Raw genomic sequence first — 53,394 nt, forward strand, 5'->3', positions numbered from 1 at the left:
TCGGCGAGCCGCACTGGTCCAACATGACCAGCCACGCCGGCTACTTCATCCTGCTCAACGTCGCGATGGGCGGCGCGTTCCCGAACGGGGTCGCGGGCTCCGCCACGCCGACCGGCTCCACCGTGTCCGGCCGGCCGATGCTGGTCGACTACGTCGCGGTCTACACGAGCGGCGGCGGTGGCACCAACCCGACCAACCCGCCGACCACCCCGCCCACGGGCGGCGGCGGCAGCGCGTACAACCAGATCCAGGCCGAGTCGTTCAACGCCCAGAGCGGCGTGATCGTCGAGTCGTGCAGCGAGGGTGGCCAGAACATCGGCGCGATCCGCAACGGCGACTGGGTCCAGTTCAACAACATCAACTTCGGCTCGACCCCGGCGCGCGACTTCGTCGCCCGCGTGGCGTCGGGCGCCGGCGGCGGGGTCAGCGGCCTGGTCGAAGTGCGCCTGGACAGCCGCAGCAACGCTCCGATCGGCAGCTTCGCCCTGTCGAACACGGGCGGCTGGCAAAGCTGGCGATCGATACCGGGCAACATCACCGCCACTACCGGCACCCACACGGTGTTCCTGACCTTCACCAGCGGCCAACCGAACGACTTCGTCAACGTCAACTGGTTCCAGTTCAGAAACTAGGTATTGACAAGTATCTGTAAAGAGTCTTAATAATTGGCCATCTATCGATGTAAGCGCGGGCCTGGGGAGGACTTCTATGCGCTTGCGGAACTTGATGGTCACCGCGGCGGTCACCCTGCTCGGCGGGGTGACCGCTGTCGTGGTCGCCTCTCCGGCCATGGCCGCCGGGCCGACCGCGACCTTCGTCAAGACCTCCGAGTGGGGCTCCGGCTGGGAGGGCAAGTACACGATCACCAACGGCGGCACGACCACCATGAACGGTTGGGCGGTCGCCTTCGATCTGCCGTCGGGCAGCTCGGTGGGCAGCTTCTGGGACGCGGACCTGACGCGGTCGGGGCAGCGGTTCACCTTCACCAACAAGTCCTGGAACGGCACCCTGGCACCGGGCGGGACCGCTTCGTTCGGGCTCATCGGGGCCGGCGCCGGGTCACCCGCCAACTGCACGCTCAACGGCGCGTCCTGCGGCGGCACCACCGATCCGGGCACGCAGGTGCCGGGCACGCCCGGCGCGCCCAGCGTCACCGGTGTCACCCAGACCAGCATCTCGCTCGCCTGGGGCGCCAGCAGCGGCACCGTCACCGGCTACCGGGTCTACGAGGGCAGCGCCCTCCGGGCGACCGTGACCGGCACGTCCGCCACGATCGGTGGGCTGACCGCCAACACCACGCACACGTACACCGTGGCCGCCTACAACTCCGCGGGTGAGTCCGCCCGCAGCGCCGCCGTCACCGGCACCACCAGCGGTGGCACCGGGCCGACGGTGCCCGGGGCGCCGACCAACGCGAGGGTCACCGGCACGACCGGCACCTCCATCTCGCTCGCCTGGAACGCGAGCAGCGGCACGGTCACCGGCTACCGGGTCTACGAGGGCAGCACCGTCCGCGCGACCGTGACCGGCACGACGGCGACGATCAGCGGCCTACCGGCCTGTGCCTCCCGCACGTACACGGTCGCGGCCTACAACAGCGCCGGCGAGTCGGCCCGCAGCGCGTCCGTCAGCGGCACCACCACCGGCTGCTCGACCGGCCCGCTGCCCGCGCACTTCCTGACCGGCTACTGGCACAACTTCGTCAACCCGGCCGTCGAGCTCCGGCTCCGTGACACCCCGGCGGCGTACGACCTGATCGCGGTGGCCTTCGCCGAAGCGACCTCGACCCCGGGTGCGGTCACGTTCGCCGTCGACCCCGGGCTGTCCGCCGCGCTCGGCGGCTACTCCGACGCGGACTTCCGGGCCGACGTCGCCACCATGCACTCCCGCGGCAAGAAGGTGATCCTGTCGGTCGGCGGCGAGGCGGGCCGCGTGGCGGTCAACGACGCCACCAGCGCCACCAACTTCAGCAACTCGATGTTCAACCTCATCCAGTCGTACGGCTTCGACGGTGTCGACATCGACCTGGAGAACGGCCTCAACCCGACCTACATGGGCCAGGCGCTGCGGAACCTGCGCAGCCGGGTCGGCGCCAACCTGATCATCACGATGGCGCCGCAGACGATCGACATGCAGAACCCGACGGTGTCCTACTTCAAGCTGGCGTTGGACATCCGCGACATCCTCACCGTCGTACACACCCAGTTCTACAACTCCGGCTCGATGCTCGGCTGCGACCAGTCGTTCGCGTACGGCCAGGGCACGGTCAACTTCATAACCGCGCTGGCCTGCATCCAGCTCGAAGCCGGGCTGCGGCCCGACCAGGTCGCGCTGGGCCTGCCCGCCGGTCCCGGTGCCGCCGGTGGCGGTGTGGTCGCGCCGAGCCTGGTCAACCAGGCGCTGGACTGCCTGGCCAAGGGCACCAACTGTGGCAGCTTCCGCCCGCCGCGCACCTATCCGGGCATCCGTGGCGCGATGACCTGGTCGATCAACTGGGACGTCAGCAACGGCAACCAGTTCGCCAACACCGTCGACCCCCACCTCGCCACCCTCCCCTGAGGAGCACCGCTGTGAGACTCACCAGAAAGATCGCGGCCACCGCCGCCCTGGCCCTCGCGGCCATGGCGGTCGGGGTGGCCGTCGCGCCCGCCGCGTCCGCGGCCACGGCCGCCTTCGTCCGCACATCGAGCTGGGGTTCCGGCTACGAGGCGCGGTTCACCGTCACCAACAACACCTCGTCGACGATCACCTCGTGGAACGTGGCGTTCGACCTGCCCAGCGGCACCTCGATCGGCAGCTTCTGGGACGCGGACCTGACCCGCAGCGGTCAGCGGTTCACCTTCACCAACAAGGGCTGGAACGGCACCCTCGGCCCGAACGCGACGGCCAGCTTCGGTTTCGTCGCGGCCGGCACCGGCGACCCGACCAGCTGCACGGTCAACGGCTCGTCCTGTGCGGGCGGCCCGCCGACCAACCCGGGCGTTCCGCCGACACCGGGCAACGTGCGGGTCACCGGCACCACCGCCAACTCCATCTCGGTGGCCTGGAACGCGAGCAGCGGCACGGTCACCGGCTACCGGGTCTACGAGGGCACGACCGTGCGCGCCACGGTCACCGGCACCAGCGCGACGATCGGCGGCCTGCCGGCGTGCACGTCGCGGTCCTACACGGTGGCCGCGTACAACGCCCAGGGTGAGTCGGCCAAGTCGGGCGCGGTCTCCGGCACGACCACCGGCTGCACCAACCCGCCGGCCGGCACGCAGATCGCGGCGCCGTACATCTACTCGTGGGGCAACGTGCCGAACATGAACACCGTGATGTCGGCGACCGGCATCAAGTGGTTCACCAAGGCGTTCGTGCTCTCCGGCGGCGGCTGCACCCCGGCCTGGGACGGCAACCGCCCGATCAACAGCGCCGGCGACGCGCAGCAGATCGCGGCGATCCGGGCCGCCGGCGGCGACATCATCCCGTCGGTCGGCGGCTGGAGCGGCAACAAGCTCGGCCCGAACTGCTCGTCTGCCTCGGCGTTGGCCGGTGCCCTCCAGCAGGTGATCAACACGTACGGCCTCAAGGCCATCGACCTCGACGTGGAGAACACGGACGAGTTCGAGAGCGAGGTCGTGCAGGACCGGATCCTCGGCGCGCTGAAGATCCTCAAGCAGAACAACCCGAACCTGAAGACCATCGTGACGATCCCGACTCAGACCAGCGGGCCGTCGTGGTGGGGCACCCGGCTGATCAACCAGGGCGCGGCGCTCCAGGCCAATGTGGACGTCTGGACCATCATGCCGTTCAACTTCGGCGGCGGTGCCGACATGTACGCGAGCACGGTCAGCTCGGCCGAGGGCCTCAGGAACGCGCTGAAGACCGCGTTCGGTTGGTCCGACGCCACCGCGTACGCGCACATGGGCATCTCGGGCATGAACGGCCGCTCGGACCAGAACGAGATCACCACGACCGCGCAGTGGACGTCGATCCGCGACTGGGCCGAGTCCCGCGGCCTGGCCCGGCTGGCGTTCTGGTCGGTCAACCGCGACCGCGGTTGCGCCGGCGGCCCGCTGAGCTCGGACTGCTCCAGCATTGCCCAACCCGACTGGGAGTTCACTCGCATCACGGCCCAGTTCGGCTGACCCAGGTAGATACGACCCGCCGCCGTCACTGCCCGCAGGGCGTGGCGGCGGCGCGGCGTCTGCCGTCGGTCAGCTACGCAGGCCGAGCTAGCTCCTGAGGAAGTCCAGCAGGTCCTTCTGGAACTTGTCCTGCTCGGTCTCGAAGAGGCCGTGCGGCGCGCCCGGGTAGACCTTCAGCTCGGCGTCCTTGACGATCTTCACGGCCTTCTTCGAGGCGTCGGCGAACGGCACGATCTGGTCGTCGTCGCCGTGGATGAACAGCGTCGGCACGTCGATCGCCTTGAGGTCGTCCGTCAGGTCGGTCTCGGAGAACGCCTCGATGCAGTCGTACGCCCCCTTGATCCCGACGGTCATGCACTGCTCCCAGAAGTCGTCGAGGATGCCCTGCGAGACGTGGGAGCCCTTGCGGTTGGCGCCGAAGAACTGCGGGGCGAGGTCGTGGTAGAACTGCGAGCGGTCGTCCTTGACCCCCGCCCGGAGCTGGTCGAACGCCTCGATCGGCGTCCCTTCCGGGTTCTGGTCGGTCTTCACCATGAGCGGCGGGATCGCGCCGACGAGCAGCATCTTCGACACCCGGTCGGTGCCGTGCCGGCCGACGTACCGAGTGATCTCGCCGCCGCCGGTGGAGTGCCCGACCAGGACGACGTCGTTCAGGTCGTTCTGCTCGATCACCTCGGCGAGGTCGTCCGCGTAGTGGTCGAGGTCGTTGCCCTCCCAGGGCTGGCTCGACCGGCCACCACCGCGCCGGTCGTGGGCGATGCCGCGGAAACCGTTGTCGGCGACCATCATCATGGTGTCGTCCCACGCGTCCGCCGTCAGCGGCCAACCGTGGCTGAAGACGACCGGCTGCCCACTGCCCCAGTCCTTGAAGAAGATGTCGGTGTTGTCGCTGGTGGTGACGTGTCCGGTGCTCATCGATTCCCCCATGCGTGTTTCGGGCGCAACTCGTTCCGACGCTACGGGCGGTGTCGCCCACCTTCCGGAGTTCAGGCGAGGTTGTGAACGCTGGGGTCTTAGACGACACCTGCGGCGTCGAGCAGGGCGGCGGCCGTCGTCACGCTCAACCCCTGCAGACTCGTGCCGTGCACGACGTTGCGGGCCGCAGAACCGTCGAACACCACGGTCAACTGTCGCCCCAGGAGATCCGGGTCGGCGGCGCCGGCAGCGCGGGCCTCGGCGGCGAACCAATCGGTGAGCCGCTGCTTGAAGTCGCGGGCCACCTCGGTCGCCGGGTGGGCGTGGTCGCGCAGGTCGGTCGCGGTGTTGACGAACGGGCAGCCGGCGAACTCGGGTGTAGCGGCCCGGTCCTCTAGGACCCGGAAGACGTGCAGGATCCGGTCCCGGGGCCTGGTTTCGGTGTCGTCGGGGAGGAACGACGCGTGCGTCACCGGCCCGCTGGTCGCGAGTGCCTCGGCGACCAACGCGTCCTTGGTCTCGAAGAGCTGGTACATCGACCGCTTGGACACCCCGGCGACCGAGCACAGCCGCTCGACGCCGGTCGCGGTCACTCCTTCGCGGTAGAAGAGGTCGGCCGCCGCCGCCAGCAGGCGATCACGGGGTGTCGCCGTCTTGCTTGTTGCCATCACCACAGCGTAGCGCCAGGTCTTGCGATTGGAAAACGATCGGTTTACGTTCGTGGAAACCGATCGTTTTACCTCCATCCCGAGGAGTGGACATGCAGATCAACGGCGCTACGGTGCTGGTCACGGGCGGAAACCGGGGCCTGGGCAAGGCGTTCGTCGAGGAGTTCCTCGACCGGGGCGCGAAGAAGGTCTACGCGGCGGCCCGCGACCCGCGCGCCGTGACGAACACGCGCGCGGTCCCGATCCAGCTCGACGTGACCGACCACGCGTCGATCGAGCGAGCCGCGGCCGTCGCCGGTGACGTCACGCTGTTGGTCAACAACGCGGGCATCGACACGTACACCCGCAGCCTTATCGACGTCGACCCCGCCGACATCCGGCGCGAGTTCGACACCAACCTGTTCGGCCCGCTCGACGTGACCCGGGCGTTCGCTCCCGTGATCGTTCGTAACGGCGGTGGGCACCTGCTCAACGTCGCGTCGGTGCTGTCCTGGCTGCCGAGCGGCGGGTACGGCGCGTCCAAGGCGGCCCTCTGGTCGGCCACCAACCACCTGCGCACGGAGCTGGCGCCGCGGGGTGTGGGCGTGACCGGGCTCTACGTCGGGTACGTCGACACGGACCTGGCGGCCCACGTCACGCTGCCCAAGAGCGACCCCAGCGCGGTCGCTCGGGCCGGTGTCGACGGCATCGAGGCCGGCCTCGACGAGGTGCTGGCCGACGAGTTCACCCGGGCCGTCCGGGGTGCCATCGGTGCGGACCCCGCCACCTTGCTTTCCTGATTCCCCCGAGACCGGGCGGCGGTTCGGTTTGACCGGACCGCCGCCCGGTTACAAAAGACCGACATGGGTGACCGGTGGTACCAGAAGGCTGTCGTCTACTGCCTCGACGTCGACACGTTCCAGGACTCCGACGGTGACGGCGTCGGCGACATACGCGGGCTGATCGGCCGGCTCGACTACCTGGCCCGGCTCGGGGTGACCTGCCTCTGGCTGCACCCGATCCACCCGACGCCCGGCCACGACGACGGTTACGACGCGACCGACTTCTACGGCGTCGACCCCCGCATCGGCACGCTCGGCGACTTCGCGGAGCTGTTGCACCAGGCCGAGGACCGAGGCATTCGGGTGATCATCGACCTGGTGGTCAACCACACCTCGGACGAGCACCCGTGGTTCAAGTCCGCCCGTTCCTCGCCCGACTCGCCGTACCGGGACTGGTATGTCTGGAGCGACACCGAGCCCGCGGACCGCAAGCAGGGGATGGTCTTCCCGGGCGAGCAGGCCGAGACGTGGAGCTACGACCGCACCGCCAAAGCCTGGTACTACCACCGGTTCTACAAGTTCCAGCCCGACCTCAACTTCGCCAACCCGGCGGTACGCGCGGAGCTCAAGCGCATCGTCGCGTTCTGGCTGCGGCTCGGCGTCAGCGGATTCCGGATCGACGCGCTGCCGTTCATCGCGGAGCTGACCGAGCCGGGCAACCCGGACTCACCGAAGGACTTCGGCCTGATCACGGAGCTGCGCCAGCACGTGCAGTGGCGCCGCGGAGACGCGGTGCTGCTGGCCGAGGCCAACGTCGAGCCGGCCCAGCTCGTCGAGTACTTCGGCTCCGGCGGCGACGCCAACGACCGCGTGCAGATGCTCTTCGACTTCATGCTCAACGGCCGACTCGTCCTCGCGCTGGCGCGGGAGGACCCGGAGCAGCTCATCGACGCGCTGCGGGACACACCGCAACTGCCGCCGGGCGGGCAGTGGGCCACGTTCCTGCGCAACCACGACGAGATCGACCTGTCCCGGCTCACCGCCGAACAGCGCTCCGAGGTGTACGCGGCGTTCGGCCCCGACGAGGACATGCGCATCTACGACCGGGGCATCCGGCGCCGGCTCGCACCGATGCTGGGCAACGACCGGCGCCGCCTGGAACTGGCGTACTCGCTGCAGTTCTCCCTGCGCGGCACGCCGGTGCTGCGCTACGGCGAGGAGATCGGGATGGGGGAGGACCTGTCGCTGAAGGGCCGGTTCGCCATCCGTACGCCGATGCAGTGGTCGACCCTGCCCAACGGCGGGTTCACCACCGGGAAGCCTATTCGTCCGGTCGTCTCCGGCGGCGAGTTCGGCTACGAGACCGTCAACGTCACCGCACAGCGGCACGATCCGGCGTCGCTGCTGGCCTGGTTCGAGCGGATGATCCGGACGCTGCGCGAGGCGCCCGAGGTCGGCGCGGGCTCGTGCACCCACGTCGACGTGCCGGTGCCGACGGGCGTGCTCGCGCACCGGGCCGACGGACCCACCGGCTGCATGCTGTTCGTGCACAACCTGCGCCGCAAGGCGGCCACGGTCGACCTGGGCAAGCTCGCGGTCGAGGCGGACCAGCCCAACGACGTCCTGGCCGACCAGGAGTACGCGGAGGTCGGCGACCTGAGTGAGATCCGGGTCGCGGGTTACGGCTACCGCTGGATTCGGCTCAACCGGGCCACTGCCGGTTGAGCGCGGCGTCGGCTACTGTGCGGTAACCGACGAGGAGGTCTGGCATGGTGGAGCGGGTTGCGGTCGTCACTGGTGCGGCGCGGGGAATCGGTGCGGCGACGGCACAGCGGTTGGCGGCCGACGGCCTGGCGGTCGGGGTGGTCGACCTCGACGAGACCGCGACGAAGTCCACTGTGGATGCCATCACCGCCGCGGGCGGCACGGCCGTCGGCGTCGGCGCGGACGTGGCCGACCGCTCGCAGGTCGAAGAGGCCGTGGCCCGGATCGCCTCGGAGCTCGGCCCGCCGACGGTGCTGGTCAACAACGCGGGCGTGCTGCGCGACAACCTGATCTTCAAGATGACCGACGACGACTGGGACACGGTGCTCGCGGTCCACCTGCGGGGCGCGTTCCTGGTCACCCAGGCCGTCCAGGCGCACATGGTGAACGCCAAGTGGGGCCGGATCGTCAACCTGTCGAGCACGTCGGCGCTGGGCAACCGGGGCCAGGCCAACTACGCGGCGGCGAAGGCTGGCATGCAGGGCTTCACGAAGACGCTGGCGATCGAGCTTGGCCGTTACAACGTGACGGCCAACGCGGTCGCGCCGGGCTTCATCGAGACGGCCATGACCGCGGCCACCGCCGCCCGGATGGGCGTCGACTTCGAGCTGCTCAAGAAGGGCGCGGCGGAACAGATCGCGGTGCGGCGGGTCGGCCAGCCGGAGGACGTGGCCCACACGATCTCGTTCCTCGCGAGCGAGGGCGCGGGCTTCGTGAGCGGCCAGGTCATCTACGTGGCCGGCGGCCCGAGCTCGGGTCTGTAGCTGTTCCGGTCGCTGCGCAGGGTTGCGGCCCGCTCTAAGGCCGAGAGCAGAGCAAGGATGCGGCCTGCTCTAAGCCAAGAGCAGAGCAAGGATGCGGCCCGCTCTAAGCCTTAGCGGGCCTTGCGGCCCGCGTAGCGCAGCCAGAGCAGGCCGATGATCGGCAGCACCAGGGGCACGTAGCCGTAGCCTCGGCCGAAGTCCGTCCAGACCGTGTCGTCCGGGAAGGCTCCCGCGTCGAAGACGCTCAGGAGGCCGACCGTGACCACGCCGACGAGCTCGATCGAGCAGCTCACCAACGCCACCCGGCGCCAGGTCTCGCCACCGCGGGCCAGGGCGACCGTGGCCACGATGTAGACCACCGCGGCGAAGGCCGAGAGCAGATAGGCCAGCGGGGCCTCGCTGAACTTGGAGCCGATCTGCACCGCGGCCCGGGCGCTGGCCGAGAGCGCGAAGATGCCGTACACGGCGATCAGCGCCCGGCCGGGGCCGGTGCCGAGCGTGCGCGGCGCGGTCTGCTCAGCCACTGGTCACCACCTGCCACGTCTGGTGCAGACGCAACACCAGCACCGGAACCGTCAGGCACACTACGACGATGATCACCGAGCCCCAGCGGGTCGGCTCCAACCGGGCCAGCACCCAGCCCAGGGGTGGCAGGCAGACGATCGTCACCACGTAGCCGAGGAAGGTCACCGCGCTCGCCGGGCGGTCGCCGCCGCTCGCCGCGATCGCCGCCGACACCAGCAGGACGATCAGCGCGAGCTCGACGACGCCCAGGCCGATCAGCTGACCGCGGCTCGGCGCGCGGTCGCGCAGCGCCTCGACCAGCGCCCAGGCGCCGACCAGCAGCGAGAGGCCGATCACGATGCCGGACAAAGTGCCGTTCACGGGCACACCGTACTCGCAGGCAGAGGGGCATCTGCCATCGGGCAGGATGGGGCCATGCCTCTCCGGTTCGGCCTCTTCGGCACCGGCCCCTGGGCCACCGCCACGCAAGGGCCCGCGATCGTCGCCCACCCCGATGCCGAGCTTGTCGGCGTGTGGGGCCGCAACCCCGACAAGGCGGCGGCCCTGGCCGAGACGACCGGCAGCCGCGCCTACGCCGACATCGACGAGCTTCTCGGTGACGTCGACGCGGTGGCCGTGGCGCTGCCGCCGGACGTGCAGCCGGAGATCGCCGAGCGGGCCGCCAAGGCCGGCCGGCACCTGCTGCTCGACAAGCCGCTCGCGCTGACCGTCGAAGCGGCCGACCGGGTGGTCGCCGCCGCCGACGCGGCCGCGGTTTCCTCGGTGGTCTTCTTCACGGCCCGGTTCCAGGACAACGTCACGGCCGCGCTGCGGGAGCTCACCGCCACCGGCGGCTGGCAGGGTGGCCGCGTGGCGCACCTGGCCTCGATCTTCCAGCCCGGCAACCCGTACGGCGCCTCACCCTGGCGCCGCACCTACGGCGGGCTCTGGGACGTCGGCCCGCACGCGCTCTCGCAGGTGCTGCCGGTGCTCGGCCCGGTCGCTGAGGTGTCCGCCGTCGAGGGACCGCGGTCCACCACGAACCTGTTGCTGCGGCACGAGTCCGGCGCGGTCAGCACGGTCACGCTCTCGGTCGACGCGCCCCCGGCGGCGGTGCTGCGCGACATCACCTTCTTCGGCGAGCACGGTGTCAGCGAGGTGCCGCGCGGCGAGGGCGAGGTGCGGCTCGCCTTCGGCAAGGCCGTCGACCTGCTGATCGCCGAGGTCGCCGGGGCGAGGCACGACGTCGGTGTCCACTTCGGACGCGAGGTGGTCGGGGTGCTGGCGGCGGCCGAGCGCTCCCGCGAGGCCGGGCGCGCCGTCCAGGTCTAAGCCGCCAGCTCCGTGCGGCGCAGCCAGCGCAGCGCGTCCGGCAGGGGCATGGGTCTCGAGAACAGGAAGCCCTGGCCGTACGGGCAGCCGATCCGGCGCAGCAGGTCGCGCTCCTCGGTCGTCTCGATGCCCTCGGCGACGACCTCCAGGCCCAGCGTGTGCGCCAGCCGGACGATGCCGTCGACCAACGCGCGCTGCTGCGTCGAGGTGGCCACCGTGCCGGTGAACAGCCGGTCGATCTTCAGAACGTCCAGCGGTACGTGCCGCAGGTAGCTCAGCGACGAGTAGCCGGTGCCGAAGTCGTCGATCGCCACCCGCACGCCGAGCCGGCGCACCTCGGCCAGGTCGTCCCAGACCTGGTCGTCGTCGCGCAGCAGCAGGCTCTCGGTGATCTCCAGCATCAGGCAGGACGGTGGCAGCTTGGCCGCGGCCAGCTCGCGCTTGACCAGGCGGACGAAGCCGGGCGTCCGGAACTGGCGGGCGGAGACGTTGACGGCCACGTACGGCGCGCCGTAGGGCTGTCCCTTGCGCCAGGTCGCCGCGGCCGCGATCGCGGTGCGCAGCACCCACTCGCCGATCGGCACGATCAGCCCGGACTCCTCGGCCACGTCGATGAACGCGTCGGGCGTCAGTCGGCCGCGGGTCGGGTGGCTCCACCGCAGCAGCGCCTCGAAGCCGACGGCGTGCCCGTCACCGAGCCGGACGATCGGCTGGTACTCGAGGGCCAGGCCGCCGTCGTGGATCGCCCGGTCGAGCTCCGCGCGCAGCTCCAGCCGCTCGACGAACGTGGTGTGCAGCTCCGGCTGGTAGCGCCGCCACTGGCTCTTGCCCGCGCCCTTGGCCACGTAGAGGGCGAGGTCCGCCTGGCGGAGCAGCTCGGAACCGTCGACGGCGTCCGCGGTCGTGCCGATGCCGATGCTGGCCGAGCAGCTGATCAGGTTGCCGCCGACGTTGTACGGCTCGCGCAGCGCCCGGATGATCCGGTCGGCCACGTCCTCCACGTCGGCGGGCTCACCGGCGTCGTCGATCAGCACCGCGAACTCGTCGCCGCCGAGTCGGGCCGCCGTGTCGTGCGGGCGCAGCGCGGTGCTGATCCGCCCGCCGACCGCCTTGAGCGCCTGGTCTCCGCTGGCGTGGCCGAGCGTGTCGTTGACGACCTTGAAGTCGTCGAGGTCGATGAAGAGCACGCCGACGACGCCGCGGCGCGCCTCGATGGCCTTCTGCATCCGCTCGGCGAACAGCGTCCGGTTGGCCAGCCCGGTCAGCGCGTCGTGGTTGGCCCGGTGGGTCAGCTCGCGCTCCAGCCGCCGCTTGTCGGTCACGTCCCGCAGGGTGAAGACCAGCCCGCGCACGGTCGGGTCGGCCCGCAGGTCGCGCACGGAGATCTCGACCTGGGCGGCGCTGCCGTCGGGGCGGCGCAACGTCCAGTCGGTGGTGCCCCAGTTGTCCGGCTCGACGCTGCCGATCGGGCGGTCCTGGATCCGGCGGAACACCCGCTCGGCCCGCTCCCGCTCGGCCGGATCACCGTGGTCCAGCAGCATGGTGCCGACCAGGTCGACCTCGCCGAACATCGCCCGGGCGGACGGGCTGGCGTACGCGATGCGGTCTTCCGAGTCGATGATCAGGATGACGTCGGCGGCGTTGTGCACGAGCGCGCGGAAGTACTCCTCGCTGGTCCGCTTGCGCAGCTTCTCGCTGAGCCCCACCCGGTCGATGGCCAGCGCGGCCTGCGAGGCCAGCACCGCCAGCCGGTCCTGCGCGGCGGCCAAAGGCCGCTCCTCGGCCGCGACCAGCATCACGCCGATCGTGGTGTCCTCGACCGTCAGCGGCAGGGCCAACGTGAGCTTGTCGGACTCGTTGCTGTGCCCGCCCGCATGCCCGTGGGCGCCGAGCGCCGTCGCGATCGACCGCGGGAGCTCGCGGCCCGACAGGAACGTGGGTTCGCCGAGCCTGCGGACCGCCTCGACCGACGACGTGGGCAGGACGCCCATGTGCCGGCCGAGGGCCTTGGCGTCGGCACCGTGGGTCATCAGCAGGAAGTGATAGCGGGTCCCAGGAGCCAGCACGCCACGGATCCCGTCGTCCAGCGCGTCGGCGATGCCCTCGTCGTCGGCGGTGGCGACCAGTGCGGTGGTCACCGCGCGCAGGCCGCGCTCGCGACCGATCTGCTCGCGCAGGCGTTGGGCCAGGTTCACCAGCCGCGCGATCACCAGGAGGAACATCACCAGCGACGAGACCGCGATGACCACGCCGTGCCGCACCGAGCCGAGGCCGATGGCCTCGTAGAGCAGGATGGCCGGTGGGATCAGCGCGGAGATGCCCAGCAGCACCAGCCGCAACACGGTCGTCTCGCGATCTCGTGCGGGCCGCTGGTCGGTGATCCCGCACATCGAGGGTGCCAGCGCGGCACCGCCCCAGAGCGCGTACAGCGCGATGTAGCCGAGGTCCAGCGGGGTGCGGACCAGCCATTCGTCGTCGAGCCGGCCGATCCGGAACAGCGCGTCGGCCACCACGTAGCCCACGATCCCGAGACCCAGCAGGACCACCGCCGGACTCAGGCGCACGGCCGTGACCAGGCGGGCCACCAGGCCGAGCACGATGATGTCGGCGACGGGATAGGCGATGAGCAGGATGCCGGTGATCACCCCGACGTGCGGCTGATCGAAGCGCGCCTCGACTGTCAGCACCCAGGCGAGCAGCCCGGTGCCGAGCACCAGCACGAGAGCGTCGATCAGCGCGGGCCGGTCGGGTCTGGGCTCCGCCGCGCGCGTGAACTTGACCAGCGCGACGCAGACCAGGATCACGCCCAGCAGCAGGAGTATGTCGTCGGAGAGGGTCAACGGCGGCCTGGCCGGCCCGCCGGGCAGCGTCAGGTTGAACGAGAGGTCCGAGGCGGCGTAGAAGACGATGCCGGCGAAGAACCACAACCAGGCGCCGGCGAGCCGAGGGCGGTTCAGCCGGACGCCGACCAGCACCGCGGCCGCGCCGCTCACGCTGATGGCTGTCCAGAGGCCGACCCGCCAGGACAGGGGTGCGACGAAATAGACGGCCGTGAGGACGGCCATCCACAGGCCGAACGCGGCCAGCACCACCCGCCGCGTCCTGACTGAGACTTCGCGCAAATGCCACCAAGGGGGCATTCACACACCGTACGGCTGCGCGCGCCGAGCGTCGAGGTGATGGCGATGTGCACCGGGCTGCCTCGGCCCGTCGAACCATGACCATCACTCACGGCTATGTCTCGATTACGACAAGTAGGCATCATCGGTCCACGCAGGCTGGTACGAACTGTGTAAAGCGTCTCAAAACCGACATGAGGGGATCTCAGCATCATGCGTGTCTTCAGGACAGCGGGTCTCGCCGTCACGGTGGCCGCTCTGGCCCTGGCCATGGCGGCGTGCGGCTCGGACACCAGCCCGTCCACCGCCCTTCAGCCCACCGGTGGGTCGACCACGTCTCCCGGCGGAGGTGCCACCGGCAGCCCGCAGCCGTCCGGGACAGCGACCGCGCCGGGTGGTGGCGGTGCGGTCTTCGGCCCCGGCTGTTCCTCGCTGCCGACCTCGGGCGCCGGCAGCATCTCGTCGATGGCCTCGCAGCCGGTCGCCACCGCGGTGGCCAGCAACCCGCAGCTGTCGACGCTGGCCAACGCGATCAAGACCGCGGGGCTGACCGACACGCTGAACAACGCCCAGAACATCACCGTGTTCGCGCCGAACAACGACGCCTTCAACCAGGTCGGGCAGTCGCAGCTCAACGCGCTGCTGGCCAACAAGACGCAGCTGACCAACACGCTGAAGTACCACGTGGTGCCCCAGCGCCTGAGCCCGAGCCAGCTCGCCGGCACGCACAAGACCTTGGAAGGCCAGAACCTGACCGTCACGGGCAGCGGTGAGGACTTCACGGTCAACAACACCGCCAGCGTCGTCTGCGGCAACATCCAGACAAGGAACGCGACCGTCTACATCATCGACGGGGTGCTGACCCCGCCGGCGTCGCCGTCGCCTTCCGCGACCTGACGTTGTGCGGCAGGGACCCTTGTCAACGCCTCGGGCGTCGGTAAGGGTCCCTGCCGTCGTCTCAGCCCAGCTTGGCCAGCAGTTCCGGCCCGCGGTTGGCCAGTCGGCCGATCGCGAGCCGGCCCAGTCCCCAGAACAGGACGACGCCGAGCACCAGGCTGACCGGTGCGGCAGCCCAGCGGAGCAGCTCGTCGTCCCGCACCGTGCCGGTGATCAGCAGGGTCAGCGACGGTGCGGCCAGCACCGCCTGGGCGATCAGCGCCAACCAGACGATGCCGGAGAAGCCCGCGCCGTCGGATCCCGGGTTGCTGCCGCGCTTGTGCGGGTCGGCGACGCGCACGGGCAGGAAGACCGAGATCAGGACCAGCAGGCCGGCACCGGCGCCGAGCACCAGGGGCAGCAGGCCGACGGCCCAGGCCAGCATGTCCGCCTTGCCGTGCCAGATCGCGCCGGCCGCCGTCATCGCGACCGCCGGTGGTGCCACGAGCAGGAGCCAGGCCCGTTGCCGGCCACGGATGTCGGCCCGCTCCGCACCCGGCGCGAGCAGCGTCTGCCACAGCGCGGTGCCGTCGGAGCTGTGCAGGTGGGCGCAGTTGGCGGCGGTGAACGCCACGAAGAAGACGCCCGCCATCGGCAGGTAGTCCGTCACGTTGATGAGCAGGGGCAGCAGGACGTAGGTCAGCACGTACACCAGCGCGAACGACAGGAAATGGATCCGGATCAGGTCGCGGCCCCAGGTGCGGAGCTCCTTGCCGCGCACGGCGGCCGCCGCGGTGGCCGGGCGCCAGCCCCGCCAGCGTGCGCCTCGGATCACCGTCGGGTTGACCGGGCGGTGCAGGAGCGACGCCCAGGCACCGAGTGCTAGCGCGATGCACCCCACCAGGCCCGCGACCGCCGCGGCCACCAGCGCCCAGTCGCCGCGGGCGGCGGCCTCGATCGCGACCACGGGCCAGCCCGAGGGCGCCAGTCGCAGCTTGTCGGCGATGAACGCGGGCAGCGCCGTCTCCGGGCCACCGGTGATGGCCGCGATGATGACCCAGCCCTGCGCGCCGAGGCACACCAGCGCGCCCCACGGCACGGCCATCAACGCCGCGCTCAGCCGGCTGTTCAGCACCCGCCCGACGGACGCGACGACCACATTGGAGAGTGCGATCAGCAGGAGTACGAACAGCGGCAGCACCGGCAGCGCCACCGGCACGGCGGCCAGGTCGAGGCGCAGGGCGTACCAGATCAGCGACGTGCCGGCGACCAGGGTGACAGCCGGGCCGACCCCGACCAGCGCGGCGCCCAGCAGGCCGGCCGCGAGCCGCCGGTCGCTCAGCGGCACGTGTCGCAGGTGGTCGCGGCGCAGACCGGGGTCGCTGCCGCCCATCATCGGGCCGACGATCCAGCCGAGCAGCCAGGACGCCAGCGTCAGCAACAGCGCGCCGCCGGCCCGGTCGGGTCCGGCCGAGACGGTCAACCAGAGGGTGCACCCGGCGGCGGCCAGCCCGGCGACCACGCCGGTGATCGTCGTCGCGGCCCTGGTGCCGGTCAACGAGTTCCGCAGGATGGTCCACTTCATACGGATCAGGACGCCAACCACGACAGCTCCTTCTCCTCCGCGACGTCAGCGCCGACCAGGTCGATGAAGGCCTCGTCGAGCGAGCGGCCGCCGCGCACCTCGTCGATCGGCCCGGCCGCGACCACCCGGCCCTCGTGCATCACCGCGACCGTGTCGCAGAGCTGCTCGACCAGCGGCATCACGTGGCTGGAGAGCACCACGGACCCGCCGCCGGCGACGAACCGGCGCAGGATCGACCGGATGGTCAGCGCGGACACCGGGTCGACGGCCTCGAACGGCTCGTCGAGGACCAGCAGCCGCGGTCCACCGAGCAGCGCGCTGGCCAATGCGATCTTCTTCCGCATGCCGGCCGAGTAGCCCAGGATCAGCGTCCGCTCGGCCTGGGCCAGGTCGAGCACCGTGAGGAGCTCGTCGACGCGGCTCGCGACGGTGTCGGCGGGCAGACCGTGCAGGTGGCCGAGGTACGTCAGCATCTCCCGTCCTGTCAGCCGCTCGGTCATCGCCAGGCCGTCCGGCAGCACGCCGACCAGTCGCTTGGCCCGCGTCGGCTGCCGCCAGACGTCGGTGCCGAAGATCTGGGCCGTGCCGGCGTCGGGGCGCAGCAGCCCGACCGCCATCGACAGCGCGGTGGTCTTGCCGGCGCCGTTCGGCCCCACCAGACCGAAGAACGAGCCGGCCGGGACCGTCAGGTCGATCGCGTCGACCGCGACCTTCTCGCCGAAGTGCTTGGTCAGTCCGGCCAGCCGGAGGGCGTTCGTCGTCATGCCAGAAACGCTAGAAACTCCGGCGGGCGGCCGGAATGCGTCCAGCCGCCGACCGGGGTGGGGCTGGCTACACCCCGCTGGACGGCGCCTGACCACACTGCCCCGGCGGGCGCCGTTCGGCGAGACTGAGCCCATGACTCGCGGACTGCGCGCCCTGGCCGCCGGCCTGCTGCGGGGCTGCTACGCCGTCGCGTCGGCCGTGCTGCTGGTCGCGCACCTCGTGACTTTGTTGCCCGGCTTCGGGTTGGGCCTGGTCTTCCTGGTGCCGTGGCCGGTGGTCGCGATGCGCCGGGTGGCCGACGCGGTCCGCCGGACGTGCGGCGACATCCCCCGGCCCTACCGGGCGCGGCCCGGCCCGCCGGAGCCGGAGGCCGACGGGCGCTACCGGCACGACCGGCGGCTCTACCGGTCGCCGTTTTGGCCCCGGCAGTTCGGCTACCTGGACTGGGCGCTGGGCGACCCGGCGACCTGGCGCGACGTCGGCTGGATGCTGACCAACCCGGTGGTCGGCGGCGTGCTCGGGTTCGGGCCGGCCGCACTGGTGGTCGGCGGGCTGGCGGTGGCCACCGGGGCGGGGCCGTGGTGGATCCCGCTCGGGCTGGTCATGATGGCCGGCGGTGCCGCGGTCGCGCCGGTGGCGGTGCGTACGCACGACGCCTGGACGCGGCGGATGCTGGCGCCACCGCTGACCGAGTTCAGCTCGGTCAAGGTGTGGCTGGGCAAGCGTTTCGTGACGGTGGTCCAACTGCTGGCGCTGGGCGGCCTCACCCTGGTCAGCGTCGCGCTGGCGGTGCTCTCGGTGGTCTCTCTCGCGCTGTTCAGCGTCGGCATCGTCGGTGCGCTGCCGGAGTTCGCGATGGTGAACCGGCAGTTCGCCGCCACCCGTCGCCGGCTCGCGCGACAGTGGTCGGCGACGCCGATCCAGACGCCCTACCGACCGGAGCCCACGCTGCCGAGCCAACGCCCCGACGGCCTCTACGCGGTGGGCGACCAGCTCTACAAGTCGAAGGGCTGGACCCGGTTCTTCCAGCGGCTGGACTGGGTCTGGCACGATCCGGCGACCTGGCGTGACCTCTTGTGGACGTTCGCCGACCCGCTGGTCGGTGGCGCGTTGGTCGCCGCGTCGGCCGGAGCCGTCGGATACGGCTTCGTCGGCCTCACCATCCCGGCGCTGGCCCGGCTGCTGCGGCTGGAGGACCCGCCACATTTGGCTTTCCTCGCCGACCGGCCGGTGTTGGCCCTGCTGCTCGGCCTGGCGTTGGTGGTCGGGGGCGCGGTGTTCGCACCCACCGCACTGCGCCTGCACGGCCGGTGGACGGCGGTGCTGCTCGCGCCGACCGCCAAGGCCCGGCTGGCGTTGCGGGTCGAGCAGCTCACCGTGAGCCGGGACGACGCGACCTCGGCGCAGGCGGCGGAGCTGCGGCGGATCGAGCGCGACCTGCACGACGGAGCGCAGGGCCGGCTGGTCGCCGTCGGGCTGGCGCTCGGCGCGGTCGAGGCCCTGATCGACACCGACCCGGCGGCGGCCCGGCGGTTGGTGGCGGACGCGCGGGAGAGCACCGCTCGGGCGCTGGCCGAGCTCCGGGACCTGGTCCGGGGCGTACGCCCGCCCGTGCTCGCGGAACGCGGCCTGGTGGAGGCGGTTCGCGCGTTGGCGCTGGACAGCCCGGTGCCGGTCACGGTGTCCACCGAGTTGACCGGGCGGGCTGCCGAGCCGGTCGAGGCCGCCGTCTACTTCGCGGTCAGCGAGGCGCTGGTCAACACGGCCAAGCACGCGGTCGCGTCGCACGTCTCGATCGTCTTCGGGTACGTCGACGGCGTGCTGCGCGTGGAGGTCGTCGACGACGGCCTCGGCGGTGCCGACCCCGCGCTCGGCAGCGGGCTGCGGGGCATGCGACACCGGCTGGCGGCGTTCGACGGTACTGTCCGGGTGGTCAGCCCGGCCGGCGGGCCGACCGCCGTGACGCTGGAGGTGCCGTGCGCGTTGTCCTCGCCGAGGACCTCTACCTCCTCCGGGAAGGCCTCAAGCAGCTGCTGACCGCGCACGGGTTCGAGATCGTCGCCGCCGTCGACAACGGGCCTGACCTGTTGCGGGCGTTGCTGGCCGAGCGGCCCGACGTCGCCGTCGTCGACGTGCGGCTGCCACCGACGCAGACCGACGAGGGCCTCCAGGCGGCGCTGGTCGCCCGCCGCGAGGTGCCCGGCCTGCCCGTGCTGGTGCTCTCGCAGCACGTGGAGCGGCTCTACGCCCGGGAGTTGCTGGCCGACGGCACCGGGGGAGTGGGCTACCTGCTCAAGGACCGGGTGTTCAACGCCGACCAGTTCGTCGACGCGGTGCGCCGGGTGGCCGCCGGCGGCACCGCGATGGACCCGGACGTCATCGCGAAGCTGTTCGCCCGCGGCGACCACAACGTCGGCAGGCTCACCCCGCGCGAACGCGAGGTGCTCGAGCTGATGGCCGAGGGCCGCTCCAATGCGGCGATCGGCCAGCGGCTCTTCCTGAGCGAGAGCGCGGTGGGCAAGCACACCGCGAACATCTTCGGCAAGCTCGGCCTGACGGCGTCCGACGACGACAACCGCCGGGTGCTGGCCGTCCTCGCGTACCTGGACGGCGCCCGCTAGAAGAGGTTGATCGTGAAGACCTCGAACGGCGCGGCGTAGCGCGTGCCCAGCCGGGTGCCGGACGCGCGGCCGATGCCCTCGAGGAACTCCTCGGGGTCGAAGGCGCCCTCGCCGAGCCCGCGCAGGTAGGCCTCGTGCGCCTCCAGCGACTCCAGCCCCCGGTCGAACGTGCCGGTGATGTCGACCGCGTGCCGACCGTTCGGTGAGCCGGCCGCCCAGACCTGGCGGACCTTGTTCCAGGGTTCGAGCCCCTGCTCCGGGAAGATCCAGCGGTTGCCGGCGTCGCGTACCGCGTCGAGCGTCGCCCGCCCGGTCGCGATGTGGTCGGCCTGGTTGAGCGCGTCGGCGCCGTCCCACGTGTCGCGGAAGTTGTTGGTGATGACGATGTCCGGGCGGTGCCTCCGGACCACGGCGGTGATCTCCCGACGCAGTGCCACCCCGTATTCCAGGATGCCGTCCGGCAGGCCCAGGAACTCGACCTCGGACACGCCGACCACGCCGGCGGACGCGCGCTGCTCGGCCTCGCGGACCACCCTGGTCTCGTCGGGGGACAGACCGTCGATGCCGGCCTCGCCGCTGGTGACCAGGCAGTAGACGACGTGCTTGCCCTGCGCGGTCCAGCGGGCCACCGCCGCTGCCGAGCCGAACTCGAGGTCGTCGGGGTGGGCGACGACGGCCAGCGCCCGCTGCCAGTCTTCGGACAGCGACTCGTACGGCGCGATGTCGGACACGGAACGGCTCCTATCGGTCGGGGATGCTCGGGCCGACGTAGGTGGCCAGCCACTGGTTGAGGGGAGCGGAGGCACGCAGGAAGTCCGTCACCCGGCGCTTGGCCGCGGCGGTGCCCAGCCAGGGTGCGACCGGCCATTCCTTCCAGGCGACGACGCCCTTGTACTGCAGGAGCTCGGCCCGCGGGTGGTCGGCGGCGAAGCCACGCGGGACGCGTTTGAGCCGCTCGTGCCCGTGGATCCGGACGCCGTCGGCCGCCGCCTCCTCGACGAGGGCCGCCAACCGCGGACCCGTGGCGTCGTCGTCCACCGCGGCGCGGTAGCGGGCGAGCTGGTCGCGCTCCATGTGGTACATGCCGCTGCCGGAGGCCAGCCCCGCGGCCGAGAGGTGGATGTAGCCGCCGCGCTCCAGCGTTGCCGCGATCGCGGTCTTGTAGGGCGACTTGTCGGCGCTGAACCGCACGTCCCGGTACGGCCGGAAGATCCGGCCCGGGCCGAACTCGGGCTCGAGCTCGTCGAGCAGCGCCTGCATGGGTGCGCGCACCTGCTCCTCGTAGACGGACTTGTGCTCCGTCCAGTAGGTCTTCGAGTTGTCGGCCTCGAGCCCTTCGTAGAACTCCAGTGCCTCGCTGGGCCAGCCGCGGAACGCCACGGAGTCGACCTTATCCGCTGAGGTCCCAGTGCCGGCCGCCCTGGGCGGTCTCGACCGGTCCGGCGTACGCCGAACGGGCCGCTCCGACCGCGATCGCCTCCGTCAGGCCCGGGAACAGGTGCGTGAGCAGCAGGCGACCCACTCCCGCCGAGGTCGCCGCCGCGGCGGCGTCGAGCGCGCTGCTCAGCCGCCCGGCGCTCGCGTCGGGCACGGCCTCCGGGTACGACGCCTCGGCGAGCAGCAGGTCGGCATCGCCGGCAAGGGCGGCCAGGTCGGGAGTCGGCCCGCTGTCACCCTGGTAGGCGAGCGCCATACCGCCGGCGGAGACCCGGACGCCGTTGTTCGGCACGAAGTGCGGCAGCGCGCGAACGTCCACAGTGAACGGCCCGAGGCGCAGTCGGTCACCGTCGCCGACCGGGGTCAGCGCGTAGTCCAGCATCCCCGGCCGGTCCAGGGCGAGCACCGCGTCCAGGGCGCCCGGAGGCGCGTACACGGGCAGCGGGGGCGGCGGGTCGTCGGCCAGCGAGCGGGCACGCAACAGGGGGTTGAGGTCGACGCAGTGGTCCGGGTGGCCGTGGGTGACGAACACGGCGTCGACGTCGGCCGCGGTGCAGACGGCGAGGAGGCGCGGAAAGGTCGCATAACCGGCGTCCAGGAGCAGCCGGAAGCCGTCGTGTTCGACCAGGAAGCCACTGCAGGCGTCGTTCGCCTCTGGGAAAGCGCCGCGGGCGCCGAGCACGGTGAGCCTCACCCGCGGGAGGCTACCCTCGGACGGGTGAGCACTGACGGCGCCGTGACGCTGGCCGGACTTCCCGCCAGCGTGTTGTTGCCCGGGCACGACGTGCCGTTGGGGCGTTACACGACCGTGCGGCGGCTGTTGCCGCAACGACCGCGCCGGATGATCGGCGCGTGGTGCTTCGTCGACCAGTTCGGCCCCGACGACGTGGTCGGCCGTCCCGGCATGCAGGTGCCGCCGCACCCGCACACCGGTCTGCAGACCGTCACCTGGCTGGTGGCCGGCGAGGTGCTGCACCGCGACAGCCTGGGCAGCCTCCAGACGATCCGGCCCGGTCAGCTCAACCTGATGACCTCCGGCCACGGCATCTCGCACTCCGAGGAGTCGCCGGCCCCGCACCCGCCGGTGATGCACGGCCTGCAGCTCTGGGTCGCGCTCCCGGACGACGCGCGGCACCAGCCGGCCCGGTTCGAGCACCACGCGGACCTGCCCTCGGAGAGCACGGCCGGGGTGACCACCACGGTCGTCGTCGGTGAGCTGGCCGCCCTGCGCTCGCCGGCCCGCGTGCACACCCCGCTGCTCGGCGCCGAGCTCCTGTTCGACGCGGGCGCGAGCCTGGAGCTGGCGTTGCGCCGCGACTTCGAGTACGGGCTGCTCGCGCTCGACGGCGCGGCCGAGGTCGACGGTGCCGAGCTCACCCCCGGGGGGCTGCTCTACCTCGGCGAGGAGCGCACCACCACCAACATCCGCAGCACCGACGGGGCGCGGCTGTTCCTGCTGGGCGGCGAGCCGTTCGTGGAGCCGCTGGTGATGTGGTGGAACTTCGTCGCCCGCACCGACGCCGAGATCCGTCAGGCCCGCGAGGAGTGGGCGAGCGGAGACCGGTTCGGCGTGGTCCGTGGCTATGCCGGCGAGGCGCTTCCCGCGCCCGCGTTGCCGACGACGAAGCTGAAGGTCCGGGACCGCGCCGGCAATACCCTCAGCGGAGAATGATCCCTCGGACGTAGGCGGCCTGGCCGACGTGTTGCAGGTCGTCGTTGAGCACGCTGACCAGCCGCACCCCCATCGTCACCGGCGGGTTCCAGGACCGGTCGACGATCCGGTCGAGGTCCTCCGGCGAGACTGCGCGGATCATCGCCATCGTGCGGTCGTGGACCGCTGTGTAGTAGTCGACCAGGACCTTGCCGCTGGCCGGGCGGACGCCGAGGACCTCGTCGGGGCCGTGCGCGTACCCCGTGTCGCCGGGGTCGGGGGTCAGCTCGAACCGTGGCGCCCACGGCCCGGTCTCCCAGATCTGGTCGTCGCCGATCAGGTCGGCGACATGGTCGTCCTGGATCCGGGTGAGGTGCCAGACCAGCCAACCGACCGTGTTGGCACCCGGGGCGGGCGGCCGGCGCAGCTGCTCGGCGTCGAGCCCGGCGACCGCGCCGCGGACCAGGCCGGGCAACCGGCCGAAGGCGTCGGCCAACAGCTCGTTGATGTCCACCCGCACCATCATGCCCGCGTTGGCTAGCGTCGGCCCGTGAAAGACGAAGGCACGGTCGAGCTCGCCGTCACCGGACACACCGCCACGATCACCATCGGCAACCCCCGCCGCCGCAACGCGTTGACCCCCGCCATGTGGCGCCGCCTCCCGGACCTGCTGGACGAGGCCGCCGCCGACCCCGGGGTGCGTGCCCTGGTGCTCACCGGAGTCGGCGACACGTTCAGCGCGGGCGCGGACCTCACGGGTGTCGGCGACCTGGTCGGCGCGGACAGCCCGCCGACCCGGGCGGAGGAGCGGCTCGCGGCGTTCCCGATGCCGACCATCGCCCGGGTACGGGGCCACTGCGTCGGCGGCGGCTGCCAACTCGCGGTCGCCTGCGACCTGCGGATCGCGGCGGAGGACGCGCGGTTCGCGGTGCCGCCGGCCCGGCTCGGCATCGTCTATCCCGGGCCGACCACGCGCCGGCTGCTCGGCCTCGTCGGCCCGGCGCGCGCGAAATGGCTGCTGTTCACCGCTGATCAGATCGACGCCTTCCGTGCCGCCGCGATCGGTCTCGTCGACGAGGTGGTGCCGGCCGACGAGTTGGACGCACATGTCTCCCGGTTGGTCGACACGATCGCCGAGCGGTCCCGGCTGTCGATCGCGGCGGCCAAGGAGACGATCGACCTCGCGGTGGCCGGTCGCCCGTCGGCCCCGCGCGACGCGCACTGGCAGGCCGAGATGCTGCGCGCCGGTGACGTCGCGGAGGGGGCCGCTGCGTTCCTCGAACGCCGCCGGCCCAATTTCTCCTGGCACCCGTGACGCTGAGTGCATTCATTTTCGCCAATGGCAAGTTCCATTATCCCGGTGATATGACGTCGACCTAATGGTCAGGAACGGTCGCCCACTGAGCGTTGACGGCCGTCTATTCGACTGGAAATATGTCGACAGATCGATGCCTCCGGATCGGCCGACCGGCCGGTCCACATCCCCCGGGAGGATCAGTGAGTATCACCCGACGCGTCATGCTCTCCGCCACGGCCACGACCCTGGTGGCGGGAGCACTCATCGGTGTGTCCCCGGCTCAAGCGGCGCCCACCCCGCTGGCCATGGACGCCGCCGCCACTCTGGCCGAGTCGCTCGGCTCCGACAGCTCCGCCGGCACCTACGTCGACTCGTCCGGCGCCACCGTCGTCACGGTCACCAACGCCGCGGCCGCGGCGAAGGTCAAGGCCGCCGGCGGCCAGGCCCGCATCGTCAAGCGCAGCGCGGCCGACCTGGCCAGCCTCACCGCCCGCCTGGACAAGGGCGTGGTCGGCACCGCCTGGTCCGTCGACCCGGTCACCAACCAGGTCGTGGTCGAGGTCGACAGCACCGTCACCGGCGCCAAGCTCGCCGCCATCCGCAGCGGGGTGAGCGCCAGCAATGGCGGTGCCCGGATCGAGACCATGCCCGGCAAGCTGAGCCTGAACATCTCCGGCGGCGACGCCATCTACACCAGCGGCTCCCGCTGCTCGCTCGGCTTCAACGTGCGGTCCGGCTCGACCAACTACTTCCTGACCGCGGGCCACTGCACCAACGCCGGCTCGACGTGGACCAACGGCAGCCAGACCCTCGGCACCCGCGCGGGCACCAGCTTCCCGGGCAACGACTACGGCATCGTCCGCTACACCACCACGTCGGTCACGATCTCCGGCACGGTCGGCGGCCAGGACATCACCAGCGCCCGCAACCCCAGCGTGGGTGAGACGGTCAACCGCCGTGGCAGCACCACCGGCACCCGCAGTGGCCAGGTGCTCGGCCTCAACTCGACCGTCCGCTACCCGCAGGGCACGGTCACCGGCATGATCCGCACCAGCGTCTGCGCCGAGCCGGGCGACAGCGGCGGCCCGCTCTACCGTGGCACCTCCGCCCTGGGCCTGACCTCCGGCGGCAGCGGCAACTGCTCCACCGGCGGCACGACCTACTTCCAGCCGGTCGTCGAGGCCCTGAACGCCTACGGCGTCTCGGTCTGGTAGTCGCCTAACCCTCCCCCTGAGTCCGCACCTCTCGCGGACCCCGACGGCCCCCGGACCCCGAGCCGGGGGCCGTCGCGCGACCATGTACGGGTGCGCATCGAGGTGAACGGCCGTCCGGCGGCCGCCGCGGAGTTGGCCACCACCTACGGCCACTTCACCGCGATGCAGGTACGCGGGGTCGGTGTGCAGGGCCTGGCCAACCATCTCGAGCGCCTCGACGCCGCCAACCAGGAGCTGTTCGGCGAGCCGCTCGACCCGGATCGCGTCCGTGACCTGCTGCGGCACGCGCTGGCCGGCGACGCGGACGCCGCCGTCCGGGTCGTCGTGCGCGAGCCCGGCAAGGTGGCGGTGTCGGTCGCGCCGCCCACTGCGCCGATGGCCGGCCCGCTGCGCCTGCGGTCCGTGCCGTACCTGCGCCCGTTCGCCCACCTCAAGCACCTCGGCGGGTTCGCCCAAGCGGAGTGGGCGCGCCGGGTCCGTGTCGACGGCTACGACGACGCGCTGCTCACGGCCGGCGACGGGGAGATCTCCGAGACGTCGGTGGCCAACATCGGCTTCTTCACCGCCGACGGAGCCGTGGTCTGGCCGACGCCGCCGTGGCTGCACGGCACCGCGATGCGGCTGATCGAGCAGCACCGCCCGACCACCCGGCAGCGGATCACCCTGGCCGACGTCGAGGGGTTCCGTGGCGCCTTCGTGGCCAACTCGATCGGCCACGCCGCGGTCGGGTCCATCGACGAAACCCCCTGCCTGCCGGACCCGGCCCTGCTGGCCGGCCTCGACGCGCTGTTCGCCTCCGTACCGTGGGAGCGGATCTGAAACGGGGTTGCCGGCGCCTGGCATCATTGACACATGCGCGTAGGTGTGCGGCGAGCTAGCCGCGTCGAGCCGATCGTCGAGGGCTTCGTCCTCGCCTGATCCTCGGCGCCGGCTCGACGTGTCCGCTCGACCGACCCACGCGTTCGCGACGTTTCGCGGTGAGGAGCCCATGCCTGGGCTCGTGAGCGCGCCGGCCTGTCACCGAAACGGCGAATCCCATGCGATCCGAGCAGATCCGTTCCAGGTTCCTCGACTATTTCCGCGGCCTCGACCATCTCGAGCTGCCGCCCGGTCCGCTCGTGCCCGAAGAGCACGACCTGCTGTTCACCAACGCGGGCATGGTCCAGTTCAAGCCCTTCTTCCTCGGCGCGCGCCGGCCACCGCACCCGCGGATCACCACCGCGCAGCCGTGCGTGCGGACCGTCGACATCGAGAAGATCGGCGTGACCGACCGGCACGCGACCACCTTCGAGATGCTCGGCAACTTCGCGTTCGCCGACTATTTCAAGCGAGAGGCGATGGCGTACGCGCTGGAGCTGCTCACGTCCGGCTACGGCCTGGAGCGGGAGCGCCTCTGGTGCACCGTGCTGCGCGGCGACGAGGAGAGCGTCGACCTCTGGCGCGGCCTCGGCGTGCCCGCGGAGCGCATCCAGCGGCTCGGACCCGACGACAACTTCTGGAGCATGGGCGTGCCCGGGCCGAGCGGTCCGACGTCGGAGATCTTCTACGACCGGGGACCGTCGGTCGGTCGGGATGGCGGGCCGGCGGTCGACAGCGAGCGCTTCGTCGAGCTGTGGAACCTGGTGTTCATGCAGTACCAGCGCGGCGAGTCGGACGAGGAGATCCTCGGCGACCTGCCCGGCCGGCACATCGACACCGGGTTGGGCCGCGACCGGCTGGCGATGGTCCTGTCGGGCGTCGACAACCTCCAGGAGATCGACGTGGTGCGGCCGACGCTGCTCGCGGTGCGCGAGGCGACCGGCCGCGACGACGAGCCGGGTGCGCACCGGCTGGTCACCGACCACGTGCGCACGGCGGTGCGGCTGATCACGACCGGTGTGCGGCCCGGCAACGAGAGTCGGGGCTACGTCGTGCGACGGCTGTTGCGCCGCGCGGTGCGCCGGCTCGTGCTGCTCGGCGTCGACGAGCCGGTGCTCGGTCCGGTCGCGGACAGCGTGACGGAGGTGCCGGGCGGCGTGGCGCGTGAGGTGGTCGAGCGCGAGGAGCGGTCGTTCCGGCGCACGCTGCGGGCGGGCAACCGGCTGCTCGAAACGGAGCTCGCGCGGGGACCTCTGCGCGGGGAGACGGTGTTCAAGCTGCACGACACGTACGGCTTCCCGGTCGATCTCACCGTTGAGATCGCGCGGGAGTCCGGTGTGTCCGTAGACGTCGACGGGTTCGAGCGGCTGATGCGGTCGCACCGCGAGCGCAGCCGCGCGCATCCGCCTCGCTAGTAGATGTTCTTCGCGTAGTCCGGGCCGTAGTGCCGGTCGAGCTCCGCCAGGGTCTCGGCCGGCCGCTCGACTTCTTTGATCAGGACGGCGCGGCGGGGGAGCACGTCGGGCTGCCAGGTCTCCGGCTTCCACAGCTCGGAGCGCAGGAACGCCTTCGCGCAGTGGTAGAAGATCTGTTCGATCTCGACCCGCACGGCGAACGCCGGCCGGTGTCCCTTGACGATCATCTCGTCGAACCAGGGCGCGTCGGACACGATGGTCGCCCGCCCGTTGATCCGCAGCGTGTCGTCACGGCCGGGGATCATGAAGATCAGCCCGACGTGCGGGTTGTCGATGATGTTGTGGAACCCGTCGGCGCGCTTGTTGCCGGGCCGTTCCGGTATCGCGATGGTCGTGTCGTCGAGCACCAGCGCGAAGCCGGCCGGGTCGCCCTTCGGCGAGACGTCGCAGGTGCCGTCGGCACCGGACGTGGCCACCAGCACGAACGGCGAGGCGGCGAGCCAGTCGCGGTCGCGCTGGTGCAGTTCCTTGCGGTCCTTCTCGAGCACGCGCTTGCCCGGCTGGCCGAGCAGCGCCCGCAGCTCTTCGTGAGACGTCACCGTGGTCATTCGCCCTCCCCATGGGTCGAGTCCGCCGCTGACACTATGCGATTGCGGCAAAGACCCTCGCGACCGGTTTCTGAGCGGTTTCATATGAGAGGAGGTTTTCAGCCGATTTGGGGGCACTGGTGCAAGACGCGGCATACATCCTGATCACGATCGCGCTGTTCGTCGCGCTGGCGATCATCGTGCGCCAGGTCGAACGCCTATGAACGCGATCAACCTGGCGGGGTTGGTCATCGGCTTCCTGGTGATCGTCTTCCTGGTGCTGGCGCTGATCTTCCCGGAGCGCTTCTGATGTCGACGACCATCGCCGGCGTCTTCTTCGTGCTGTCGCTGGTGCTGTTCGTCGCGCTCGCGTACCGCTACTTCGGCGACTACCTCTACCGGGTGGTCAGCGGCACCCGGCACTCCGCCGTCGAGCGGCTGGTCTACCGGCTCGTGGGGGTCAACCCGGCGGGCGAGCAGAGCTGGCCGGTCTACGCCCGCAGCGTGTTCGCCTTCTCCCTGTTGTCCCTGTTGTTCCTCTACGGCTTCACCCGGCTCCAGAGCAAGCTGCCGCTCTCGCTCGGCCTCCCCGGGATGTCACCGCACCAGGGCTGGAACACCGCCGCGAGCTTCGTGACCAACACCAACTGGCAGTCGTACGCGGGTGAGTCGACGCTCGGCCATCTCGTGCAGATGTCCGGGCTCGCGGTGCAGAACTTCGTCTCGGCGGCCGTCGGCATCGCCGTGTCCGTGGCGCTCGTTCGTGGCTTCGCCCGCAGCCGCACCCAGGCGCTCGGCAACTTCTGGGTCGACCTGACCCGGATCACCCTGCGGGTGCTGCTCCCGGTGGCCGTGGTGGGTGCGATCGTGCTGATCGCCGGGGGTGTGGTCCAGAACCTGTCCGGGGGCACGGATGTCAGCACAGTGGCCGGCGGGACCCAGCACATCCCTGGCGGGCCGGTGGCCAGCCAAGAGGTGATCAAGGAGCTCGGCACCAACGGCGGAGGCTTCTACAACGCGAACAGCGCGCACCCGTTCGAGAACCCGACGCCGTGGACCAACTGGATCGAGATCTTCCTGATCCTGCTGATCCCGTTCTCGATGCCCCGGGTGTTCGGCCGGATGGTCGGCGACAGGCGGCAGGGCCACGCGATCCTCGCGGTCATGGCCGTGCTCGCGGTGGCCAGCGTGATCCTGGTCAACACGTTCGAGCTCCTGCACAACGGCACGGTGCCGCACGCGGTCGATGCGGCGTTCGAGGGCAAGGAGGTGCGCTTCGGGATCTCCGACTCGGCCACGTTCGTCGCGGCGACGACGCTCACCTCTGCGGGGGCGGTCAACTCGTTCCCGGACTCGTACACGGCCCTGGGCGGGATGGTCCCAATGGTCAACATGATGCTGGGCGAGGTGGCGCCGGGTGGGGTCGGATCGGGCCTCTACGGGATCCTGATGCTGGCGGTCATCACGGTGTTCGTGGCGGGGTTGATGGTCGGCCGCACCCCGGAGTACCTGGGCAAGAAGATCTCCGCCCGCGAGATCAAGTTCGCGTCGCTCTACTTCCTGATCACGCCGGCGGTGGTGCTGATCGGCATGGCCGTCGCGATGGCCACCAAGAACCGGGAAACCATGCTCAACGTCGGTCCGCACGGTTTCTCCGAGGTGCTATACGCCTTCACCTCGGCGGCGAACAACAACGGCTCAGCGTTCGCGGGCATCACGGTCAACGACCAGTGGTGGGACACGGCGACCGGCCTGTGCATGGTCATCGGCCGCTTCCTGCCGATGGTCTTCGTGCTCGCGCTGGCGGGCTCGCTCGCGCGCCAGCGCCCGGTGCCGGCATCGGCCGGCACGCTGCCGACCCACCGTCCGCTGTTCATCGGCCTGGTGGTGGGGGTGGTGGTGGTCCTGATCGCCCTGACCTTCCTGCCGGTCCTCGCCCTCGGCCCGCTGGCCGAAGGCCTGTGAGGCGGCCATGACAGCGGTGGCTCCTTCGGTCGAAGCACCTCGGCAGATCGGTGGTGGGTTGCTCGACCCGCGGCAGCTCTGGAAGTCGTTGCCTGACGCGCTTCGCAAGCTCAACCCCGCGACGCTCTGGCGTAACCCGGTCATGTTCATCGTGGAGCTCGGGGCGCTGTTCACCACCGCACTGTCCATTCAGGACTCGTCGACGTTCGCGTGGCTCATCACCGTTTGGCTCTGGCTCACCGTGATTTTCGCGAACCTGGCCGAGGCCGTGGCCGAGGGGCGGGGCAAGGCGCAGGCCGCGACCCTCAGACGCGCCCGGCAGGAGACCGTCGCCCGGCGGCTGGTCGACTGGGCGCCCGGCCAGAGCGCGCCGCGCGAGGAGACCGTCGACGCCGTGGAGCTTCGGCAGAACGACGTCGTGGTGGTCGAGGCCGGGCAGGTGATTCCCGGCGACGGGGACGTGGTCGAGGGCGTGGCCAGCGTCGACGAGTCAGCGATCACCGGTGAGTCGGCGCCGGTCATCCGCGAGTCCGGTGGCGACCGCAGTGCCGTCACCGGTGGCACCCGGGTGCTCTCCGACCGGATCGTCGTCAAGATCACGCAGAAGCCCGGCGAGAGCTTCATCGACCGCATGATCGGGCTCGTCGAGGGCGCGTCGCGGCAGAAGACGCCCAACGAGATCGCGCTCAACATCCTGCTGGCCGCGCTCAGCATCATCTTCCTGCTCGCGGTGATCACGCTTCAGCCCGTGGCGATCTTCTCTAAGGCGTTCCAGGGTGCCGCGCCCAACACGTTGACCATCAACGAGCACGGGGTCACCGGGATCGTGCTGGTCTCGTTGCTGGTCGCGCTGATCCCGACCACGATCGGGGCGCTGCTGTCCGCGATCGGCATCGCCGGCATGGACCGGCTGGTGCAGCGCAACGTGCTCGCCACCTCCGGGCGCGCGGTCGAGGCCGCCGGCGACGTCAACACGTTGCTGCTCGACAAGACCGGCACGATCACCCTCGGGAACCGGCAGGCGACCGAGTTCCTTCCGGTCGGCGGCGTCGAGGCCTCCGAACTGGCCGACGCGGCACAGCTGTCCAGCCTGGCCGACCAGACCCCCGAGGGGCGGTCGATCGTGGTGCTGGCGAAGAACCGGCACGGGCTGCGCGAGCGCGACGAGGGCGTCGTACCCTCCGCCGAGTTCGTGCCCTTCACCGCCGAGACCCGGATGTCCGGCGTGGACCTGCCGGGCGACGGCGCCACCCCGGACCGGCGGATCCGCAAGGGAGCGGCCGCGGCGGTGATGCGCTGGGTGCGGGAGAACGGCGGTCACCCGACCGAGGAGGTCGGTGGCGTGGTCGACGGCATCTCGGCCACCGGCGGCACGCCGCTGGTCGTCGCGGAGCACGTCGCGGGGCAGCCGGCCCGGGCGCTCGGCGTCGTGCACCTCAAGGACGTGGTCAAGGCCGGCATGCGCCAGCGGTTCGACGCGATGCGGCGGATGGGCATTCGCACGATCATGATCACGGGCGACAACCCGCTGACCGCGCGGGCGATCGCCGAGGAGGCGGGGGTCGACGACTTCCTCGCCGAGGCCAAGCCCGAGGACAAGCTGGCGCTGATCCGTCGCGAGCAGGAAGGTGGCCGGCTGGTCGCGATGACCGGCGACGGCACCAACGACGCTCCAGCCCTGGCGCAGGCCGACGTCGGCGTCTCGATGAACACGGGCACGTCGGCGGCCAAGGAAGCCGGCAACATGGTGGATCTCGACTCGGACCCCACGAAGCTGATCGAGATCGTCGAGATCGGCAAGCAGCTCCTGATCACCCGGGGCGCGCTGACCACGTTCTCGATCGCCAACGACATCGCCAAGTACTTCGCGATCATCCCGGCCATGTTCGCGGTGGTCTACCCGACCCTCGACGGCCTCAACATCATGCGGCTGAGCTCACCGGAGTCGGCGATCACCTCGGCGATCATCTTCAACGCGCTGGTCATCGTCGCGCTGATCCCGCTCGCCCTTCGCGGGGTGCGCTACCGCCCGAGCAGCGCGTCGTCGTTACTGGGCCGGAACCTGCTGATCTACGGCCTGGGCGGAATCGCCGCACCGTTCGCCGGCATCAAGGTCCTCGACATCGCGATCGTGCAGTTCATCCCGGGGATCTCCTGATGCGCCTACCCAACTGGCTCGGCCAGCACATCGCGGCGTTCCGGGCTGTGCTGGTCTTCACGGTCGTGCTCGGCATCGCGTACCCCCTGCTGCTCGTCGGGATCGGGCTCATCCCGGGTCTGCACCATCGGGCCACGGGCTCGCTGGTCGACTCGGGTGGGCGCGACGTCGGCAGCAGCCTGATCGGGCAGAGCTTCGTGGACGCGGACGGCAACGGGATACCTCGGTACTTCCAGAGTCGCCCGTCGGCGGCCGGCGACGGCTACGACCCGACCGCGAGCGGCGCGAGCAACCTCGGCCCGGAGAGCATCGAGGATGCCCCCGACAAGCCGTCGCTGCTCACCCAGGTCTGCACCCGCAGCCTGTCGGTCGGTGCGCTCAACGGCGTCTCGGGCGCGCGACCGTTCTGCACTCCCGACGGGGTGGGCGCGGTGCTGCGGGTGTTCCGGCGCGACGGGCTGACCGGCCCGGCGACCCGGGTGGTCAGCGTCAACGAGACGCGACCGGCACAGCCGTTCATCGCGACCTTCGAGGGCGTGCCGGTGGAGACCGCGGTGCCGGGTGAGGACTACAGCGGGGGAGTGCTGACGCCCGTACGCGGCTCCGCGCCCCGAGACCCGGCGGTGCCCTCGGACGCGGTGACGGCCAGCGGGTCGGGGCTGGACCCACACATCACGCCGGCGTACGCCCAACTGCAGCTGCCCCGGGTCGCACGGGAGCGGGGTGCCACCGAGGCGGCCATCCAGCGCCTGGTCGACGACAACACCGCCGGGCGCTCGCTGGGCTTCATGGGCGCGAAGCGGGTCAACGTGGTGCGGCTCAACCTCGCCCTCGACGAGGAGTTCCCGGTGCGATGAGGCGTTCAGGGCGTGAGCAGCAGTTCCAGCGTGTGCTGGAGGTGGGCGGTGACCAGCTTCGCGCAGGTGTCGCCGTCGTGCCCGGCCAGGGCGTCGACCAGGGCGCGGTGTTCCGCGGTGGCCTCGGTGAGCCGCTCGGGGTGGGATTTCATCGACTCGCCGACGTACCGGGCCGTGCTGCCCTGTGCGCTGGTGACCAGGGAGAAGAGGCGCGGTGAGCGGGACGCCCGACCGAGCAGAGCGTGGAACGCCCAGTTCAGCTCCAACCAAGCGGCCGGGTCCGTCTCCCGGGCCATCCGGTCCAGCAGGTCGCCGGCCGCAGCCAGTTCGTCGGCCGTGATGTGCCGGGCCGCGCGCCGGATCGCCAGCGGTTCGAGGGCCGAGCGGATCTCGTAGATCTCGCGCAGGTCGTCATGGTCCAGGTCGTGCACGACGGCGCCGCGGTGCGGGTCGATCCGGATCAGCCCGTCGGCGGCCAGGTCGCGCAGCGCCTCGCGGACCGGGGTGGTGCTGACCGCGAGCTGGGTAGCGATCTCGGCCTGGCCAAGGTGGGTGCCGCCGGTCAGCAGGCCGCTGAAGATCGCGCGGCGTAGGGTGTCGCGGACCAGCTCGTGCGCGGTCCGCCGGTGTGGCGCGGGCGCCAGTCTCCCGAGGTCGAGCCCGTCAAGCACATCGAAGACCCTACAACCTGCACATTGCAGGGTCGATTGTGTACTACCGGAGGGACCTGACGGCCAGCTCCACCGTCGTCAGGGTCTGCTGGAGGTGCTCGAGCACGAGCTTCGCCGCGCGCTCGCCGTCGCCGTCCCGGCACGCTTCGAGCAGCCGCTGGTGGTGCTGGTTGCCGCTGTCGAGATGATCGGCGTCGGTGGCGCGCAGGGCCATGTTGACGTAGACGGCGGCGTTGTCGTCGAGGACGTTGAGAATCTCGGCGAGCCGGTCCAGCCCGGACGTGCTGTTGAGCACGCGGTGGAACTCGCGGTTGAGGGCGACCCAGCGGCCGGGCTCGCGGGTCTCCTCGAGCTCGGCCTGCAGCCGCTCCAGCATGGCGAGCTGGTCAGGAACCATCTCCTGGACGGCCGCCCGGACCGCCTCGGGCTCGAGCAGGCGGCGGATCAGGTAGATCTCGCGTACCTCGTCGAGGCTGGTCTCCCGAACGACGGCGCCGCGGTGTGCGTCGAGCCGGATGAGCCCCTCGGACGCGAGGTCCCGCAGCGCCTCACGGACGGGCGTGGTGCTGACCCGCAACCGGGTGGCGATGTCGGCCTGGACCAGACGGGAGCCCGCGGGAAGGGTGCCGTCGAGGATCGCCCTGCGGAGTGAGTCGCGGACCATCTGGTGAGCGGTGCGCCGTTCACCGGGGATGAGCTGCGCCTCCACGACCTGCTCCTTCGGGGGTGAGGCATCAGGCACAATACATTGTGCAGTATCTGCCGCTGCCGTGCGTTCTCGTCACCCGGGCCCCGCGACGGTGCGGGGCTGTGGTGACCATCGATTTGCCAAGCAGGTTATACCAATAGGCCACTTTCCGTTCGTTGGTGTATGGCTGCGCACAATGTCGGTAACTGGCTTGCGTGGCCCGGGTCCGCTGTGGAGCTTTGCTCTGCACCCATATACGCACCGCCTCGACGTCGAGGCGGTGCGTATATGGGTGCAGAGCAAAGCGCCTGGGCCGGCCCTGGGTCGGGTGTGCGGCGGTCGGGCTCGGCGCCGCCTTCGGCGGATCTTGGCCTGGACGAGCGGGGCGCGGTCGATCGCCGCGGGGTGTCCGACGTTGGGCGGTCGCGATATCTGCCGTCGCCTGCGGCGCCGCCGCGGTGCGGTGACGTCGGTCAGCGGAGGGCGCCGGCGACGCCCGTCGGGAGTTTGGTCAGGAGGTCCCACAGGTCCGGCCGGGTGCTTGCCGCGGCCGCGATCACCGGGTCGGTGACCGCCAGGAGGGCCAGGTGGCGGGCGGCGTGGGCGGCCACCGCATCCGTGTCGACCGACGGTGGCGATGGCGCCAGGGCCGCGTGGCCCGTGACCATGCGGTCGGGTGACAGCGGCACCGTCGCGGACGGCGAAGGGTCGGGCAGGGCCGCGTACGTCAAGACCACCGACTCCGACGCGAAGCGCCAGCTCGTCGAGTGGAGCGTCGCGCCGGGGGTGCACAGGGTCAGGCCCGACAGGTGCAGGGCCAGATCGTCCGGGTGTACGCCGGCCGGCAGCGCATCCGACACCGTGCGGTAGCGCAGCATGCCGGATGACGCCGACAGCACGACCACCTCGACGATCGTCACGTGTTGCATCCTGGCGGTTGTTGCCACATATATGCAACAACGCACCCGATAGGTTTGTCCGCGTGCCGTCCGAAAGTGAGGTCAGCCGCACGGTCGAGGCCGTCTGGCGGATCGAGTCTCCTCGTCTGATCGCCGGGCTTGCCGGGATGATGCGCGATGTCGGCGTGGCCGAGGAGCTTGCCCAGGATGCCCTGGTCGCCGCCCTCGAGCAGTGGCCCGCCGACGGTATCCCGAACAATCCCGGCGCCTGGCTGATGGCCGTGGCCAAGCGGCGCGCGGTCGACCTCGTGCGCCGCAACGAGCGCTACGCCCGCAAGCTCCGGGAGATCGGCCGCGCGCGGGACGAGACCCTGGAGATCGACGTCGACCCCGACCAGATCGAGGACGACCTGCTGCGCCTGGTGTTCGTCTCCTGCCATCCGGTGCTCGCGCCCGAGGCCCGGGTCGCGCTCACCCTGCGGCTGCTCGGCGGGCTGACGACTCCCGAGATCGCGCGGGCCTTCCTCGTCTCCGAGTCGACCGTGGCGCAGCGGATCGTGCGGGCGAAGCGGGCCCTGGCCGACGCCGGCGTGCCGTTCGAGGTGCCCGAGCCGCACGAGCGGCCGGCGCGGCTGGCCTCCGTACTCGAAGTGATCTATCTGATCTTCAACGAGGGCTATGCGGCGACCGCAGGGGACGACTGGGTGCGCCCCGCCCTGTGCGACGACGCCCTTCGGCTCGGGCGGATTCTCGCCGGCCTGATCCCCGGCGAGTCCGAAGTGCACGGGCTCGTAGCGCTCATGGAGATCCAGGCGTCCCGGCTGCGGGCCAGGGTCGGACCAGACGGCGCCGTCGTACGGCTCGAGGACCAGGACCGGGCGCGCTGGGACCAGCTGCTGATCGGGCGCGGGCTCGCCGCACTCCAGCGGGTCGACGACATCGGCGGCCCACCCGGCCCGTACGCGCTGCAAGCCGCGATCGCCGCCTGTCACGCCCGGGCGCGTACCGCACAGGAGACCGACTGGAAGCTGATCGCGGCACTCTACGACGCGCTCGCCCCGCTGGCCCGGTCGGCGGTCGTCGAGCTCAACCGGGCCGTCGCGGTCGGCATGGCCGAGGGACCCGCCGCGGGGCTCGCGCTGGTGGACGCGATCGTCGAGGCCGGCCTGCTGCGGAACTACCACCTGCTGCCGGCGGTACGCGGTGACCTGTTGGCCAGGCTCGGCCGGGACGCCGAGGCCCGGGTGGAGTTCATCCGGGCCGCGGCGCTGACCGACAACGCGCCTGAGCGCGCCCTGCTGGAGGAACGGGCTAGGGGCGGCGCACCCTGAACCGCTCGGCGTGGGCGACCTGCTCCTCGGTAATGGTGGTGAGCTCGGCCGGGTCGGCCACCCGGCGCACCTCGATCACCGCTTCCCAGTCGGCGCCCGGCGGGATCGCGGCGTCGATCGGGCAGCGCCGCGCCCACTCGATCGCCTCCTCCCGCGACTTGACGTCGATCAGGTAGAAGCCGGCGACCAGCTCCTTGGCCTCGGTGAACGGGCCGTCGACGACCGTACGCTCGCCCTTGGCGTAGATCACCCGGGCGCCCTGCGAGCTGTCCCAGAGGCCCTCGGCCGCGAGCAGCACGCCCGCCTTGGCCAGTTCGCTGTCGTAGTCGTGCATCGCCTGCACCAGGTGCGCCGGTGGCATCGCACCGGGCGGCGGGTCACCCTTGAGCAGCAGCATGAAGCGCATCGCATGTCTCCCATCCGTCATGGCCATTCTGACCGTCACCAACGCGTCGAACAGGCCGGCGGCATTTCGACAGGGAATCCGAAGTTACGACACGCGGCGCGCGGCCACCGGGAGGTCGGCCGAGATGCGGGCGGCGGCGGCGAGCAGCGGCGGCACCAGGTCGCGGCGGATCGCCTCCAGGGTCGTGCGGCTGGCGGCCGTGGAGACGTTGACGGCCGCCACGGTGCGGCCGGCGCGGTCGCGGATCGGCGCCGCCACCGCGCGCAGGCCCTCTTCCAGCTCCTGGTCGACCAGCGCCCAGCCCTGGGCGCGTACCCGGGTGAGCTCGGTCCGCAGCGCCGCGACCCCGCCGATCGTGCGGGCGGTGAGCCGGTCGAGGGAGACGGTGTCGAGGTAGGACGTCAGCTCGTCGTCGGCCAGGCCGGCGAGCAGGACCCGGCCCATCGAGGTCGCGTACGCGGGAAATCGGGTGCCCACGTTGATGGTCACCGTCATGATCCGCGAGGTAGGCACCCGGGCCACGTAGACCACGTCGGGACCGTCGAGGACCGACACCGAGGACGACTCGTTGACCTCGGCGGCCAGTGTCTCCAGGTGCACCTCGGCGACTTCGGGCAGGGACAGGCTCGACAGGTACGCGTAGCCGAGCTCCAGCACCCGCGGGGTCAGCGAGAACAGCCGGCCGTCGGTGCGCACGTAGCCGAGGTCCATCAGGGTGAGCAGGAAGCGGCGGGCGGCGGCCCGGGTGACCCCCGTGGTCGCGGCGACCTCGCTGAGGGTGAGCTCCGGGTGGGTGCGGTCGAAGGCCCGGATCACCGCGAGCCCGCGTTCGAGGGACTGCACGAAATCGGCCGAGCGCACCGCCGTCACGACGCCTCCTCGATGCCGAGTTCGATGCCGAGCTCGTCGAGCACCCGCTGGGCGGTCGCGAACGCCGTGTTCGCCGCCGGCGCACCAGCGTAAACCGCGGTGTGCAGCAACACCTCTCGGATCTCCGTAGGAGTGACACCCTGGCCGATCGCCGCGCGGACGTGCATGGCCAGCTCGGCCGTGGCGTGCTGACCGGCCAGCAGAGCGATGGTGACCAGGCAACGGGTGCGCCGGTCCAGCTCGGGTCTCGTCCACACCGCACCCCAGGCGTGCGCGGTGACGTGCTCCTGCCAGGGCGCGGTGAACGCGGTCGCGGCCGCGGCGGCGCGGTCGACATGGGCGTCGCCGAGCACGGCCCGGCGCACGGCGGCACCGTCGTCAACCATCGGTCCTCCGGGAGGCGTGTCGGGCCAGCGCGAGATCGACGAAGTAGCCGGCACTGCCGACAGGGTCGGTGGCGCCGCGCTCGGTCGGCCAGCCGGCCCGGTCGAGGTTGGCGCGCATCACATCCGGATGTACGACCAGACGCGACAGGCAGGCGCGCAGCCAGGCGGCCGCCGAGCCGACGGTGACCAGGAGCTCGCGCAGCGGCCGCCACTCGGCCTGCCAGCCGCCGGCGCCGCGCTGGTGCTCCTGCACGGCGCTGGCCAGCAGGGTGGCGACCAGGCCGGGCGCCTGCGCCGCACAGGCCAGCGTGCTGACCGCGGCCACCGGGTTGTGCTTGTGCGCCATCGCGCTGGAGCCGCCGGGCGCGTCCTCCGCGACCTCGCCGACCTCGCTCTGCGCGAGCAGCGTGACGTCGCGGGCGGGCTTGCCGAGCGCACCGGCCGCGACGCCGAGCGCGCCCGCGAGCCGGCCGATCCGGCCGCGTTCGGTGTGCCACGGCAGGTCCGGGGCCGCCAGGCCGAGTCGGCGCGCGAAGTCGGCGACGATCGCCGGGCCGGCCGGCCCGAGACCGGCGATCGTGCCGACGGCGCCGCCGAGCTGTGCGGTGAGTGCGCACCCGCGCAACCCTTCGCCGGCGTCGTCGAGGCCGGTCAGCCAGCCGGCCGCGGTCAGCCCGAAGGTGGTCGGCACCGCTTGTTGCAGCAGCGTGCGGCCGATCAGCACGGTGTCGCGGTGGGTCGCGGCCAGCGTCGCCGCGGAGTCGGCGGCGCCGTCCAGGTCGGCCAGCAGGGCCGCCAGCGCTTCGCGGACGACCAGCATGGCCGCCGTGTCGAGAATGTCCTGGCTGGTCGCGCCGGCGTGCACGTGCTCGCGCACCGCCGGGTCGACCGCTGCCCTGATCGCGGCGACGAGCGGCACGACCGGTGTGGCGTGGGCGGCCGCGGCGACGCCTAGCTCGACCGGGTCCGGCGCGAGCCCCGCGCAGGCCGCGACGATCGCCTCGCCCGCCGCCGGTGGGATCACGCCGGCCGCGGCGTTCGCGGCGGCCAGCGCGGACTCCGCCGACAGCATCGCCCGCACCCAGGCGTCGTCGGCGACCGCGGCCGGCACCGCGCCGCGGCCGAGGATGCCCGTGAACAGGCCCTCAGAATGCGAAGAAGACGGTCTCATGGTCCCCCTGCATGGTGATGTCGAAGGCGTACCCGTCGTCGGTCTCCTTCGCGATCAGCGTCGACCGCCGGACGGGGTCGACGCGGGCCAGCACGGGATCGTCGGCGTTGGCCGCCTCGTCGGGGAAGTAGACCCGGGTGACCAGCCGGTCGAGCAGCCCGCGGGCCAGCAGGCTGACGTCGATGTGCGGCGCCTGGAGGATGCCGTCCGGCCCGGGGACCGGGCCGGGCTTGACCGTCCGGATCGCGTAGCGCCCGTCGGTGTCAGTCGGGCAGCGGGCGAACCCGCGGAAGCCGGCGGTGGCGACGGCGCCGCGCGGGTCGTCGGGATGGTCGAAGCGCCCGGCCGGGTCGGCCTGCCAGATCTCGATCAACGCGTCCGGGACGGGCTCACCGGCTCCGTCGAGGACCACGCCGCGCAGCCAGAACGCACCCGGCAGGTCCTCGGCCACGGCATAAGGACCGTCCGGCCACGGCAGCCCGAGCGCGAAGAACGGCCCAACCGTCTGGGAGGGAGTCGTCATGCGTCGTCCTCCATCGGAGTCGCGTCGCGCCCGCGCAGCACGATGTCCCAGCGGTAGGCGAGCGACCACTCTGGCGTCGTGTGGTCGAGGTCGAACGCGGCGACCATGCGCTGCCGGGCGGCCGGGTCCCGCACCGAGTTGAAGATCGGGTCCTGGTCGAAGAGCGGGTCGTTCGGGAAGTACATCTGCGTGACCAGGCGCTGCGTGAAGGCGTGGCCGAACAGCGAGAAGTGGATGTGCGCCGGGCGCCAGGCGTTGTGGTGGTTGCGCCACGGGTACGCGCCGGGCTTGATGGTGACGAACCGGTAGCGGCCCTCGCTGTCGGTCATCGCCCGCCCGGCCCCGGTGAAGTTCGGGTCGAGCGGCGCGGGATGCCGGTCTCCGGCGTGCAGGTAGCGCCCGGCGGCGTTGGTCTGCCAGACCTCGACGAGGGTGTCCCGCACCGGGCGCCCGTTGCCGTCGAGCACCCGGCCGAACACTTCGATCCGTTCGCCCTGCGGCTCGCCGTCGTGCTGGCGAGTGAGGTCGTGGTCGAGCGGCCCGACCCGGTCGTGGCCGAGCACCGGACCGGTGAGCTCGGTCAGTCCTTGCGGCAGCGCGACCAACGGCTGGCGCGGGCTGCGCAGCCGGGTCGAGCCGTATTCCGGCGACTCCAGCGGGGGCTGCTCGCCCGGCGCGTGGCTCCGGTAGGGCGCGAAGTCAGGCAACGCCGCCTCCTCTCGTCGACGACCTCGTCGTCAGTGACCGCAGCGCGGTCAGCTCCGCGGCGGTGGGCTCTTCGGTGGTGCGCAGGTCGGCGCGGACCGTGAGGGGCCAGCCGGTGGCCGCACGGACCGCGTCGACCGCCACACCGGGGTGGATGCTGACCAGCGTCAGCTCGCAGGTGGCGGGGTCGGGTTCGAGCACGCCGAGGTCGGTGATCAGCCGGATCGGGCCCCGACCGCGCAGGCCGAGCGCCGCCCGGTGCCCGGGGCCGTCGCCGAAGCCGAGCGAGGTGATGAACTCCAGGCGGTCGACGAGGGTACGCGGCTTGTGCCGGACGACCACGATGGTCTCGCGGCAGGAGGCGGCGATCTCCGGGGCGCCGCCCGCCCCGGGCAACCGGACGGCTGGTGAGCGGTAGTCGCCGATCACCGTCGTGTTGATGTTGCCGCGCCGGTCGACCTGCGCCGCGCCGAGGAACCCGACGTCGACCCGCCCGGGCTGGAGCCAGTAGTTGAAGATCTCGGGGACGCTGACCACCGCGTCGGCGGTCTCGCCGAGCTCACCGTCGCCGATGGACAGTGGCAAGGTGGTCGGCTTGGCGCCGATCGCGCCCGACTCGTAGATCAGGGCCAGTTCCGGCGAGCAGGTGCGGCGGGCCAGGTTGGCCGCGGTGCTGGGCAGCCCGATGCCGACGAAGCACGAGGTGCGGCCGGCCAGCGAGCGCGCGGCGGTGACGGTCATCATCTCGTCAGCGGTCCAGGTCATGCGGCGGTCACCTCCTCGAGCCAGCGCCCGAACGTCTCGCGGTCGCGGCTGATCGGGTCCCAGGACTGGTAGTAGTCGTTGTCGCGGTCGTAGTAGCCCTGCGCGTAGGACGGGTGCGCACCGCGCGGCACCTCCGCCACCGCCGTGACCACCCAGCCCGGCAGGACCACGGCCCCCGGCTGCGGCTCGAGTTCGTCGACGATCTCCTCGACGGTGACGAGCGACCGGGAGGCGGCCAGCACCGCTTCCTTCTGCACGCCCGTGATGCCCCACATCTGCACGTTGCCACGCCGGTCGGCGCGCTGTGCGTGGATCACGGCGACGTCCGGGTTGAGAGCGGCCACGGCGGTCAGCGCTTCGCCCGTGAACGGGCAGGTGACCGTGGCGACCGTCTTGGTGTGCTTGGCGATGTCGGTGCCGACGTAACCGCGCAACACCGCGAACGGCAGCCCCGATGCACCGGCGACGTAGCGGTTGGCCATGCCGGCGTGGCTGTGCTCCTCGATCTCGATCGGCCGGGGCCAGGCGTTCTCCACCGCGTCGCGAAACCGGTGCAGCGAGCCGACACCGGGGTTGCCGCCCCACGAGAAGACCAGGCGTGCCGCGCAACCGGCGCCGATGAGCTGGTCGTAGACGATGTCGGGAGTCATCCGGATGAGCGTCAGGTCGCGGCGCCCCTGCCTGATGATCTCCTGGCCGGCCGCCACGGGGATGAGGTGCGTGAAGCCCTCCAACGCGACCGCGTCCCCGTCGTGGACCAGCTCCGCCACACCCTCGGCGAGGCTGACGAGTTCGGCCATGCGGCTCCCAGTCTGTGCGCTATGCGAACAATCGTTCACCAGCCAGCCTAGGAACCGGGAGCCATGAGCGTCAATAATGACAAGCATTGACTTCTAGTACGGCGCGGACCTAGGTTTCCCGTTGTACATCTGTGCGCTATCCGAACACTTGCCCTCTCCGCTCACCCCTGACGTGGATGGAGTTCCGATGCGACGCCCCTTGCTCGCCCTTGTCACCGCCGTGGCGCTGCTCGCCACAGCCGCCTGCGGTGACTCGTCCGACGACACTCCGGCGGCCGGTGGCGCCGCCGCACCCGACAAGGTCAACGCCGGCGTCATCGCGATCCTCGATGTCGCGCCCATCTACCTCGGCAAGGAGAAGGGCTTCTTCAGCAAGCGCAACATCGACCTGACGCTGACGACCGCGCAGGGCGGCGCCGCGATCGTGCCGGCCGTGCTGTCCGGCGAATACCAGTTCGGCTTCAGCAACGCGGTCTCGCTGTTGCTGGGCAAGTCGAAGAACGCCCCGCTCAAGGTCGTCTGCAACGGCAACAACTCGACCGGGGTGGACGACGACTTCGCCGGACTGTACGTCAAGCCGGACAGCGGCATCGCGTCGCCGAAGGACCTGGCGGGCAAGACCGTCGCGGCCAACACCCTCAAGAACATCGTGGACACCAGCGTGCGGGCCTCGGTGAAGAAAGACGGCGGCGACCCCAGCCAGGTCAAGTTCACCGAGCTTCCGTTCCCCGAGCAGGTCGGCGCGTTGCAGGCGGGCCGGGTCGACGCCATCTTCGTCGTCGAGCCGTTCCAGCAGGCCGCGCTCGCCGCCGGGATGAAGAAGATCGCCTCCAGCTACGTGGACGCGGCGCCGAACCTGACCGTCGCGATGTACTTCACCTCGACCAAGCTGATCGGCGAGAACCCCGACCTGGTCAAGCGGTTCACCGAGGCGATGAAGGAGTCGCTGGCCTACGCCGACTCGCACGGCGACGAGGTGCGCGACATCATCGGCACGTACACCAAGATCGAAGAGCCGGTGCGGGCCAAGATGACGTTGCCCAAGTGGCCGTCGGAGATCAACACGGCCTCGATCGACGCGCTGGCCCAGGCCGCGGTCACCGACGGGCTGCTGACCGAGAAGCCGGACGTCGCGGGGCTGCTTCCCTGATGGTCGCTGTCGCGGCGCGCACGTCCCGGGTGACCGGCCGACGGTTCCGGTCGGTCACCCTGGGCGTGCTGGGCCTGGTGGGGTTCGCGCTGGCGCTGGAGATCGGGCCGCGGGTCGGCGTCGTGCCGATCGAGTTCGCGCCGCCGACGAGCCAGATCCTGGTCTCCATGGGCGACCTGCTCGGCGAGGCGTCGTTCTGGACGGCGCTCCTCGACACGCTGCGCACCTGGGCCCTCGGGCTGGGCATCGCGATGGTGGCCGGCGTCGTCGTCGGCGTGCTGCTCGGCTCGCTGCCGATCGTGCGGGCGGCCACCGCGACGACAGTCGAGTTCCTCCGGCCGATTCCCTCGGTCGCGCTGATCCCGCTGGTGATCGTGCTCTACGGCCCGACCGTCAAGTCGACCCTCGTGCTCGTCGTCTACGCGGCGTTCTGGCAGGTGCTGATCCAGGTGGTGCACGGCGTCGCCGACGTCGACCCCGTCGCCCGGGACACCGCGCTCGCGTTCCGGCTGGGCCCGTGGGCGCGGGTGCGCTACGTGGTCTGGCCGACCGCGTTGCCCTACGTCATCACGGGTTTCCGGCTGGCCGCCTCGGTCGCGCTGATCCTGACCATCACCGGCGAGCTCGTCATCGGCTCGCCCGGGATCGGCAAGGAGATCGACACGGCCCAGCAGAGCAACGCGGTGCGCACCGTGTACGCGCTGATCGTGGTCACCGGCATCCTCGGCGTGCTGGCCAACCTGCTCACCCGCTTCGTCGAGCGGCGCGTGCTCTCCTGGCACCCGTCGACCCGTGGCGAGGAGGTGGTGGCCGCGTGAAGCTCCTCGTCCGCGTACTCCTGCTGATCGGCCTGCCCGTCGTGCTGCTCGCCGCGTGGTGGTTCGGCTCGGCCGGGAGCGAGGACTTCTACCGACCGTCGCTGGAGTCCATCGTGGACGCGTTCGCGCGCACCTGGACCTGGGACATGTTCGCGCAGCAGGTGTTCCCGTCGCTGTGGCGCCTGCTCGTCGGCTACCTGATCGCGGTGCTGCTCGGCGTCGCGCTGGGCGTGCTGATCGGCACCTACCAGTCGGTGCGGGCGCTGCTGGAGCCGGTGCTCGAGTTCCTGCGCGCGTTCCCGCCGCCCGTGCTGGTGCCGGCCGCGATCCTGCTCGCCGGCATCGGCGACCGCACCAAGATCCTGGTGATCGTCTTCGGTTGCGTCTGGCCGGTGCTGCTCAACACCATCGAGGGTGTCCGCGGCCGCGACGAGGTGCTCAGCGACACCTGCCGCAGCTACGGCATCACCGGGACGCTGCGCCTGCGCCATCTGGTGCTCCGCGCGGCCAGTCCACAGATCATGACCGGCGCCCGGCAGGCCCTCCCGCTGGCCATCATCCTGATGGTGATCAGCGAGATGATGGCCGCCAACGAGGGCCTCGGCTTCACGGTTCTGCAGTTCCAGCGGGGTTTCCAGATCCCCGAGATGTGGAGCGGCGTGCTCCTGCTCGGCGTGATCGGCATCGTGCTCTCCCTGCTGTTCAGACTGGCCGAGCGGTCGCTGCTCGGCTGGTACCACGGCCAACGAGCGGGACAACGGGAGTGGTGATGCTCGAGGTCAAGAACCTGCACAAGGTGTACGACGGCCACGGCCGGCGGGTGACCGCGGTCGGCGACCTGACGTTCTCGGTGCCGGAGGGCCAGTTCACCTGCGTCGTCGGCCCCTCCGGCTGCGGCAAGACCACGCTGCTGCGGGTGATGGCCGGCCTCCTGCCGGCCACCTCCGGCGAGGTGCGGGTGCAGGGCACGCCGGTCACGGCACCGCCGCGCGGGCTCGCGGTCGTCTTCCAGGAGTACGGGCGCAGCCTGTTCCCCTGGCTGCGGGTGCGCGAGAACGTCGAGCTTCCGCTCAAGGCGCAGGGCATGGCCCGCGACAAGCGCCGGGAGCTGGCGACCGAGGCGCTCGCGGCGGTCGGACTGTCCGATGCGCACAGTGCCTATCCGTGGCAACTGTCCGGCGGTATGCAGCAACGGGTGGCGATCGCGCGGGGCATCGCCTACCAGCCGCGGGTGCTGTTGATGGACGAGCCGTTCGCGGCCGTCGACGCGCAGACCCGGGCCGACCTCGAAGACCTGATCCGGTCGGTGTGGCAACGGTTCGGCGTCACGCTGCTGTTCGTCACGCACGACATCGACGAGGCGGTCTACCTCGGCGAGCGGGTGATCGTGCTGTCCGCGTCGCCGACCACGGTGGCACAGGACCTGGTAATCGACCTGCCCGCGTCGCGCGACCAGCTCACGACTCGATCAGACCCGCGGTTCACCGAGCTGCGCGGTCAGGTCTACGCCCAAATCCAGAAGGTGAAGGCCCCGGCATGACTTTCTTCGACCCCGAGCTGTGGAACGGCAGAGTATTCACGGGCGACTGGACCCCGCCGGCCGGCGGGACGACCGAGATCTTGGAGAAGGCGACCGGCGGGTCGCTCGGGCTTACCGGCGTGGCCGACGGCGGTGACGTCGCCGCCTCCGCGGCTTCCGCGGCGGCCGCGCAGCGCGCCTGGGCGGCGACCTCGTTCGAGGAGCGCGCGGCCGTGCTGCGTAGGGCCGGCGCGCTGATCGAGGCCAACGCGGCCGAGTTGCGCGACTGGGTGGTCCGGGAAACCGGCGCCGTGCCGGGCCTCGGCGACTTCGCGGTCGGCGTGGCGACCCAGGAGTGCTACGAGGCGGCCGCACTGGCCCACCGGCCGCTCGGCGAGATCCTGCAGAGCAACCAGCCGCGGCTGAGCCTGATCAAGCGCGTGCCGGTCGGCGTGGTCGGCGTGATCTCGCCGTTCAACGTGCCGCTGATCCTGTCGATCCGTTCGGTCGCGCCGGCGCTCGCGCTCGGCAACGCCGTGGTGCTCAAACCGGACCTGCGTACCCCGGTCAGTGGTGGGTTCGCGATCGCCCGGGTCTTCGCCGAAGCTGGGTTGCCGCCCGGTCTGCTGCACGTGCTGCCCGGCGGCGCCGAGGCGGGCTCCGCGCTGGTCGCCGAGCCGTTGGTGCGGGTGGTCTCGTTCACCGGCTCGAGCGCGACCGGCCGGCGGGTCGCCGAGCTCGCCGCGCGCCACCTCAAGCGGGTCCACCTCGAGCTCGGCGGCAACTCGGCGCTGGTGGTGCTCGACGACGCCGACCTGGACCGCGCGGTCTCCGCCGGCGCCTGGGGTTCGTTCCTGCACCAGGGCCAGATCTGCATGACCGCCGGGCGGCACCTCGTGCACGAGCGGATCGCCGACGACTACGTGGCCGCCCTCGCCGAGCACGCCGACCACCTCCCGGTAGGCGACCCGTTCACCGGGCAGGTCGCGCTCGGCCCGCTGGTCGACGAGGGCCAGCGCGACAAGGTGCACGCGCTGGTCAACGCGACCGTCGACGCCGGTGCCCGGCTGGTCGCGGGCGGCAAGCACGAAGGGCTGTTCTACCGGCCGACAGTGCTCGACCAGGTGCGCACGGACATGCCGGCGTACGCGGAGGAGGTGTTCGGTCCCGTCGCCCCGGTCGTGCGGTTCAGCAGCGTCGACGAGGCCGCCGCGCTGGCCGCCGACTCGCCCTACGCGCTCTCGCTGAGCATCCTGACCGGCGACGCGATGCGTGGCCTGGCGCTCGCCGAGCGGATCCCGAGCGGGATCGTGCACATCAACGACCAGACCGTCAACGACGAGGCGGTGGCACCGTTCGGCGGTGTCCTCGACTCGGGCACCGGTGCGCGCTTCGGCGGCGCCGGCAACCTCGACGCGTTCACCGAGCAGCGGTGGATCACGCTGCGCGGCGAGATCCCGGCCTACCCGTTCTAACCCGAAAGGTGCTTGAGATGACCTTGCGCGACACGCCGCCGTTCCGGGCCGACCACGTGGGCAGCCTGCTGCGCCCCGACCGTCTGCTGAAGGCGCGTGCCGACCGGGCGGCCGGCACGATCTCGGCCGAGGAGCTGCGGGCCGTGGAGGACGACGCGATCCGCGACGTGGTGCGGATGCAGCGCGACGTCGGGCTGAGCTCCGCGACCGACGGGGAGTTCCGCCGCACGTCGTGGCACATGGACTTCATCTACCAGCTCGGCGGCATCCACTCGACCGACGAGAAGATCCGGGTGCACTTCCACAACAAGGAGGGCGACCTCGACTTCACCTCGGCGGCGCTGGCGGTCGACGGCCCGGTTCGGCTGGAGAAGACCATCTTCGGCGACGATTTCGCGTTCCTCAACTCCACTGTGGAAGACGGTGTGACGGCGAAGCTGACCATCCCGTCGCCGAGCATGGTGCATTACCGGGGTGGCAAGGCGTCGATCGACCCGGCGGTCTATCCCGACGAGGAGCAGTTCTGGGCCGACCTGTCGGCCGCGTACGCCGCTCAGGTCACCGCCGTCGCGCAGCTCGGCTGCCGCTATCTCCAGCTCGACGACACCAGCCTCGCGTATCTGAACGACCCCGAGCAGCGCAAGCAGCTCACCGAGCGGGGCGACGACGCCGAGCACCAGCACCTGCGCTACATCAGGCAGATCAACGCGGCGATCCAGGACCGGCCGGCCGAGCTGTCGGTGACCACGCACATGTGCCGGGGCAACTTCCGGTCGTCGTGGGCGGCCGAGGGCGGTTACGACTTCGTGGCCGAGGCGCTGTTCTCGGAGCTCGCGGTCGACGGCTTCTTCCTGGAGTTCGACGACGAGCGCTCCGGCGGCTTCGCTCCGCTGCGGTTCGTCCCCCCGGGCAAGATGGTCGTGCTCGGTCTGGTCACCACCAAGAACGGTGCGCTGGAGTCCAAGGACGCGCTGAAGCGGCGCATCGACGAGGCGAGCAAGTACGTGCCGCTGGAGCAGCTCTGCCTCTCGCCGCAGTGCGGTTTCTCGTCGACGGTCGAGGGCAACGTGCTGAGCTATGACGACGAGGTGGCCAAGCTTCGCCTGATCGTCGAGACCGCGGCCGAGGTGTGGGGCTGACCGTGTTGGAGACGCGCACGCAGGTGGGCATCGTGGGTGCCGGCCCGGCCGGCCTGGTGCTCGCCCACCTGCTGCGGTCGCGCGGCATCGACTGTGTCGTGCTCGAGCGCCAATCGCGGTCCTATGTGGAAGCCAGGATCCGGGCCGGCGTGCTCGAGCACGGCACGGTCGACCTGCTCACCTCGCTCGGGCTGGCCGACCGGCTGCACCGCGAGCGGATGGTGCACCACGGCATCGAGCTGCTCTTCGAACGAGAGGCTCACCGGATCCCGCTGTCCGAGCTGGCCGGGAGGGAGATCACCATCTACGGGCAGCACGAGGTGGTCAAGGACCTGATCGCCGCGTGGGAGGGCCCGTTGCACTTCTCGGTGTCGTCGGTGTCGTTGTCGGGACTCTCCTCGTCGGCACCTGTCGTGTCCTATGTGGATTCTGATGGTGTGGCGCGTTCTCTGCGGTGCGACGTGATCGCGGGGTGTGACGGGTTCCACGGCGTGTCCCGGCCTTCGGTGCCCGACGGGGTGCTGACCGTGCACCAGCGCGACTATCCGCACGCGTGGCTGGGCATCCTGGCGGAGGCACCGCCCTCGTCGGAGGAGCTGATCTACGCGCACAGCTCGCGGGGCTTCGCCCTGCACAGCATGCGCTCGCCGTCCGTCACCCGGATGTACCTTCAGGTGCGGCCCGACGAGGACCTGGGCTCGTGGCCGGACGAGCGGATCTGGGACGAGCTGCGGACGCGGCTCGACCGCTCAGACCCTTCCTGGGCGCTGGCTTCCGGGCCGATCCTGGAGCGGTCGGTCGCCGCGATGCGCAGCTTCGTCGTGTCGCCGATGCGGTACGGCCGGCTGTTCCTGGCCGGCGACGCCGCGCACATCGTGCCGCCGACCGGGGCGAAGGGCCTCAACCTGGCGGTGGCCGACGTCAAGGTGCTCGCCGACGCGCTGACCTCCTGGTACGCGACCGGTGACGAGGCCGGGCTCGACGCGTACTCGGAGACCTGCCTGCGCCGCGTCTGGCGGGTCCAGCACTTCTCCTGGTGGATGACCTCGATGCTGCACCCGACCGGCGACGACCCGTTCGATCTGGCGCTCCAGCTTTCCCAACTGCGCTACGTGACCTCGTCGCGGGCGGCGGCCACCTCGCTGGCGGAGAACTACGTCGGCTTCCCGTTCCTGTGAGGGGACGGTTCGCCACCGCCGCCTGGCTGGCCGCGGTCCTGTTGGCCGCGGTCAACCTGCGCCCCGCCATCGCGTCCGTGCCGCCGATCGTCGACGCGGTCCGCGGGTCGTTCGGGCTGTCCGCGTCGGCGGCCGGTGTGCTGACCGCGGTGCCGGTCGTCTGCATGGGGTTGTTCGCGCCGGCCGCGGCCTGGGCGGCAGGGCGTTGGGGCACCCGGCGCACGATGGCGCTCGCGCTGGCGCTGCTCACCGTGGCGACGGCCGTGCGGCCGCTGACCGGGGTCGGGCTGCTCTATGCCGCGACGGTGTTGGTCGGCGTGGCGATCGCGGTGGGTGGCGCGCTGATGCCCGCGCTGGTCCGGGACCGTTTTCCGGAGCGGGTCGGGCCGGTGACCGGGCTCTACACGACGGCGTTGATCTCGGGCGCGTTGATCGGGTCCGGCGGCACCGAACCGCTGCGCGCCGGGTTGGGCGGGTCGTGGCGGGCCGCGCTGGCTCTCTGGGCCTTGCCGGCCGGTCTCGCCTTGCTGGTCTGGCTGATGGTGCGGCCGGCCGCGGCGCCCCGCCGCGTCTTTGTCAGCTCGGGCTGGTCGCCGTGGCGGGACCGGGGCGCGTGGATGGTCACGCTCTACATGGGCGGACAGTCGCTGCTGTACTACGCGCCGCTGGCCTGGCTGGCCGCCCGCTATACGGAACTGGGCTGGTCGGCCGCCCGAGCGGGTGGGTTGTTGGCGTTGTTCAGCGCGACCCAGGTGGTGTCGGCGCTGGTCGCACCGGCGCTGGCCCGGCGCGACCCGCGGCCCGCGATCGTGGTCGGCCTGCTGGTGGCCGTCGGTTGCCTCGCGCTGATCGGCGTGTCGCCGCTGAGCGCGCCGGCGCTGTGGGCGGCGCTGCTCGGCATCGGCGTGGGTGCGAACTTCTCGCTCGCGCTCACGGTGGTCGGGCAGATCGCGCCGACACCGGCGGACACCCCGCGGGCGTCGGGGATGGCGTTCTTCGTCGGTTATCTGCTGGCCTCGCTCGGGCCGGTCGCGGTCGGGTTCCTGCACGACGTGACCGGCGGCTTCCGGGTGCCGTACCTGATGCTGGTTCCGCTCGGGTTGGCCACTCTCGTTTTCGGGGTGGCCGCAGGCACGGCCGTGGTCCGTCGTGTCGCTAGTTCCACACGGTGAGGCCGATGGCCACTCCGGCGGCCGCCGCGCCGAGGCCCGCCGCGATGCTCAACCCCGCGTAGCCGACGGCCCGTTTCGGCGCGCCCTGCTCCAGCAGGCGTACGGTCTCGAAGCCGAAGGTGGAGTACGTGGTCAGCGCGCCGCAGAAGCCGGTGCCGACGAGGGCGTACACGCCGGTGGTGGTGGCCGTGCCGCCGGTGACCAGGCCGAGGATCAGCGAGCCCACGACGTTGACGGTGAGCGTGCCGAACGGGAAGCGGCCGCTGTGCAGCCGTTGGATCGCGCGGTCGGCCAGGTAGCGCGCGGGCGCGCCGACCGCGGCGCCGATCGCGATGAACAGCAGCGTCACGCGGTCACCAGCCAGGTGACCATCCGGGCGACGGTCATCCCGGCGAAGACCGCGACCAGGGCGGCGGCCAGCGTGGCCAGCAGGTAGGCCGCGGCCGTGCCGGGTGCGCCGGCCACGATCAAGTTCCGGATCTCCACCGAGTACGTGGAGAAGGTCGTGTAGCCGCCGAGGACCCCGACACCGAGGAACGGGCGGAGCAGGCGTTGCCTGGTGAAGATCTCGGTGACCAGCACCATGAGCGCGCCGATGAGCAGGCAACCGGTGACGTTGATGACAAAGGTAGCCCAGGGGAAACTGCCGGGTGGAGTGGGCCAGACGTGGCCGATGCCGTAGCGGGCGAGCGCGCCGAGGGCCCCACCCGCCGACACCGACACCACCACTGGCCAGTGTGTTTCCGTGCGCTGAGCGGGTATGCCGAGGTCGATGTCCGAGTCGACGGGCAGCAGGTGCGGCTCGCGTGCCATGGACCCATGATCCCAGCGGGAATGTCGTACCCGGCGGTTAGAACGGACGGGACACGTACCCGCCTACGGAGGAGTGCCATGACTTCCACCCTGTCGGCACAGGTGAACGGCCCGGTGCTGGCCGCTTACGACGAGGGCTACGCCGACGAGGTCGCCGCGTGGAACACCGGTGCCACGCACACCCCGGATCTCGTCGTCGGGGCGACATCCGCGTCCGATGTCGCCACGGCGATCCGCTATGCCGGCGACCACGGGCTGCACGTCCATGTCCAGGGCACCGGGCACGGCGCCGAGTCGTCGATCACCTCGGGGTTGCTGATCACGACCCGGCGGCTCGACGGGCTCGTCGTCGACCCGCAGACGCGCACCGCCACGATCGGCGCGGGCCAGCAGTGGGGTGCGGTGGTCGCGGCCGCCGCCGAGCACGGGCTGCTGCCGATCGCGGGCGCGGCGTCCACCGTGGGCGTGATCGGCCTGTTGACCGGCGGCGGCCTCGGCCCGCTGGTCCGCAGCCACGGCTACGCGTCCGACTACGTTCTGGGCTTCACGGTGGTGACCGGTGCGGGCGAGATCGTCTCGGCCTCGGCGACCGAGCACGCCGACCTGTTCTGGGCGCTGCGGGGCGGCAAGTTCGGGCTGGGCGTCGTGACCGAGGTGCGGGTCCGGCTCGTCGAGCTCGCCCAGCTCTACGGCGGCGCGCTGATGTTCGACGCGGCCGACATCGAGCCGGCGCTGCGGGCCTGGGTCGACTACACGGCCACCGCCGACGACCAGGTGTCGACCAGCGCCGCGATCATCCGGATGCCGCCGTTCCCGGAGATCCCCGAGGCGCTGCGCGGGCGCACGCTGCTTTCGCTGCGGTTCGCCTATCCGGGTCCGGTCTCGCAGGGTGCGTCGCTGGCCGCGCCGTTGCGTGCGGCGGCGCCGGTCTATCTCGACGCGTTGGGCGAGCTGCCGGCCGGCCAGATCGCGCGCATCCACAACGACCCGACCGAGCCGGGCGCGAGCCAGGTCTACGGCATGCTCCTCGACCCGATCGACCAGGACTTCGCGACGGCGTTCCTGGCCGCCTTCGGGCCGTCGGTCGACTCACCGTTCGTCTCGGCGGAGCTCCGCCACCTCGGCGGCGCCGCGGCACGCGACGTCGAGGGCGGTTCGGCGGTGGCGGGCCGCGACGGGTCGTTCGCGTGCTCGCTGGTCGGCGTGCGCCCCGACTTCTTCGAGAAGGTGCTGCCCGACGCGGCCTACGACTGGCGCGAGGTGGCCGGGCCGTGGCTACGCGACGACTGCAACGCCAACCTGATGGGCCTGCCGATCACGGCGGAGCGGCTGGCAACCATGTGGTCGGAAGGCGCCAACACCCGCCTCGGCGAAATCCGTTGGCGCTACGACCCCGACGGGGTCCTGGCCAAGCCGGCCTGACGGCCGGCCCGCGCCGGCAGCCCGCCCTGCCGGGCCGCGCCACCAGGCGGGCGTTTGTCCAGACCGGACGAGCCAGCTCGGCAGCCGAGAGGGGGCGGTGCGGGCCGTGCCGGGTCGTGCCCAGCGGCCGTGCCGGGCCGTGCCCAGCGGCCGTGCCCAGCGGGCCGTGCCGGGTCGTGCCCAGCGGGCCGTGCCGGGTCGTGCCCAGCGGGCCGTGCCGGGTCGTGCCCAGCGGGCCGTGCCGGGACGT

The 53,394-nt window shown here is 71.4% G+C and carries 54 protein-coding genes (1 of these 54 cut by a window edge); 29 read left to right on the forward strand and 25 right to left on the reverse strand.

Annotated features, from left to right (window positions below; genetic code table 11):
- The 3 genes from AB0J88_RS04170 to AB0J88_RS04180 all read left to right on the forward strand — a co-directional run.
- A protein-coding gene (locus AB0J88_RS04170) for a carbohydrate-binding protein (RefSeq protein WP_364357503.1) crosses the window boundary here: on the forward strand, nt 1-632 show its 3' end. The gene continues 748 nt to the left of window position 1, outside the view; 632 of the gene's 1,380 nt are visible here — the last part of the coding sequence; its start codon lies beyond the left edge, outside the window; its stop codon occupies nt 630-632.
- Between the two features lie 76 nt (nt 633-708).
- Entirely contained in the window at nt 709-2,559 is a 1,851-nt protein-coding gene (locus tag AB0J88_RS04175) for a cellulose binding domain-containing protein (protein ID WP_364357500.1), read from the forward strand.
- A gap of 11 nt (nt 2,560-2,570) precedes the next feature.
- On the forward strand, nt 2,571-4,130 hold the full coding sequence (locus AB0J88_RS04180; protein WP_364357497.1) for a cellulose binding domain-containing protein: 1,560 nt from the start codon (nt 2,571-2,573) through the stop codon (nt 4,128-4,130).
- Between the two features lie 87 nt (nt 4,131-4,217).
- Here AB0J88_RS04180 and AB0J88_RS04185 read toward each other — a convergent pair whose 3' ends face one another.
- Together AB0J88_RS04185 and AB0J88_RS04190 are read right to left on the reverse strand one after the other, a co-directional pair.
- Nucleotides 4,218-5,045, reverse strand: a complete 828-nt coding sequence (locus tag AB0J88_RS04185) for an alpha/beta hydrolase (protein ID WP_364357494.1) — start codon at nt 5,043-5,045, stop codon at nt 4,218-4,220.
- 98 nt (nt 5,046-5,143) lie between these two features.
- Nucleotides 5,144-5,713, reverse strand: coding sequence for a TetR/AcrR family transcriptional regulator (locus AB0J88_RS04190; protein ID WP_364357491.1), 570 nt, complete (start codon nt 5,711-5,713; stop codon nt 5,144-5,146).
- 92 nt (nt 5,714-5,805) lie between these two features.
- Between AB0J88_RS04190 and AB0J88_RS04195 the strand changes: the two genes are divergently transcribed.
- The 3 genes from AB0J88_RS04195 (at nt 5,806) to fabG (ending at nt 9,002) form a co-directional block, all read left to right on the forward strand.
- Entirely contained in the window at nt 5,806-6,492 is a 687-nt protein-coding gene (locus AB0J88_RS04195; RefSeq protein WP_364357488.1) for an SDR family oxidoreductase, read from the forward strand.
- A 63-nt stretch (nt 6,493-6,555) separates the two neighbouring features.
- On the forward strand, nt 6,556-8,199 hold the full coding sequence (locus AB0J88_RS04200; protein WP_364357486.1) for an alpha-amylase family protein: 1,644 nt from the start codon (nt 6,556-6,558) through the stop codon (nt 8,197-8,199).
- Nucleotides 8,200-8,243: 44 nt separating this feature from the next.
- Nucleotides 8,244-9,002, forward strand: a complete 759-nt coding sequence (gene fabG / locus AB0J88_RS04205; protein WP_364357483.1) for a 3-oxoacyl-ACP reductase FabG — start codon at nt 8,244-8,246, stop codon at nt 9,000-9,002.
- A 110-nt stretch (nt 9,003-9,112) separates the two neighbouring features.
- Here fabG and AB0J88_RS04210 read toward each other — a convergent pair whose 3' ends face one another.
- Together AB0J88_RS04210 and AB0J88_RS04215 are read right to left on the reverse strand one after the other, a co-directional pair.
- Nucleotides 9,113-9,526, reverse strand: coding sequence for a hypothetical protein (locus AB0J88_RS04210; RefSeq protein ID WP_364357480.1), 414 nt, complete (start codon nt 9,524-9,526; stop codon nt 9,113-9,115).
- Nucleotides 9,519-9,893 (reverse strand): hypothetical protein, encoded by a 375-nt coding sequence (locus AB0J88_RS04215; protein ID WP_364357477.1) that lies wholly within the window; start codon nt 9,891-9,893, stop codon nt 9,519-9,521. Before AB0J88_RS04215 ends, AB0J88_RS04210 begins: the two co-directional genes overlap by 8 nt.
- A 48-nt stretch (nt 9,894-9,941) precedes the next feature.
- Between AB0J88_RS04215 and AB0J88_RS04220 the strand changes: the two genes are divergently transcribed.
- Nucleotides 9,942-10,838: a Gfo/Idh/MocA family oxidoreductase gene (locus tag AB0J88_RS04220; RefSeq protein ID WP_364357474.1), complete on the forward strand. Its 897-nt coding sequence runs from the start codon at nt 9,942-9,944 to the stop codon at nt 10,836-10,838.
- On the opposite strand, the gene AB0J88_RS04225 is transcribed toward AB0J88_RS04220, so the two are convergent.
- On the reverse strand, nt 10,835-13,978 hold the full coding sequence (locus AB0J88_RS04225; protein WP_364357471.1) for an EAL domain-containing protein: 3,144 nt from the start codon (nt 13,976-13,978) through the stop codon (nt 10,835-10,837). The two genes, AB0J88_RS04220 and AB0J88_RS04225, sit on opposite strands and share 4 nt — an antisense overlap.
- Nucleotides 13,979-14,170: 192 nt before the next feature.
- On the opposite strand from AB0J88_RS04225, the gene AB0J88_RS04230 reads away from it, so the two are divergent.
- Nucleotides 14,171-14,854 (forward strand): fasciclin domain-containing protein, encoded by a 684-nt coding sequence (locus AB0J88_RS04230; protein WP_364357468.1) that lies wholly within the window; start codon nt 14,171-14,173, stop codon nt 14,852-14,854.
- 61 nt (nt 14,855-14,915) lie between these two features.
- Here AB0J88_RS04230 and AB0J88_RS04235 read toward each other — a convergent pair whose 3' ends face one another.
- Nucleotides 14,916-16,439 (reverse strand): hypothetical protein, encoded by a 1,524-nt coding sequence (locus tag AB0J88_RS04235; protein ID WP_364357465.1) that lies wholly within the window; start codon nt 16,437-16,439, stop codon nt 14,916-14,918.
- Nucleotides 16,424-17,182 (reverse strand): ABC transporter ATP-binding protein, encoded by a 759-nt coding sequence (locus AB0J88_RS04240; RefSeq protein ID WP_364357462.1) that lies wholly within the window; start codon nt 17,180-17,182, stop codon nt 16,424-16,426. The genes AB0J88_RS04235 and AB0J88_RS04240 overlap by 16 nt, the downstream gene beginning before the upstream one ends.
- Nucleotides 17,183-17,315: 133 nt before the next feature.
- Between AB0J88_RS04240 and AB0J88_RS04245 the strand changes: the two genes are divergently transcribed.
- Both AB0J88_RS04245 and AB0J88_RS04250 read left to right on the forward strand, forming a co-directional pair.
- A complete protein-coding gene (locus AB0J88_RS04245) occupies nt 17,316-19,220 on the forward strand; it encodes a sensor domain-containing protein (protein WP_364357459.1) in 1,905 nt (634 codons plus the stop codon).
- Entirely contained in the window at nt 19,160-19,804 is a 645-nt protein-coding gene (locus AB0J88_RS04250) for a response regulator transcription factor (protein WP_364357456.1), read from the forward strand. Before AB0J88_RS04245 ends, AB0J88_RS04250 begins: the two co-directional genes overlap by 61 nt.
- Here AB0J88_RS04250 and AB0J88_RS04255 read toward each other — a convergent pair.
- The 3 genes from AB0J88_RS04255 to AB0J88_RS04265 are packed head-to-tail and all read right to left on the reverse strand — an operon-like array spanning nt 19,801 to nt 21,935.
- A complete protein-coding gene (locus AB0J88_RS04255; RefSeq protein ID WP_364357453.1) occupies nt 19,801-20,535 on the reverse strand; it encodes a PIG-L deacetylase family protein in 735 nt (244 codons plus the stop codon). The two genes, AB0J88_RS04250 and AB0J88_RS04255, sit on opposite strands and share 4 nt — an antisense overlap.
- A gap of 10 nt (nt 20,536-20,545) precedes the next feature.
- Nucleotides 20,546-21,184 carry a DUF2461 domain-containing protein gene (locus AB0J88_RS04260; RefSeq protein ID WP_364357450.1) on the reverse strand — a complete coding sequence of 213 codons (639 nt, stop codon included), beginning with the start codon at nt 21,182-21,184 and terminating at the stop codon, nt 20,546-20,548.
- Nucleotides 21,185-21,194: 10 nt separating this feature from the next.
- Nucleotides 21,195-21,935 (reverse strand): MBL fold metallo-hydrolase, encoded by a 741-nt coding sequence (locus AB0J88_RS04265; RefSeq protein ID WP_364357447.1) that lies wholly within the window; start codon nt 21,933-21,935, stop codon nt 21,195-21,197.
- 24 nt (nt 21,936-21,959) lie between these two features.
- Between AB0J88_RS04265 and AB0J88_RS04270 the strand changes: the two genes are divergently transcribed.
- Nucleotides 21,960-22,913, forward strand: a complete 954-nt coding sequence (locus AB0J88_RS04270) for a pirin family protein (protein ID WP_364357444.1) — start codon at nt 21,960-21,962, stop codon at nt 22,911-22,913.
- On the opposite strand, the gene AB0J88_RS04275 is transcribed toward AB0J88_RS04270, so the two are convergent.
- Nucleotides 22,900-23,415 (reverse strand): DinB family protein, encoded by a 516-nt coding sequence (locus tag AB0J88_RS04275; RefSeq protein ID WP_364357897.1) that lies wholly within the window; start codon nt 23,413-23,415, stop codon nt 22,900-22,902. The two genes, AB0J88_RS04270 and AB0J88_RS04275, sit on opposite strands and share 14 nt — an antisense overlap.
- A 27-nt stretch (nt 23,416-23,442) precedes the next feature.
- Between AB0J88_RS04275 and AB0J88_RS04280 the strand changes: the two genes are divergently transcribed.
- The 4 genes from AB0J88_RS04280 (at nt 23,443) to AB0J88_RS04295 (ending at nt 27,676) form a co-directional block, all read left to right on the forward strand.
- Nucleotides 23,443-24,207, forward strand: coding sequence for an enoyl-CoA hydratase/isomerase family protein (locus tag AB0J88_RS04280; RefSeq protein ID WP_364357441.1), 765 nt, complete (start codon nt 23,443-23,445; stop codon nt 24,205-24,207).
- A gap of 203 nt (nt 24,208-24,410) precedes the next feature.
- Entirely contained in the window at nt 24,411-25,403 is a 993-nt protein-coding gene (locus AB0J88_RS04285) for a S1 family peptidase (RefSeq protein ID WP_364357894.1), read from the forward strand.
- A gap of 90 nt (nt 25,404-25,493) precedes the next feature.
- The gene (locus AB0J88_RS04290) at nt 25,494-26,222 is read left to right on the forward strand and encodes an aminotransferase class IV (protein ID WP_364357438.1); all 729 of its coding nucleotides are present in this window, start codon (nt 25,494-25,496) and stop codon (nt 26,220-26,222) included.
- Nucleotides 26,223-26,440: 218 nt separating this feature from the next.
- Nucleotides 26,441-27,676 (forward strand): alanine--tRNA ligase-related protein, encoded by a 1,236-nt coding sequence (locus AB0J88_RS04295; protein WP_364357435.1) that lies wholly within the window; start codon nt 26,441-26,443, stop codon nt 27,674-27,676.
- On the opposite strand, the gene AB0J88_RS04300 is transcribed toward AB0J88_RS04295, so the two are convergent.
- A complete protein-coding gene (locus tag AB0J88_RS04300) occupies nt 27,673-28,284 on the reverse strand; it encodes a pyridoxamine 5'-phosphate oxidase family protein (protein ID WP_364357432.1) in 612 nt (203 codons plus the stop codon). The two genes, AB0J88_RS04295 and AB0J88_RS04300, sit on opposite strands and share 4 nt — an antisense overlap.
- 199 nt (nt 28,285-28,483) lie before the next feature.
- On the opposite strand from AB0J88_RS04300, the gene AB0J88_RS04305 reads away from it, so the two are divergent.
- The 4 genes from AB0J88_RS04305 to AB0J88_RS04320 are packed head-to-tail and all read left to right on the forward strand — an operon-like array spanning nt 28,484 to nt 33,243.
- Nucleotides 28,484-28,573, forward strand: a complete 90-nt coding sequence (locus tag AB0J88_RS04305; protein ID WP_364357430.1) for a potassium-transporting ATPase subunit F — start codon at nt 28,484-28,486, stop codon at nt 28,571-28,573.
- Complete coding sequence (kdpA, locus tag AB0J88_RS04310) at nt 28,573-30,228, forward strand: potassium-transporting ATPase subunit KdpA (RefSeq protein WP_364357428.1); 1,656 nt, start codon at nt 28,573-28,575, stop codon at nt 30,226-30,228. The genes AB0J88_RS04305 and kdpA overlap by 1 nt, the downstream gene beginning before the upstream one ends.
- Before the next feature lie 7 nt (nt 30,229-30,235).
- Nucleotides 30,236-32,386, forward strand: a complete 2,151-nt coding sequence (gene kdpB / locus AB0J88_RS04315) for a potassium-transporting ATPase subunit KdpB (RefSeq protein ID WP_364357426.1) — start codon at nt 30,236-30,238, stop codon at nt 32,384-32,386.
- Nucleotides 32,386-33,243: a potassium-transporting ATPase subunit C gene (locus AB0J88_RS04320; protein WP_364357423.1), complete on the forward strand. Its 858-nt coding sequence runs from the start codon at nt 32,386-32,388 to the stop codon at nt 33,241-33,243. The genes kdpB and AB0J88_RS04320 overlap by 1 nt, the downstream gene beginning before the upstream one ends.
- A 5-nt stretch (nt 33,244-33,248) precedes the next feature.
- Here the strand turns inward: AB0J88_RS04320 and AB0J88_RS04325 are convergent, their stop codons facing one another.
- The 3 genes from AB0J88_RS04325 to AB0J88_RS04335 all read right to left on the reverse strand — a co-directional run bounded on the left by AB0J88_RS04325 (nt 33,249) and on the right by AB0J88_RS04335 (nt 35,522).
- Nucleotides 33,249-33,914, reverse strand: a complete 666-nt coding sequence (locus tag AB0J88_RS04325) for a GntR family transcriptional regulator (protein WP_364357420.1) — start codon at nt 33,912-33,914, stop codon at nt 33,249-33,251.
- A gap of 43 nt (nt 33,915-33,957) precedes the next feature.
- A complete protein-coding gene (locus AB0J88_RS04330; protein WP_364357417.1) occupies nt 33,958-34,623 on the reverse strand; it encodes a GntR family transcriptional regulator in 666 nt (221 codons plus the stop codon).
- 452 nt (nt 34,624-35,075) lie between these two features.
- On the reverse strand, nt 35,076-35,522 hold the full coding sequence (locus AB0J88_RS04335; RefSeq protein WP_364352111.1) for a hypothetical protein: 447 nt from the start codon (nt 35,520-35,522) through the stop codon (nt 35,076-35,078).
- A 62-nt stretch (nt 35,523-35,584) separates the two neighbouring features.
- Between AB0J88_RS04335 and AB0J88_RS04340 the strand changes: the two genes are divergently transcribed.
- Nucleotides 35,585-36,832: an RNA polymerase sigma factor gene (locus tag AB0J88_RS04340; RefSeq protein WP_364352114.1), complete on the forward strand. Its 1,248-nt coding sequence runs from the start codon at nt 35,585-35,587 to the stop codon at nt 36,830-36,832.
- Here AB0J88_RS04340 and AB0J88_RS04345 read toward each other — a convergent pair.
- From AB0J88_RS04345 to AB0J88_RS04380, 8 genes are all read right to left on the reverse strand, one after another.
- Complete coding sequence (locus tag AB0J88_RS04345; protein ID WP_364352117.1) at nt 36,813-37,238, reverse strand: YciI family protein; 426 nt, start codon at nt 37,236-37,238, stop codon at nt 36,813-36,815. The two genes, AB0J88_RS04340 and AB0J88_RS04345, sit on opposite strands and share 20 nt — an antisense overlap.
- Before the next feature lie 84 nt (nt 37,239-37,322).
- Nucleotides 37,323-38,108, reverse strand: coding sequence for an IclR family transcriptional regulator C-terminal domain-containing protein (locus AB0J88_RS04350; RefSeq protein ID WP_364352120.1), 786 nt, complete (start codon nt 38,106-38,108; stop codon nt 37,323-37,325).
- On the reverse strand, nt 38,105-38,494 hold the full coding sequence (locus tag AB0J88_RS04355) for a carboxymuconolactone decarboxylase family protein (protein WP_364352123.1): 390 nt from the start codon (nt 38,492-38,494) through the stop codon (nt 38,105-38,107). The genes AB0J88_RS04350 and AB0J88_RS04355 overlap by 4 nt, the downstream gene beginning before the upstream one ends.
- Nucleotides 38,487-39,665, reverse strand: coding sequence for a lyase family protein (locus tag AB0J88_RS04360; protein ID WP_364352126.1), 1,179 nt, complete (start codon nt 39,663-39,665; stop codon nt 38,487-38,489). Before AB0J88_RS04360 ends, AB0J88_RS04355 begins: the two co-directional genes overlap by 8 nt.
- Nucleotides 39,640-40,188 carry a protocatechuate 3,4-dioxygenase subunit alpha gene (gene pcaG / locus AB0J88_RS04365; RefSeq protein WP_364352129.1) on the reverse strand — a complete coding sequence of 183 codons (549 nt, stop codon included), beginning with the start codon at nt 40,186-40,188 and terminating at the stop codon, nt 39,640-39,642. The genes AB0J88_RS04360 and pcaG overlap by 26 nt, the downstream gene beginning before the upstream one ends.
- The gene (gene pcaH, locus AB0J88_RS04370) at nt 40,185-40,895 is read right to left on the reverse strand and encodes a protocatechuate 3,4-dioxygenase subunit beta (RefSeq protein ID WP_364352132.1); all 711 of its coding nucleotides are present in this window, start codon (nt 40,893-40,895) and stop codon (nt 40,185-40,187) included. The genes pcaG and pcaH overlap by 4 nt, the downstream gene beginning before the upstream one ends.
- Nucleotides 40,888-41,658, reverse strand: coding sequence for a CoA-transferase (locus AB0J88_RS04375; RefSeq protein WP_364352135.1), 771 nt, complete (start codon nt 41,656-41,658; stop codon nt 40,888-40,890). Before AB0J88_RS04375 ends, pcaH begins: the two co-directional genes overlap by 8 nt.
- Nucleotides 41,655-42,458: a CoA transferase subunit A gene (locus AB0J88_RS04380; RefSeq protein WP_364352138.1), complete on the reverse strand. Its 804-nt coding sequence runs from the start codon at nt 42,456-42,458 to the stop codon at nt 41,655-41,657. The genes AB0J88_RS04375 and AB0J88_RS04380 overlap by 4 nt, the downstream gene beginning before the upstream one ends.
- A 187-nt stretch (nt 42,459-42,645) precedes the next feature.
- Here AB0J88_RS04380 and AB0J88_RS04385 point away from each other — a divergent pair, with 187 nt between their 5' ends.
- Genes AB0J88_RS04385 through AB0J88_RS04420 form a run of 8 tightly spaced genes read left to right on the forward strand, consistent with a single transcriptional unit; the run spans nt 42,646 to nt 50,909 of the window.
- A complete protein-coding gene (locus AB0J88_RS04385; protein ID WP_364352141.1) occupies nt 42,646-43,608 on the forward strand; it encodes an ABC transporter substrate-binding protein in 963 nt (320 codons plus the stop codon).
- On the forward strand, nt 43,608-44,426 hold the full coding sequence (locus AB0J88_RS04390; RefSeq protein WP_364352144.1) for an ABC transporter permease: 819 nt from the start codon (nt 43,608-43,610) through the stop codon (nt 44,424-44,426). Before AB0J88_RS04385 ends, AB0J88_RS04390 begins: the two co-directional genes overlap by 1 nt.
- Complete coding sequence (locus tag AB0J88_RS04395) at nt 44,423-45,196, forward strand: ABC transporter permease (RefSeq protein ID WP_364352147.1); 774 nt, start codon at nt 44,423-44,425, stop codon at nt 45,194-45,196. Before AB0J88_RS04390 ends, AB0J88_RS04395 begins: the two co-directional genes overlap by 4 nt.
- Nucleotides 45,196-45,966 (forward strand): ABC transporter ATP-binding protein, encoded by a 771-nt coding sequence (locus tag AB0J88_RS04400; protein WP_364352150.1) that lies wholly within the window; start codon nt 45,196-45,198, stop codon nt 45,964-45,966. Before AB0J88_RS04395 ends, AB0J88_RS04400 begins: the two co-directional genes overlap by 1 nt.
- The gene (locus AB0J88_RS04405; RefSeq protein ID WP_364352153.1) at nt 45,963-47,420 is read left to right on the forward strand and encodes a benzaldehyde dehydrogenase; all 1,458 of its coding nucleotides are present in this window, start codon (nt 45,963-45,965) and stop codon (nt 47,418-47,420) included. Before AB0J88_RS04400 ends, AB0J88_RS04405 begins: the two co-directional genes overlap by 4 nt.
- Nucleotides 47,421-47,437: 17 nt before the next feature.
- Nucleotides 47,438-48,559: a 5-methyltetrahydropteroyltriglutamate--homocysteine S-methyltransferase gene (locus AB0J88_RS04410; protein WP_364352156.1), complete on the forward strand. Its 1,122-nt coding sequence runs from the start codon at nt 47,438-47,440 to the stop codon at nt 48,557-48,559.
- Between the two features lie 2 nt (nt 48,560-48,561).
- On the forward strand, nt 48,562-49,737 hold the full coding sequence (locus AB0J88_RS04415; RefSeq protein WP_364352159.1) for a 4-hydroxybenzoate 3-monooxygenase: 1,176 nt from the start codon (nt 48,562-48,564) through the stop codon (nt 49,735-49,737).
- The gene (locus tag AB0J88_RS04420) at nt 49,734-50,909 is read left to right on the forward strand and encodes an MFS transporter (protein WP_364352162.1); all 1,176 of its coding nucleotides are present in this window, start codon (nt 49,734-49,736) and stop codon (nt 50,907-50,909) included. Before AB0J88_RS04415 ends, AB0J88_RS04420 begins: the two co-directional genes overlap by 4 nt.
- On the opposite strand, the gene crcB is transcribed toward AB0J88_RS04420, so the two are convergent.
- Together crcB and AB0J88_RS04430 are read right to left on the reverse strand one after the other, a co-directional pair.
- Nucleotides 50,893-51,258, reverse strand: a complete 366-nt coding sequence (gene crcB / locus AB0J88_RS04425; RefSeq protein ID WP_364352165.1) for a fluoride efflux transporter CrcB — start codon at nt 51,256-51,258, stop codon at nt 50,893-50,895. The two genes, AB0J88_RS04420 and crcB, sit on opposite strands and share 17 nt — an antisense overlap.
- Nucleotides 51,255-51,722: a CrcB family protein gene (locus AB0J88_RS04430; protein ID WP_364352168.1), complete on the reverse strand. Its 468-nt coding sequence runs from the start codon at nt 51,720-51,722 to the stop codon at nt 51,255-51,257. The genes crcB and AB0J88_RS04430 overlap by 4 nt, the downstream gene beginning before the upstream one ends.
- Before the next feature lie 78 nt (nt 51,723-51,800).
- Between AB0J88_RS04430 and AB0J88_RS04435 the strand changes: the two genes are divergently transcribed.
- Nucleotides 51,801-53,144 (forward strand): FAD-binding oxidoreductase, encoded by a 1,344-nt coding sequence (locus AB0J88_RS04435; RefSeq protein ID WP_364352171.1) that lies wholly within the window; start codon nt 51,801-51,803, stop codon nt 53,142-53,144.
- Nucleotides 53,145-53,394 lie beyond the last annotated feature (250 nt).

The organism is Asanoa sp. NPDC049475, assembly GCF_040676915.1.
In the GTDB taxonomy this organism is placed as follows: domain Bacteria; phylum Actinomycetota; class Actinomycetes; order Mycobacteriales; family Micromonosporaceae; genus Asanoa.

What these genes read in the sequence shown, in the direction of transcription:
- AB0J88_RS04175 (WP_364357500.1), top strand. Translation starts at nt 709, where the DNA reads ATGCGCTTGCGGAACTTGATGGTCACCGCGGCGGTCACCCTGCTCGGC.
- AB0J88_RS04185 (WP_364357494.1), bottom strand. Translation starts at nt 5,045, where the DNA reads ATGAGCACCGGACACGTCACCACCAGCGACAACACCGACATCTTCTTC.
- AB0J88_RS04190 (WP_364357491.1), bottom strand. Translation starts at nt 5,713, where the DNA reads ATGGCAACAAGCAAGACGGCGACACCCCGTGATCGCCTGCTGGCGGCG.
- AB0J88_RS04195 (WP_364357488.1), top strand. Translation starts at nt 5,806, where the DNA reads ATGCAGATCAACGGCGCTACGGTGCTGGTCACGGGCGGAAACCGGGGC.
- AB0J88_RS04200 (WP_364357486.1), top strand. Translation starts at nt 6,556, where the DNA reads ATGGGTGACCGGTGGTACCAGAAGGCTGTCGTCTACTGCCTCGACGTC.
- fabG (WP_364357483.1), top strand. Translation starts at nt 8,244, where the DNA reads ATGGTGGAGCGGGTTGCGGTCGTCACTGGTGCGGCGCGGGGAATCGGT.
- AB0J88_RS04220 (WP_364357474.1), top strand. Translation starts at nt 9,942, where the DNA reads ATGCCTCTCCGGTTCGGCCTCTTCGGCACCGGCCCCTGGGCCACCGCC.
- AB0J88_RS04225 (WP_364357471.1), bottom strand. Translation starts at nt 13,978, where the DNA reads ATGCCCCCTTGGTGGCATTTGCGCGAAGTCTCAGTCAGGACGCGGCGG.
- AB0J88_RS04230 (WP_364357468.1), top strand. Translation starts at nt 14,171, where the DNA reads ATGCGTGTCTTCAGGACAGCGGGTCTCGCCGTCACGGTGGCCGCTCTG.
- AB0J88_RS04240 (WP_364357462.1), bottom strand. Translation starts at nt 17,182, where the DNA reads ATGACGACGAACGCCCTCCGGCTGGCCGGACTGACCAAGCACTTCGGC.
- AB0J88_RS04245 (WP_364357459.1), top strand. Translation starts at nt 17,316, where the DNA reads ATGACTCGCGGACTGCGCGCCCTGGCCGCCGGCCTGCTGCGGGGCTGC.
- AB0J88_RS04275 (WP_364357897.1), bottom strand. Translation starts at nt 23,415, where the DNA reads ATGGTGCGGGTGGACATCAACGAGCTGTTGGCCGACGCCTTCGGCCGG.
- AB0J88_RS04285 (WP_364357894.1), top strand. Translation starts at nt 24,411, where the DNA reads ATGCTCTCCGCCACGGCCACGACCCTGGTGGCGGGAGCACTCATCGGT.
- AB0J88_RS04295 (WP_364357435.1), top strand. Translation starts at nt 26,441, where the DNA reads ATGCGATCCGAGCAGATCCGTTCCAGGTTCCTCGACTATTTCCGCGGC.
- AB0J88_RS04300 (WP_364357432.1), bottom strand. Translation starts at nt 28,284, where the DNA reads ATGACCACGGTGACGTCTCACGAAGAGCTGCGGGCGCTGCTCGGCCAG.
- AB0J88_RS04305 (WP_364357430.1), top strand. Translation starts at nt 28,484, where the DNA reads ATGAACGCGATCAACCTGGCGGGGTTGGTCATCGGCTTCCTGGTGATC.
- kdpA (WP_364357428.1), top strand. Translation starts at nt 28,573, where the DNA reads ATGTCGACGACCATCGCCGGCGTCTTCTTCGTGCTGTCGCTGGTGCTG.
- kdpB (WP_364357426.1), top strand. Translation starts at nt 30,236, where the DNA reads ATGACAGCGGTGGCTCCTTCGGTCGAAGCACCTCGGCAGATCGGTGGT.
- AB0J88_RS04320 (WP_364357423.1), top strand. Translation starts at nt 32,386, where the DNA reads ATGCGCCTACCCAACTGGCTCGGCCAGCACATCGCGGCGTTCCGGGCT.
- AB0J88_RS04345 (WP_364352117.1), bottom strand. Translation starts at nt 37,238, where the DNA reads ATGCGCTTCATGCTGCTGCTCAAGGGTGACCCGCCGCCCGGTGCGATG.
- AB0J88_RS04355 (WP_364352123.1), bottom strand. Translation starts at nt 38,494, where the DNA reads ATGGTTGACGACGGTGCCGCCGTGCGCCGGGCCGTGCTCGGCGACGCC.
- AB0J88_RS04360 (WP_364352126.1), bottom strand. Translation starts at nt 39,665, where the DNA reads ATGAGACCGTCTTCTTCGCATTCTGAGGGCCTGTTCACGGGCATCCTC.
- pcaG (WP_364352129.1), bottom strand. Translation starts at nt 40,188, where the DNA reads ATGACGACTCCCTCCCAGACGGTTGGGCCGTTCTTCGCGCTCGGGCTG.
- AB0J88_RS04375 (WP_364352135.1), bottom strand. Translation starts at nt 41,658, where the DNA reads ATGACCTGGACCGCTGACGAGATGATGACCGTCACCGCCGCGCGCTCG.
- AB0J88_RS04380 (WP_364352138.1), bottom strand. Translation starts at nt 42,458, where the DNA reads ATGGCCGAACTCGTCAGCCTCGCCGAGGGTGTGGCGGAGCTGGTCCAC.
- AB0J88_RS04385 (WP_364352141.1), top strand. Translation starts at nt 42,646, where the DNA reads ATGCGACGCCCCTTGCTCGCCCTTGTCACCGCCGTGGCGCTGCTCGCC.
- AB0J88_RS04390 (WP_364352144.1), top strand. Translation starts at nt 43,608, where the DNA reads ATGGTCGCTGTCGCGGCGCGCACGTCCCGGGTGACCGGCCGACGGTTC.
- AB0J88_RS04400 (WP_364352150.1), top strand. Translation starts at nt 45,196, where the DNA reads ATGCTCGAGGTCAAGAACCTGCACAAGGTGTACGACGGCCACGGCCGG.
- AB0J88_RS04405 (WP_364352153.1), top strand. Translation starts at nt 45,963, where the DNA reads ATGACTTTCTTCGACCCCGAGCTGTGGAACGGCAGAGTATTCACGGGC.
- AB0J88_RS04410 (WP_364352156.1), top strand. Translation starts at nt 47,438, where the DNA reads ATGACCTTGCGCGACACGCCGCCGTTCCGGGCCGACCACGTGGGCAGC.
- AB0J88_RS04430 (WP_364352168.1), bottom strand. Translation starts at nt 51,722, where the DNA reads ATGGCACGCGAGCCGCACCTGCTGCCCGTCGACTCGGACATCGACCTC.
- AB0J88_RS04435 (WP_364352171.1), top strand. Translation starts at nt 51,801, where the DNA reads ATGACTTCCACCCTGTCGGCACAGGTGAACGGCCCGGTGCTGGCCGCT.